Genomic DNA, 57,065 nt, shown 5'->3' with positions numbered 1-57,065 from the left:
CCCCCATCATGCCGAGGGCCAGCGGGAGGCCGTCGGGCAGCCCCGCCGCGGAGGCCGTCGCGGTCTGCGGGTTGGTCGAGCCGAGCCAGCCGAACCGGTCGAACGGCAGCACGATCAGCCGGGCCTTGCCGATCACGTTCGCGTCCGGGATCGGTCCGTGGCCGGCCGCCCGCGAGTCCGCGGAGTTGTTCCGCGAGTCGCCCATCATCCAGTACTCGCCCTCGGGCACCGTCACCGGACCGAACGGGATCTGCCGGGCCGGGCCGGCCTCCGGCAGGTAGTAGACGTAGGGCTCCTCGAGGGGCTGGCCGTCCACCATGACCTGGTTCAGCGCGTCGCAGCAGGCCACCGTCTGACCGCCGACCGCGATCACCCGCTTGACGAAGTCCTTCTCGTCCGGCGGGGCGAACCCGACCAGCGAACCGACCGTCTCCAGGCCGCGCAGCAGCGGGTTGGCCGATCCCCCGCCGGTCGAGCCCTCGGCGCTCCACCCGTCGGTGCCCCGGAAGACCACGATGTCGCCCGGCGTCACGTCGGTGAAGTTGTAGGTCACCTTGTCGACGAGCACGCGGTCGTTGGTGCAGCCCGGGCAGCCGTGCAGGGTCGTCTCCATCGACCCGGACGGGATGACGTAGACCTTCGCCAGGAAGGTCTGGATCAGCACCGTCAGCAGCAGCGCGACGCCGGCGAGCAGCAGCAGCTCCTTCCAGAAGGCGAGCTGGCGCTTCTCCCCGTCCTCCCCCCGGGTCGCCTTCGACCGGCCGGTCAGGGCGGCGATCCGGCCGGAGATCCCGACCGGTTCGCTGCGCTTCCCGGCCCGCGGGTCGTCGGCGTCCGCGGCCGCGTCGTCGGGCTGCTCGTCGGGATCCGGGTCGACGGACGGCTCCGGAGCCTCCGGGACGGGCCGGGCGGACCGCCGACGCCGGCGCACCGGCTCGAACGCCTCGGCGTCACCGGGCGGGACGGACCCGTCCTCGGGGTCCGGCGCGCCGCGGCGCGGACCGTCGCCCGGGCGGGCCGGGGCGGCCGGGCCGCCGAACACGGTGGTCTCCTCCGGCGGCAGCGGGCTGCGCGGGAGCGGGGCGGACGGCACCCGGCCCGACGGCGCCCCCGGCGGGCGGACGGAGGGTGCGCCGGGCCCCTGCCCGGGGCCTGCGGGACGGCGTCGCGGAGCGCTGTCGTAGGCGGTGGGCGGGCCGGCATCGCCGTGCCGCGCACCGGACCGGGCCGGGCCGTCGCGACCGGCATCCCGGCGCCGCGGGGCCTCGGGCTGCTGCGGCGGGTGAGTGTCGAACCCGGCAGGCCGGGCGTAGCCGTCCGGTCGTTCCGGGTGGCCCGCGCGGCGGGCGTGGCCGTTGCCCGGGGCCGGGGCGGCGGGCGGCTCGAACCCGGTGCCGACGCCGGGGGCGGCCCAGCGGCCGTTCGCGGTGTCGCCGTGGCGGCCCGGCGCCTCGGGCGGGCGGTGCCCGGCGCGCGGATCGGCGCCCGGGTGCCTCGGCGGAGGTCCGGCCGGGCCGGGCTCGCGGCGGTGGCTGCCGGTGCGGGCGGGACGGGACCCGTCGCCGTCCGGGTGCCGGACGCGGCCGGGCCGGGCCTCGCCGCCCTCCGTGCGGGCCCGCCCGGGCGGCGGATCGCCCGCACCGTCGGCGCGGCGCGGGCGGTGGTCGTCGGCGTCGTGCGGCCGGGGTCGCCCGGCAGGCGGCCAGGAACGGTCCTCGGCCCGCCTGCGGCCGCCCGTCCCGTTGGTCCCGGTGTCGGCCAGCCGCCCGGCGTAGCGGGCGCGCAGCGAGTCGGGGCCGTCGGTCACGGCCCCGTCCGCACCGCCGTGGCCCGGGTCGCGGCCGTTGTCATGGCCGTTGTCGTGGCCGTTGCGGCCGGCGGGACCGCCGGCCGGGTCGTGGCCCGGGCGGTGGCCGTTGGGGTAGCCGTCCGGATCGGGTGCGACGCCGTTGCGCCCGGACCCGTGCCGGCGGCGGCGCTCCCCGGCGACCGTGCCGTAACCGTTGCGGTACCGGCCGGGCCGGTCGTGGTCGTCCCCCGGCCCGGGCTCGGCGTGCCGGGTACGCACCCCGTACGACGCCGGCTCGGCCGGGTCGTCGTCCGTGCGGGCCGGGACGCCGTGCTGCAGGGCCGCCCCGAGGAGCCAATCCTGCTCGGAGCCGGCGCCCTGGGCGTCCGCCGTCGCCGGGGCCTCGGGGGCCCGTCGCCGGCCGGGGCGCTCGGGAGCGTCGCCACCGCGATACCGCCGGGGGCGGGCCCGGCGGTCATCGGGGAGCTCGGGGAAGGCCACGGTTCGAGATTACGTCACCCGCCCGTCACGACGGGGTGACGGTCAGGACGCGGACGGGGCCTGTCGGCGCTCCTTGATCTTCGCGGCCTTGCCGCGCAGGTCACGGAGGTAGTACAGCTTCGCCCGGCGGACGTCGCCGCGGGTCGCGACCTCGATCTTGTCGATGTTCGGCGTGTGCACCGGGAAGGTGCGCTCGACGCCGACCCCGAACGAGATCTTGCGGACGGTGAAGGTCTCCCGGGCCCCGGCGCCGTGCCGGCGGATGACCACACCCTGGAAGACCTGGGTACGGGTCCGGTTGCCCTCGATGACCTTCACGTGCACCTTGAGCGTGTCCCCGGGCCGGAAGTTCGGGATGTCGGAGCGCAGGGTCTGCGCGTCCAGAGCGTCCAGGGTGTTCATGTCGACGGTCCGTCCTCGTGTGTCGTGCGTGTTCGTGCAGGTCGTGCGGTGCCACCCCGGGTTCGTTCCGGGTCTGCTCCCGGGCCACCCGGGTGATCCGCACCTCGCCGGTGGGACACTCGACCGGGTGGCGGGCTCCGGTACGGCCCGCGCGGCGCACGATCTCCTCGACCGGCGCGCACCACCGTCACCGGGCACCGCACGCGGCGCTGGCAACCCGTCCATAGTGCCAGACGGGCCGATCGGCCCGGACACCCGGTGCTCCGGGCGCCCGGGACCGGCCGCCGGGGGGAGTTCCGGCGGGCGCCGGACGGTCGTCCGGATCGGCGGGTGACCGGGCCCGGTCAGCCCTGCGGCCGGCCCCCGGCGGCGTCGTCCCGCCCGGCGGCCAGCACCGCGCGGTCGGCGGCGTCGAGCGCGTCCGGCGGGAGCGCGTCGAGCAGGTCGGGACGACGGTCGCGGGTCCGTTCGAGCGCCCGATCCCGCCGCCAGCGGGCGACCGCGGCGTGGTTGCCGCCCCGCAGGACGTCCGGCACGGCGAGTCCGCGCCAGGTCTCCGGGCGGGTGTAGGAGGGGCCTTCGAGCAGGCCGTCGGAGAACGAGTCCTCGGCCGCCGAGCGCGGGTTGCCGAGCACCCCGGGCAGCAGCCGGGCGACCGCCTCGACCATCACCAGCACCGCGACCTCGCCGCCGACCAGCACGTAGTCGCCGATCGAGACCTCGTCGACCTCGACGCCCCGGTTGCGGGCGTCGACCAGCACCCGCTCGTCGATGCCCTCGTAGCGGCCGCAGGCGAACACCAGCCGCCGCTCGTCCGCCCAGGCCCGCGCGGTCGCCTGGGTGAAGGGCCGCCCGGCGGGCGTCGGGACCACCAGCCGGGCCGGCTGCGGCCCGGCCGCCAGTACCTCGTCGAGCGCCTCGCCCCACACCTGCGGGCGCATCACCATCCCGGGGCCGCCGCCGTACGGTGCGTCGTCGACGGCCTGGTGCACGTCGTGCGTCCAGCGGCGCAGGTCGTGCACGGCCACCTCCAGCAGGCCGCGTTCGACGGCCCGGCCCAGCAACGCCTCGCGCAGCGGGTCCAGGTAGGCCGGGAAGATGGTGACGATGTCGATCCGCACGTTGCGGATCGTCGCAGGCGGCCGTGATCCGCCCGCGGACACCTCCGGCGCCGGTGCGCTCACCCACCGGGAGTGAAGACGCCCCCGTCCGGACCCGCCTACCGTGTGGCGGCCCCCTGCCGCACACCACCGAGCCGGGAACGCCGATGCCGTCCGATTCGCCGACCGACCGGACGGCCCCGTCCCGCAGCCGGCCGCCCGGCCGGTTCGGGCGGTGCCGCGACCGCCTCGGGGCGCTCTACCGGGGCTGGCTCGTCGGCCGGCCGCCCGGTTCGTCGCCACCAGCGGCTACGACCGGGCACTCGCACTGGCCGCGCAGGCGTTCGTCGCGCTGGTCCCCGCGGTGATGCTAGCCGCCGCGTACCTGCCGTCCGGCGCGGGCGGGCCGCAGGAGTGGCTGGTCACCCGGTTCGACCTGTCCGGCGAGGCGGCGGCCGCGGTCCGGGAGCTGATGCAGCCCCCGCCGGCCCCCGCGACGTCCGGGATCGTCGGCGGAACGGTGCTGATCCTGCTCACCGGGTTCGGTTTCACCCGCACGCTGCACCGGCTGCACGTCGCCGCGTGGTCGCTGCCGCCGCTCGGTCTGCGCGGGTACCTGCACGGGCTGGTGGCGGTGCTCGCCCTGGTCACGGCGGTCGTCTGCAGCGTCGTGCTGAGCCCGTCGGGCGACCGGTTCCCGGCCACCGCGCTGGCCGTGCACGCGGCGCTGGCGATCATCCTGTTGCTGCCGGTGCAGTGGCTGCTGCTCGGCGGCCGGATCCGGTTGCGCAGGCTGCTCCCGGGCGCGCTGATCATGGCCGCGGGCCAGACCGTGATCGCCGCGCTGTCCGGGCCGTACCTGCGGCTCGCGATCGACTCCCAGGCGGACCGGTTCGGTGCGATCGGCGTCGCGTTCGTGCTGGTCTCCTGGCTGCTGCTGCTGGCCTACCTGCTCGTCGCCGCGGCGGTGTCCGGCGCGGAGATAGCCGGCGCGCCGGCGCCGGGCGTGCCGGGGCCGCCCCGGCGGCTCAGCCCGCCCGGCGACCGCGCCGCTCGGACACCGCCCGGCGCATCCCGTCCAGGGTGACGCCGTGCGCGGCCAGCACCCGGGACGCCGGGTGCCCGGGATGCAGCAGCCCGAGCAGCACGTGCTCGGTGCCGATGTGCCGGTCGCCGAGCCGGATCGCCTCGCGCAGCGCGAGCTCGAGGGACTTCTTCGACGCCTTCTCGAACGGGATGTGCCCGGCGAACCACCGGCGGCCGCGGGTGCGGTCAAGCGCCCCCGGGCCGAACGCCTCCTCGGCGGCCCGGCGCACCTCGTCGAGGTCGATGCCCAGCGCCGCCAGCGCCGCCGCGTCGCCGGTGGTCCCGGCCGCGAGACCGCGCTCGACCTCGGCGATGCCGATCCCCGCGTCCCGCAGCAGCTCCTCCCCCGGCGAACCGGGGCAGCACAGGATCCCCAGCAGCAGGTGCTCCGGGCCGATCCGCCCGGCACCGCGCTCGCGCGCCCGTTCCTGGGCGAGCACCACGGCCCGCCGGGCCGGGTCGGTGAACCTCTCGAACACGGTCGTCTCCCCTCTACAGGCCGAGCCGGCGGTACTTCTTGTGCACCGCCTGCCGGCTGATCTGCAACGCCTCGGCGATCTGCTGCCAGGACCAGCCCCGGTCACGGGCGTTGGTCACCTGGAGCTCCTCCAGGGACTCCTGCAGTCCGCGCAGGGCCGCCACCGCCGCCAGACCGACGGCCGGGTCCTTGCTGGACGCCGCCGCGGCCACCGCCGTCGCATCACTCATGGATGTCAACTTAGGTTGACGCGCACCCATTGTCAACCTTGGTTGACGCGCTGGGCGTGCGACGGGCCCGGCGGCGCACTGCCACCGGGCCCGTCGGGAGAGGGAGGGTCAGTCCTCGTCCGGGTCGAGCAGACCGTCCGGCGGATCGAGCACCACGCGTCCGTCCGCGAGATCGACGGTCGGGACGATGGCGCCGACGAACGGCACCAGCGCGTCGTGACCCGCCGGGCGCCGGACCACCAGCAGCGAGCCGCCGGGGCCGTGCACGACGTCGACGACGGTGCCGGCCGCGGTGCCGTCGACCAGCTCGGCGCGCAGGCCGGTGAGCTGGTGGACGTGGAACTCGTCCGGGTCGGCCGGGGCGGCCAGCTCGTCGGTCGGGAGCAGCAGCTGGACGCCGCGCAGCGCCTCGGCGGCGTCCCGGTCGGCGACCCCGTCGAACAGGACCAGCCAGCGGCCGGAGTGCGGCCGGGCGGACGAGACGGCCAGCGTGGTCGTTCCCGCGCCGCCGCGCCGGGCGCCCCGCAGCACCGCCCCGGGGGCGAACCGCAGCTCGGGCGAGTCGGTGCGCGACTCGACGACGACCTCGCCGCGCAGGCCGTGTACACGCACGACGACGCCGACCAGGACCTCCGTGGAGGCCCGGCCGGCGTCGGTGTCGTGCGGGACGGGGCCCGTCACCGGTCGGTGTCGACCACGTCGACCCGGACCCCTCGGCCGCCCACGCCGCCGATGACGTTGCGCAGCGCGGTGGCGGTCCGGCCGCCACGGCCGATCACCTTGCCCAGGTCGTCCGGGTGCACGCGGACCTCGAGGATCCGGCCGCGCCGCCCGGTGACCAGCTCCACCCGGACGTCGTCGGGGTGGTCGACGATGCCGCGCACGAGGTGCTCGAGCGCGTCCGCGAGGACGCTCATGTCGTCGCCCCCGCGGGAGCCGTGGCCCGCCGGATCACGACTCGGCGGCAGGCGCGTCGGCGTCCTTGGTGGCGCCGACGACGTCGTCGCTCTTCGTGGCGGCCTCGGCCGGGGCGGCGTCCGCGGTCTTGCCGGCCCGGTCGTTGCCACCCTTCTTCTTCGGCGTGGTGGCCGCGGTGGTCGGCTCGTCGTTCGCCTCGGCCAGCGCCTGCTGGAACCGGGCGAGCTTGTCGACCTTCTCCGGCTGCGGCTTCAGGGTGCCCTCGGTGCCCGGCAGGCCCTTGAACTTCTGCCAGTCGCCGGTGATCTCCAGCAGGTTCTGCACGGACTCGGTCGGCTGCGCGCCGACACCCAGCCAGTACTGCGCCCGCTGCGAGTCGATCTCGATCAGGCTCGGCTCGTTCTTCGGGTGGTACTTGCCGATCGTCTCGATGGCACGACCGTTGCGGCGCGTACGGGAGTCCGCGACGACGACGCGGTAGTACGGCTGACGGATCTTGCCCAGACGCATCAGCTTGATCTTGACGGCCACGCTGTGTTGCTCCTCGCGAATGTCGTGTCGTGCTGCGATGAGTCAGCTGGCGCTCGCGTGGGGTACGGGCTCGCTCACTCGAAGGTCATCGGCCGTGGCTGGTAGAGGGCCGGCCACGGACCCGACCGGTTATTCTGCCAGACGACCCTCAGACCTGCGGCAGGGCCCCGACCAGCATGAGGGCCAGCGCCAGGCCGGGCAGGAAGTTGTTCACCGCGTGCGCCACGACGCTGGCGGTGATCCGGCCGGTCAGGATGCGCGCGATGCCCAGCGGCAGCGCGACCACGAACAGCAGCGGCGCCCGCAGGAACTCCAGGTGGGCGATCGCGAACACCAGCGTGGTGATGACGAAGACCACCCAGCGGTTGCTGATCCACTTGGCGACCGCGTTCCAGAGCAGCCCGCGGTAGACGATCTCCTCGCAGACCGGGGCGATCACCACCACCCCGAACATCACGGCGAGCGCGATCGGCCAGCCGGCGGTGATCCCCTCGAACGCCACCCCGACCGAGGTGCTGAGCTCCGGGCCGACCAGGTACAGGTAGAGCAGCGCGGCCGGCACGGTGACGAACAGCCCGGCGATGCCGATCAGCAGCCCGACCCCGACGTCCTCCCAGCGGAACCGCAGACCCAGGTCAGCCGCCGGGCCGTCGCCGCGCCAGAGCGTCCACAGGATGCAGGTCAGCGCGGCCAGCATCGTCGGCACCGCGATCGCCAGCAGCACGCCCCCGGCGGAGTCCACGCCGGTGGTCCAGGCCATCACCGCCGACGCGCCGAGGAACACGATCTCGACGACGAGGAAGGCCCAGAGCCCCCAGCGCACCCGCGGGGTCGGTGACGGACTCAGCCCGAACGGGCCGGTCGGCGGTTCCGGCGGCGGGCCGTGACCGGCCGGGCCGTGGTGCGGGGCGCCCGGGCCGGGCCAGGGGGGTGCGTGGCCGGCGGCGGCGTACTGCGGGGGCGGGGCGGGGCGGGCGGTGCCGTAGCCGTACGGCGCGCCGTGGCCCGCCGGGCCGTGCTGCCGCGGCGCGCCGCCGTATGCCGCCGGATCGGGCTGCATGGTGGGGTGGGCCGCCGGTCCGGGCTGCACGGTGGGGTGGCCGGCCGGGTCGTGCTGCCGGTCGCCCGGGCCCGCTGCGTCGTGCGCCGCGGTGCCGTCGTCGGGCGGGCCCGGTTGCGCGCCGGCGGGCCCGGCCCACCCCTCCTGACCGGACGATCCGTCCCCCGGGTCCGAGGTGTGGCCGCTGGGGCCCGGCGGCCCGGGCGTGGAGCTCATGCCCCCACAGATACCCGACGGCCCCTGATCACAACCACCGACGGGCCCCGGAGCACGCCGAGGTCGTCACGCGGATCACGGTCGTACACGACGAGATCGGCGGGCGCCCCCGGCCCCGGACCGGCCGGGCGGCCCAGCCAGGCCCGCGCCGACCAGCTGGCGGCACCGATCGGGTCGGGATGACCGGCGCGGGCCAGCTCGGCGACCTCGTCGGCGATCCGGCCGTGCCGGATGCCGCCGCCCGCGTCGGTGCCCGCGTACACCGGCACCCCAGCCTCGATGGCGCGGCCCACCGTCTCCCAGGCGTGTGCGTGCAGGTCCCGCATGTGCCCGGCGTAGCGCGGGTACCGGGTGGCCTGCTCGGCGATCGACGGGAACGTCTCCACGTTGATCAGGGTCGGCACCAGCGCGGTACCCCGGCGGGCCATCTCGGCGATCAGGTCGTCGGTGAGGCCGGTGCCGTGCTCGATGCAGTCGATCCCGGCGCCGATCAGGCCGGGCAGCGCGTCGGTGCCGAACACGTGCGCGGTGACCCGGGCGCCCACCTCATGGGCGGCGGCGATCGCCTCGGCGAGCACCTCGTCCGGCCAGAGCGGGGCCAGGTCGGCGCCGTCGCCGAGACCCCGGTCGATCCAGTCACCGACCAGCTTCACCCAGCCGTCGCCGCGGGCCGCCTGGGTGCGGACCTCGTCGACGAGCAGCCGCGGGTCGTCCAGCTCGGTGGCCAGGCCCGGGATGTAGCGCTTGGGCCGGGCCACGTGCCGGCCGGCCCGGATGATCTCCGGGAGGTCGTCGCGCAGCTGCAGGGCCGAGGTGTCGACCGGTGAGCCGCAGTCCCGGATCAGCAGGGTGCCCGCGTCCCGGTCGGTGCGGGCCTGCTCAGCGCACTCCTCCAGGTCGGTGATCGGCCCGTTCGGTCCCAGCCCGACGTGGCAGTGCGCGTCGACCAGGCCGGGGACGATCCAGCCGTCGACGGTCAGGTCCTCGGCCCCGGGCAGCGGGTCCGGGCTGATCCGCCCGGCCCCGTCGACATAGAGATCGGCGCCCAGCGCGCCGTCCGGCCCGAGCAGGGTTCCGCGCAGCCGCCACCCCGCGGCAGGAAGATCCGACATGACCCGGAGGCTACGTCACTTCTTCTTGCCGAAGTTCAGCTTGGACGGGTCGAAACCGGGCGGCAGCTGGTCCATCGAACCGAGGCCGGGCGGCAGCTGCTGCAGGCTCGGCGGCAGGTTCGACAGGTCCGGCGCAGCCTGCGCGGCCCGGTTCGCCGGGTTGCCGCTGCGCCGGCCCTTCTTCGCCTGGCGGGCCTTGCGCGGGTTCTTCGGGATCTTCTTCGTCGCGCTCCGCCCGCCACCGCCGAGGCCGAACTGACCGGCCATCTGCTTCATCATCTTGCGGGCCTCGAAGAACCGGTTGACCAGGTCGTTCACGTCCGACACCGTGGTCCCGGAGCCGTTCGCGATGCGCACCCTGCGGGAGGCGTTGATCATCTTCGGGTCGTCCCGCTCGGCGGGCGTCATGCTCCGGATGATCGCCTGCAGCCGGTCGATCTGCCGGTCGTCGACCTGGTCCAGCGCGGCCTTCATCTGCCCCTGGTTGGCACCCGGGAGCATGTTGAGGATGTTGCCGATCGGGCCCATCTTGCGCAGCTGCAGCATCTGCTGGAGGAAGTCCTCCAGGGACAGCTCACCGGAGCTGATCTTCTGCGCGGCGGCGGCCGACTGCTCGGCGTCGAAGTACTGCTCGGCCTGCTCGATCAGGGTCAGCAGGTCGCCCATCCCGAGGATGCGCGACGACATCCGGTCCGGGTGGAAGACGTCGAAGTCCTCGAGCTTCTCCCCGTTCGACGCGAACAGGATCGGCTGCCCGGTGACCTCGCGGACGCTCAGTGCGGCACCGCCGCGGGCGTCGCCGTCGAGCTTGGTCAGTACGACGCCGGTGAAGCCGACACCGTCCCGGAACGCCTCCGCGGTGGCGACCGCGTCCTGACCGATCATCGCGTCGACGACGAACAGGACCTCGTCGGGCTGCACCGCCGTCCGGATGTCGGACGCCTGACGCATCAGCTCCTCGTCGACGCCGAGCCGGCCCGCGGTGTCGACGACGACGACGTCGTACTGCTTGTCGCGGGCGTGCGCGATGCCGTCGCGGGCGACAGCGACCGGGTCGCCGGGCGGGTGGGCCGAGGTCTCCGACGGCTCACCGGAGCCGGTGGCACCCGGGTGCGGCGCGAACGTCGGCACCCCGGCCCGCTCGCCGACGATCTGCAGCTGGTTGACGGCGTTGGGGCGCTGCAGGTCGCAGGCCACCAGCAGCGGGGTGTGCCCCTGCCCCTTGAGCCAGCGGGCCAGCTTGCCCGCCAGCGTCGTCTTACCGGCACCCTGCAGACCGGCCAGCATGATGACGGTCGGCGGTTCCTTGGCCAGCGCGAGCCTTCTCGTCTCGCCGCCGAGGATCGCCACGAGCTCCTCGTTGACGATCTTGACGACCTGCTGGGCGGGGTTCAGGGCCTGCGAGACCTCCGCACCCTTGGCCCGCTCCTTGACCCGGTTGATGAACTGGCGGACCACCGGCAGCGCGACGTCCGCCTCCAGCAGGGCGATCCGGATCTCGCGCGCGGTGGCGTCGATGTCGGCGTCGGAGAGCCGGCCCTTGCCGCGGAGGTCACGCAGCGTGGATCCGAGCCGCTCGGAGAGGGAGTCGAACACCCTTACCAGCCTACTTGGCCAGTGCCAGGCCCCGGCGGGCACCGGAGCGATCCGCGGTGCGGACCGAGACCCAGCCCCGTTCGCGGCCCGCACGCAGCCGTTCGGAGGTCGACCTGGCGCGCTCGACGTGCACCGCGAACGGCCGCGGACGCACCACCCGGCCGCGGGCCCGCTGCCCGGCCAGCGCCTGGTCCGGGGGCACGTCCAGCCACAGCAGGTGCGGGGCCCGGCGCGACGCCCTGGCCAGCACCCGGACCGCCGCGCGGACCGCGGCCGACGTCGCGGGCAGGTGGACCACCACGGTCTCGTCCCGGCCGGCGCAGGCCAGCACGACGCCGGTCCGGTGCGCCAGATGGGTGAGCCAGCGGTACGACCGGTACGGCGTCGCCGCGGGGAGCCGGCGCGCGAGGACGCTACGGGCGGCGCCGGAGTCGAGCACCCGGACACCGGCCGGCGCGGTCATCGCCGCCAGCAACGTGGACTTCCCGGCTCCGGGCAGCCCGGCGACCAGCAGCAGGGTCCGGCCGGGAAGCGGGACGACGAGCGGATCGACGGCGCACGCAAGGCTCATGCACGACGCAACGGTCCGGGGTCACGGATCGTTCCATCACGAACACGGCCTGTCGTGCAGAGTGGGCCGGGCGTCGCGTCGGTTCCGTTCGGTGCGGAGCGGTGGAAGCGGGTTCATCGGACCGGGTCGGTCGGCGCAGGTCCTCGCGCAGGCCCGTCCGCACCGCCTCGCCGGCACCGTCAGCAGCGGCCTCGTGCAGAACCCGTGCGCACGGACCCCCACGCCGGCCACGACTGCTCCGGTCCGGTTCGCACCTCGCGCCGGCCGATCCGCACGGGTTCGTCGCGTTCGCACGGGATCGGATCCGTGCGAACGCTGCGAACCCGTGCGGGCGCGGGCGGACACACCGAGGGGCGATTCTCGCGGAGCGCGCAGCGGCCCGGGGTCAGCCCCGCGGCCGGGCCGCCGCGGCGGCGAGCACCGCCCGTTCGATCTCCCGGCGGGCCGCCCGGTCCGGCGACCCGGCGATCCCGAAGGAGTCGACGATCGAGGCGCCGAGCGTCTCCACCCGGGCCCAGACCAGGTCCACCCCGGTCCGTTCCAGGGCGGCGGTGACGTGGTGCAGCAGCCCGATCCGGTCGGTGCCGCGCAGCTCCAGGACGACCGCGCCGCTGGCCTCGTCGTCGAACCAGAGCACCCGCGGCGGCGCGGTCCGCTCGACCTCCGGCGTCGACGGCGCGTAGTCGCGCTCCTTGCGGGCCAGCGCCTCGGGCAGCCCGAGCGATCCGGCCCGTACCCGGATCAGGTCGGAGCGGACGAGCGCCGGATCGGGCAGCCCGCCGAACCGCGGGGTCACCGCGAACGTGAGGACCGCGACCGCCCCGCCGTCGCCGGCCGGGGTGATCGCGACGTCGGCGGTGTGCACCTGCAGCGAGTGCAGGGCCACCACGCCGGCAACCGCGGAGAGCGCGCCGCGCCCGTCGGGCAGCGCGACGGCGACGGTCGCGACGTCGTCGCCGGTGGAGAACCGGACCTGCGGCGCCCCGTCCTCGACGACCGCCTCGATCATCTCCTTGTACGCCGGGTCGGGCGGGCCCGGCTCGACGAACGGCCGCCCGTCGAGCGCGCTCAGGCAGCGTCCGGCCAGCCCCTGGATCAGGGTGCGCCGCCACGGGCTCCACACCCCGGGCCCGGTGCCGAGCGAGTCCGCCTCGGCGAGCGCGTCGAGCAGCTCGACCAGTACCGCGACCCGCTCGTCGTCGACGCCGACGGCGGCCCGCAGGGTGTCCAGCACCCGGGTCACCGTCGCCGGGTCCTCCGGGTCACGACGGGTGGCGGTGTGCGGGAGCAGCAGGTGGTGGCGGACCATCGCGGCGAGCATCTCGACATCGGACTCGCGCATCCCGAGCCGGTCGCCGATCTGGCGGACCAGGGACTCCCCCACCACCGAGTGGTCGCCGCCGCGGCCCTTGCCGATGTCGTGCAGCAGCGCGCCGACCAGCAGCAGGTCCGGCCGGGACACCCGGGTGGTCAGCCGGGCGGCCTGCGCGGAGACCTCGACCAGGTGCCGGTCGACCGTCCACACGTGCATGCGGTCCCGCGGGGGCAGGTCGCGCACCGCACCCCACTCGGGGAACAGCCGGCCCCACAGCCCGGTCCGGTCCAGCGACTCGATCACGTCGACGATCGCCTGGCCGGTGCCGAGCAGCGCGAGCAGCTCCGCCAGCGCCGCCCGCGGCCACGGTGTTCGCAGCTCGGGGGCGGTGTCGGCGAGCCGGGTCAGGGTGCCGGCCGAGATCGGCAGTCCGGTGCGGGCCGCGGTGGCGGCGACCCGCAGCACCAGGGCCGGGTCCTTCGCCGCCGAGGCGTCACGGGCCAGGCCGACCTCACCGCCGTGCTCGACGACGCCGGAGTCCAGCGGGCGCCGCACGGGCGCCCGGCGCAGCGCGGCCAGTCCGCGGCGGGGCAGCGCGTTGCGCGCCTGGCGCAGGCCGACCTCCGCGCTGAAGGCGACCGCCCGCGCCGCGCCGGACAGGGCCCTGGCCAGGTCGAAGCGGTCGCCGACGTCGGTGAAGCCGACGCTCGCCGCGATCTCGTCGGCGTCCTGGGCGCGCAGCACGTCACGGGAGCGGCCGGAGAGCCGGTGCAGCTCGGTGCGCACATTCAGCAGCAGCGTCCTGGCCTCCACCACCTCGGTGGACGGCCGGTCGACCAGCTGGGCGGTCGCGAGCGCGTCGACCAGCTGGATGTCGCGCAGCCCGCCGTGACCGCTCTTGAGGTCCGGTTCGATCCGGTGCGCGACGTCGCCGTTGCGCCGCCAGCGCTCGGTGGTGGTCTCCACGATCTCGTCGAACCGGCTCCGGATGCCCGCCCGCCAGGCCTGCCGGACGGCGTCCCGGACCTTGCCCGACAGGGCGCCGTCGCCGGCGATGTGCCGCGCCTCCAGCAGCCCGAGCGCGGCGCGCAGGTCGGTGGTCGCGACCTGGACGGCCTGGCCGGGGGTGCGGACCGAGTGGTCCAGCCCGATGCCGGCGTCCCACAGCGGGTACCAGAGCTGTTCGGCAAGGGGGTCGATGCCCTTGCGCCCGTCGTGCAGCAGGACCAGGTCGAGATCGGAGTACGGACACAGGTCGCGGCGGCCCAGCGCGCCGACGGCCACCAGGGCGACCCCGCCTCCCTCTCCGCCGATGCCCAGCGTCGCGCAGCGCGACGCGAGCCAGAAGTCGTGCAGGTCGACCAGCGCGGCCCGCAACGCCTCCGGACCGTGGTGGTGCCGGCCGTTGGACTCCAGGAGGACCGACTTCGCCTTGACCAGGTCCGCCGCCTCACCCGACCCGAGGACCGTCATCTCCCCGCGCCACCCGCTTTCTGCTCGTTCGGCCCCCGGTCGCCTCGATGGCGCCGGTATGTCCGGTTCGAGCCCGGACGGCGGACGGGCCCGCCGCAGCCCCGTGGGGATGCGACGGGCCCGCCCGCTGATATCCGAGCTCAGATCGCGTCGGTTCCGCGCTCGCCGGTGCGGACCCGGACGACGGTCTCGACGGCCGTCACCCAGACCTTCCCGTCACCGATCTTCCCGGTGCGGGCTGCCTCGACGACCGCGTCCACGACCTTGTCCAGCAGGGCGTCGTCCACGACGACCTCGACCCGGACCTTGGGCACGAAATCGACCGAGTACTCGGCGCCCCGGTAGACCTCGGTGTGGCCCTTCTGCCGGCCGTAGCCCTGGACCTCGCTGATCGTCAGCCCCAGCACGCCGATCTGCTCGAGCGCACCCTTGACGTCCTCGAGGACGAACGGCTTGACGATTGCTGTCACGAGCTTCATGGGTCAGGCCTCCTGCTTCGCCGGGGTGGTCGGCTGGGCCGAGGCGGGGGGCTTCGGGGCAGAGCCGAGGCCGGCGCCGCCACGCAGGCCGGACAGCTCGTAGCCGGTCTCGGCGTGCTCGGCCTCGTCGATACCGGCCTGCTCCGCCTCGTCCTCGACCCGCAGGCCGATCGTGAACTTGACGATGTAGACGATGATCGTTGTGACGATGGCGCAGTAGACGATGGTCGCCAGCGCGGCGACCGCCTGGATGCCCAGCTGCGTCACGCCGCCGCCGTAGAACAGACCGTTGGTCTCGTCCGGCGCCACCGCGGTGCCGAAGAAGCCGATGGCCAGGGTGCCCCAGAGGCCGGCGACGAAGTGGACGCCGACGACGTCGAACGAGTCGTCGTAGCCCAGCTTGTACTTGAGGCCGACCGCGTAGGCGCTCAGCGCACCGGCGATCGCACCGACGATCAGCGCGCCGACCGGGGAGATCGCGGCGGCGGCCGGGGTGATGGCGACCAGACCGGCCACGATGCCGGACGCGGCACCCAGCGAGGTGGCCTTGCCGTAGCGCAGCTTCTCGACGAGCAGCCAGCCCAGAATGGCGGCGGCCGTCGCGGCAACGGTGTTGGTGAAGGCGAACGCGGCGGCCCAGTCAGCGGCACCGGACGAACCGGCGTTGAAGCCGAACCAGCCGAACCACAGCATGCCGGCACCGAGCATGACCAGCGTCAGGTTGTGCGGGCGGGCGGCCTCGCGCGGCCAGCTGCGGCGCTTGCCCATGATGATGCAGAGCACCAGGGCGGCGACACCGGCGTTGATGTGGACCGCGGTACCACCGGCGAAGTCCAGCGCGCCGAGGCTGGTGGCGATCCAGCCCTGGTCGAGGTCGAAGACCCAGTGTGCGACCGGGAAGTAGACCAGCGTGGCCCACAGACCCGAGAACAGCAGCCAGGAGCCGAACTTCATCCGGTCCGCCGCCGCACCGGCGATCAGTGCGGTGGTGAGGATCGCGAACATCGCCTGGAAGCCGACCACAGCGAGCTGCGGAACCACCTCGGAGGCCTCGTCGTTCTCCAGGATGGAGGTGAGACCGAAGTAGGTCGTCGGGTTACCGAGGAGCCCACCGCCGATGTCGGCGCCGAACACCAGCGAGTAGCCGTACAGCACCCAGAGGACGCCGACCAGACCCAGCGCGCTGAACACCATCATCATCATGTTCAGGACGCTCTTCGAGCCGGCCTGACCGCCGTAGAACAACGCCAGGCCCGGCGTCATGAGCATCACGAACGCGGCACACGTCAAGATCCACGCGGTATCGCCGCTGTTGAGACCTTCCACTGGTTAACCCTCCCAGGTCTGTCATGTCTGACTGGGCGGGAAGCATGGTCAGGTCGTGTTTCGCCGTCGATCCTCGTGCGTTTCGCATGCGTTAACAGAGCCGCCGGGCTCATGACGCTTCGGTTACGCAACTGGATCCCGGGGCCGTAATGTCATCCGAAAGGTCCAGTTTGTGAGGCTCCGCACGGAGTAGCGGGTTCCTCCGTGACGGAGCCTCGCGCTCAGTTGAGCAACGCGTCGACGAACGCCTTCGGCTCGAACGGGGCCAGGTCGTCCGGCCCCTCGCCGAGACCGACCAGCTTCACCGGGACGCCGAGCTCACGCTGCACCCGGAACACGATGCCGCCCTTGGCCGTCCCGTCGAGCTTGGTGAGCGCGATCCCGGTGACGTCGACGACCTCGCCGAACACCCGGGCCTGGGTGAGCCCGTTCTGGCCGGTGGTGGCGTCGAGCACGAGCAGCACCTCGTCGACCCGGGCCTGCTTCTCCACCACCCGCTTGACCTTGCCCAGCTCGTCCATCAGGCCGGTCTTGGTGTGCAGCCGGCCCGCGGTGTCGAGCAGGACGGCGTCGACGGCGTCGTCGGTGCCGCGCTTGACCGCCTCGAACGCCACCGACGCCGGATCGGCGCCCTCGGGGCCACGCACGACCCCGGCCCCGGAGCGTTCGCCCCAGGTGACCAACTGCTCGGCCGCGGCCGCGCGGAACGTGTCCGCGGCGCCGAGGGTGACCCGGCGGCCGCCGGCGACGAGTACCCGGGCGAGCTTTCCGGTGGTGGTGGTCTTGCCGGTGCCGTTCACGCCGACGACGAGCAGCACCGCCGGGCGGCCGTCGTGCGGCAGCGCGTGCACCGACCGGTTCTGGCCGGTGTCGAGCGCCTCGACCAGCACGTCGTGCAGGGTCTGGCGGACCTGCTCGGCGGTGCGCACGCCGCGGGCGGCGAGCTGCTCGCGCAGCCGCTCGGTGATCTCCGCGGTCATCTCCGGGCCGAGATCGGCCTGGAGCAGGGTGGCCTCGACGTCCTCCCAGGACTCGTCGTCGAGGTCGCCCGCGCCGAGCAGGCCGAGCAGGCTCTGGCCGAGCCCGGACCGGGAACGCGACAGCCTGCCGCGCAGGCGGCCGATCCGGCCCTCGGCGGGGGCGATGTCCTCGGTGGGGGTGGTGGGGGCGGCCGGCTCGGTCGGCTCGGTCGGCTCGGTCCGCGCGGTCGGCTCGGTCGGCTCGGTCCGCGCGGTCGGCTCGGTCCGCGCGGTCGGCGCCGTTTGCCCAGTGGGCGCGGGCGGCGCGGGCGGCGCGGTCCCGGGCGCCGGGAGCTGCTCGGTCGCCGCCCCGCCGGACGTGGGGAGCTGCCGGGTGGCCGCCCCGTCGGGTGCCGGGAGCTGCTCGGTGGCCCCCGCGTCCGCGGCCGGACCGCCGGGCGCGGCGTCCGGGCGGGCGAGCTGCCGCGTCTCCGGGTCCTTGCTGGCCTCGGCGGTGTCGATGACCCGGCTCTCGCCGGGGGCGCCGCTGCCCCGGTCCGCCGGAGCTGCCGGGGTGGGCTCGGTCCGGACGGTCGGGCCGCTCGGCGACCGGCGGGAGGTGACCGGCGGCGCGGTGCTCACCGGGATGCCCCCGGGTGGCGTCCGGGCCTCGGTCGCGCCACCGACGACCGGCGTGCCGCCGGGCGGCGTGCGCACCTCGTCGGCGGTCGGGCCCTCGTCGACAGCCGTACCGGCGCCGGAATCGGTGCCCGAGCCGGAGTCGGTGCCGGATCCGGTGGCAGCGCCAGTGGCAGTGCCGGCGGCCGTGCCGGTGCCGGCGGCCGTGCCGGTGGCCGTACCGGTGCCGGCCGTGCCGGTCGCGGCATCGGAGGCCGGACGCGAGCCGGGGGCCGGGTCGGTGCCCGGGGGCGAGTCCGGAGCCGCGCCCTCGGATCCGGCGCCGGGGCGCTCGGGGGCCGTGGCCGTCCCCGAGGCGAAGTCGAACCCGCCGCCGGCCTGGTAGCTGCCGCCGCGCGGGGGTTGCCGGTCGGTGTCGAGCTCGGGTGTCGACTCGTCGTCGGAGCGCAGACTGATCCGCCGCCGCCGGGCGATCAGCACCCCGGCGAGGACGGCGACGAGCAGCACGGCGACGACGACCGCGACGACGATCCAGATGGTCTGCGTGGTCACCCGCACAACCCTGCCACGCCCGGGTGCCCGGCCGCGCGCGACACCGGGACGCGGCGCGGGCCGGACGTCAGGAGGCGGGCCGCAGCCGCTGCGAGATGACCTGGGTGATGCCGTCGCCGCGCATGGACACGCCGTACAGCGCGTCGGCGACCTCCATGGTCGGCTTCTGGTGGGTGATGACGATCAGCTGGCTGGCCGAGCGCAGCTCCTCCAGCAGCGAGATGAGCCGCCGGAGGTTGACGTCGTCGAGGGCCGCCTCGATCTCGTCGAGCACGTAGAACGGCGACGGCCGCGCCCGGAAGATCGCGACCAGCAGCGCCATCGCGGTCAGCGACCGCTCGCCGCCGGAGAGCAGCGACAGCCGCTTCACCTTCTTGCCGGGCGGCCGGGCCTCGACCTCGATGCCGGTGGTCAGCATGTCCTCGGGATCGGTCAGGACGAGCCGGCCGTCGCCGCCGGGGAACAGCGTCGCGAAGACGGTCTCGAACTCCCTGGCCACGTCGTGGTAGGCGGTGGTGAAGACCTGGAGGATCTTGTCGTCCACCTCGCGGACCACGGTGAGCAGGTCGCGGCGGGTGTTCTTGAGATCCTCGAGCTGGGTGGACAGGAACCGGTAGCGCTCCTCGAGCGCGGCGAACTCCTCCAGCGCCAGCGGATTGACCTTGCCCAGCTGGGTGAGGTCCTTCTCGGCACGCTTGAGCCTGCGCTCCTGGGTGGCCCGGTCGAACGGCACCGGCGGCGGCGCCGACACCTGCTCGCCGCGCTCGCGGGCGGCCTCGTACTCGGCGGTCTCCGCTTCCGACGCCGGGACCGGCACGTCCGGCCCGTACTCGGCGACCAGGTCGTCGATGCCGATGCCGTGTTCGGCGAGGACCCGCTCGGTGAGCTGCTCGAGCCGCATCCGGGTCTGCTGGCGCACCATCTCGTCGCGGTGCACGGCGTCGGTCAGCTTCTCCAGCAGCGCGGTCAGCCGGGTGGTCGCGTCCCGGGCCTCGCGGTGGGCGCGGTCCCGGTCGGCCCGGGCGGCCTGGATCTCGTCGCGCTCCGCGGCCGCGGCGGCGAGCGAGAGCTCGATCCGGGCGACCGCCGTCTCCCCCGCGTCGACGACCAGCCGGGCGATCGCGCCGGCCCGTTCCCGCTCCTGCGCGGCCGCCGCGGCCCGGGCCCTGGCCTGGCGCTCGGACTGCGCCTGCCGGCGCAGCGACTCGGCCCGGCCGGCGATCGCCCGGGCCCGCTCCTCCGCGGTGCGCAGCGCCAGCCGGCACTCGACCTCCTCGGAGCGGACCTCCTCGACCCGCTCGGCGGCCTCGTCGCGCAGCTCGGTGTCCGGCTCGTCGTCGACCGGGACGTCCTCGGCGATCGAGAGCTGGTGCTCGGCGGCCTCCAGCTCGATCAGCGACTCGGAGCGGCGGGCCTCCACGGTGTCGCGCCGCTCGCGCAGCCGCTGCGCCTCCGCACCGGCCGAGGTGACGACCTGCTCCAGCCGGCCGAGCTGGGCGGCGGCGGCGGAGCGCCGCTTCTCCGCCTCGGTGACCGCGGCCCTGGCCTGCTCCAGGTCATCGGCCCGGGCCCGCTCCTCGGCCCGGGCGCCCTCGCAGGTCGGCCGCAGCGACTCCAGCTCGGCGTCCACCCGGTCCCGCTCGGCGATCGCGTCGTCCACCGCGGCCTGCAGCTGCAACGCGCCCTCCCCCGCACCGGCGCCACCGCGGGCGGCGTGCGCGGTCAACAGGTCGCCGTCGGTGGTGACGACGGTCAGCCCGGGGCGGGCGGTCAGCACGGCCGCCGCGGCGTCCAGGTCGTCGACCACCACGACGTCGTGCAGCAGTGCGGCGAGCGCCGCGCCGAGCGCGGGCGGCGCGGTGACGAACCCGGCCGCCCACCGGCCCGCCGGCGGCTCGCCCGCCGGGGCGGCGACCGGGACCGGCGGCCCGCCGGTGGCGCCGTCGCCACCGACCAGCAGCGCGGCCCGGCCGGAGTCCCCGGCGCGCAGCGCGCGCAGTGCCGCGGCCGCCGACCGCAGCGACGCGACCGCGACGCCCTCGGCGACCTCGCCGAGCGCGGCCGCCACCGCGGCCCGCCCCGCCGGATCGACCACGACGAGCTCGGCGACCGCGCCCAGCAGCCCGTCCGGCTCGGAGTCCAGCAGCGCCCCGGTGCCGTCCCGGCGGACCAGGCCGACGCCGAGCGCGTCCACCCGGGCCCGCCAGTGCGCCCGGCGCTGCTCGGCGACCCGCTCGGCGCGGACCAGCTCGGCGACCCGCTCGGCGGCCGCCCGGTGTGCGGCCTCGGCCTGCTCGACCCGGACGGCGAGCGCGTCCCCGTCCCCGTCGCCGGCCCCATCACCGGATCCGACGCCCAGCGACTCCCGGGCCGACTCCAGCTCGGCCCGCGCCTGCTCGGTCCGGGCGGCCGCCTCGGTGAGCGCCTCCGACAGCCGCTCGATCTCCTCGGCGGTCGCCGCCGCCCCGGAGCGCAGCGCGTCGGCCTTGCCGGCCAGGGTCGCGATGCCGGCCCGCCGGTCGGCGAGCGCACGGACCGCCGCCCGGTGCTCGCGCTCCGCGGCGGCGAGGGTACGCTCCCGCTCGGCCTTCTCCTCGACCACCTCGTCGAGCCGGCGCCGGGCCTCGGCGACCGCGGCGAGCAGCTCCTCCTCCTGCTCGGCGATCGCGTCCGCCTCGGCCTCGGTCTCGTCCGGATCCCGGCCGGGGGTGCGCTCGGCGGCCTCCGACGAGGTGAGGTGCCGGACCCGTTCCTGGGCCAGCCGGACCGTCCCGCGCAACCGCTCGGCCAGCGCGGACAGCTGATACCAGGTGTCCTGGGCGGCGGCGAGCCGCGGCGCGTCCTCGGCGAGGGCGGCGGCGAGCGCCTGTTCGCTCTCCCGGGCCTCGGCGAGCTGCCCCTCGACCTCGGCGCGGCGCCGCCGGGCCTGTTCCTGGCCGGCCTCCTCGCGGGCGACCTCGCCCTGCAGGGTGACGACGTCGTCGGCGGCCAGCCGGAGCCGGGCGTCCCGCAGCTCGGTCTGCACCGACTGGGCCCGGCGCGCGATCTCGGCCTGCCTGCCCAGCGGCTTGAGCTGGCGGCGCAGCTCGGCGGTGAGGTCGGTGAGCCGGGTCAGGTTGGCCTGCATCGCGTCCAGCTTCCGCAGCGCCTTCTCCTTGCGCTTGCGGTGCTTGAGGACGCCGGCCGCCTCCTCGATGTAGGCCCGCCGGTCCTCCGGCTTGGACTGCAGCACGCCGTCCAGCTGGCCCTGCCCGACGATCACGTGCATCTCCCGGCCGATGCCGGAGTCGGACAGCAGCTCCTGGACGTCCAGCAGCCGGGCGCGGGAGCCGTTGATCTCGTACTCGCCGGCGCCGTCGCGGAACATCCGGCGGGTCACCGAGACCTCGGAGTAGTCGATCGGCAGCGCGCCGTCGCTGTTGTCGATCGTCAGGGTGACCTCGGCACGGCCCAGCGGCGACCGGCCGGAGGTGCCGGCGAAGATGACGTCCTCCATCTTGCCGCCGCGCAGCGCCTTGGCGCCCTGCTCGCCGAGCACCCAGCTGATCGCGTCCACCACGTTGGACTTGCCCGAGCCGTTGGGCCCGACCACGCAGGTGATCCCCGGCTCCAGACGCAGCGTGGTGGCCGAGGCGAAGGACTTGAAGCCCTTCATCGTCAGCGTCTTCAGGTGCACGGGTGCGGACTCCAGCTGCGGGGGAAGCCGCCAGGTTACCGGGGGCGGGGCGCCCGCACGGGACGACCCGCCCGGCGCCGGTCAGGCCGCCGGCACCGTCGCGTTCACCAGCCAGCGCACCCCGAACCGGTCGGTGACCTGACCGAACACGTCACCCCACATCTGCTTCTCGAACGGCACGTCGACGACGCCGCCGTCGGCGAGCGCGGCGAACCAGCCCTCCAGCCGGCCGATGTCGTCGCCCGAGATGCTGATCGAGACGCCCGCCGGATCGGCCCCGACCGGCCGCTCCGGGTCGCCGTCGGACGCCATCAGCGCGAAGCCGTCCGGTGTCTGCAGGTAGGCGTGCATCACCCCGTCCGGCGGCGGCACCGGCCCCTCGGAGCCCATGTCGCCGAAGGTCATGATGCTGAGCTCACCGCCGAACACCGAGCGGTAGAACTCCATCGCCTGCCGGGAGGCGTTGTCGAAGTGCAGGTACGGGTTCATCGAGACGGCCATGGCGGGCTCCTTCGGGTCGGTGTGCACCGTTGTAGACCCCGGTACCGACAGGAACTCGTCGGTGATCTCCCAGCCGTGACGCCCGGTGCCCTGCTCAGGCCTCGGTGAAGCCCTCGAACGCGCCTGCCGGCTCGCCCCACTGCTCGGCCACCGCGGTCACCCGGCCCGGGGTGTCCGGTCCGCGAAGCAGGTCCAGCAGCTGCCCGCAGGCCCCCCGGTCACCCTCCGCGGTCACCGCGACCCGCCCGTCGCGCAGGTTGCGGGCCTGCCCGACGAGTCCGAGCTCCAGTGCGCGGGCGCGGGTCCACCAGCGGAAACCGACCCCCTGTACATCTCCCTGGATCCATGCGATGAGCCGAACGGCCGAATCCGTGCTGCTACTCACAGTGCTGGTACGTTACCCGACCGTGGCAAGATCACGTACACCGCGCGCCACCAGAGCCATGCTCGGCGGCGTCGGTGCGGGTGCCGTGCTGGCCATGACGGCGCCACTCACCCCGCTGGGTACGTGGCTGCCCGGACCGGTGGGCCCGGTCGAGGAGACCGTCCCGCTGCGCCCGGTCGGCGCGGCATCGGCCGCGCTGCCCACGGCCGGACCGGCCCCGGCGGACCCGGCGCCGCCGCCGGCGCTGGACGCCGCGTGGGCCGCCCGGGACGCCTTCGCCACCACTCCTGCCGATCCGGGTGCCCCGGCCAGGGCCGCGGCCGCCGCCGCGACAGCCCGGACCACGGCCGACGCCGCAGCAGCCGCCGCAGCGGGCGCAGGGAACACGGCCGCCGCGCGCCCCGGGGCGGACGCGGGCCGGGCCGCCGCGGGCGACGCCGGTCGCCCGGTGCCGGCCGCGGCCGGGCTCACCGGGCAGCTCGCGCTGGTCGTGGAGCTCACCAACGTGGAGCGGGCGGCCGCGGGCTGCAGCGCGCTGCGGGTGGACCCGCGGATCAACGCGGCCGCCCAGGGGCACAGCGAGGACATGGCCGCGAACGGCTACTTCTCGCACGACAGCCGGGACGGCCGGGACTTCGCCGATCGGATGACGGCGGCCGGCTACCCCTCCCCCGGTGCGGAGAACATCGCGGCCGGGCAGCCGGACGCGGCCACCGTCGTCGCGGACTGGATGGCCTCGCCGGGACACCGCAAGAACATCCTCGACTGCTCGCTGTCCACGATCGGCGTCGGCCTGGCCGGCGGCTACTGGACCCAGAACTTCGGGCGCTGAGCCGGCCGCTCAGCCATCGAACCGGTAGCCCATCCCGGCCTCGGTGATCAGGTACCGCGGGCGGGCCGGCACCGGTTCGAGCTTGCGCCGCAACTGGGCCAGGTAGACCCGCAGGTAGTGGGTCTCGGTGTCGTATCTCGGGCCCCACACCTCGTGCAGCACCTGCCGCTGGCCGACCAGCTTGCCGCGGTGCCGCACCAGCAGCTCCAGGATCCCCCACTCGGTGGGCGTCAGGTGCACCTCGTCGCCGCCCGTCCGCACCACGGTCTTCGCCGCCAGGTCGACCGTGAAGTCGTCGGTGGTGACGACGGCCTCCCCGTCGACCGCGGACACCGCCGCCCGCCGGACCGCGGCCCGCAGCCGGGCCAGCAGCTCCGCCATCCCGAACGGCTTGGTCACGTAGTCGTCCGCCCCGGCGTCGAGCGCACGGACCTTGTCCGAGGAGTCGGCACGGGCCGACAGCACCAGGATCGGGATCGTGCTCCAGCCGCGCAGTCCGGCGATCACCTCGGTGCCGTCCAGGTCGGGCAGCCCGAGATCGAGGACGACGACGTCCGGATGGCCGTCCGCGGCCGCCCGCAGCGCGGCCGAACCGTCCGCGGCGACGGTCACCGAGTAGCCGTGCGCGGTCAGGTTGATCCGCAGCGCACGCAGGATCTGCGGGTCGTCGTCGACGACCAGCACCCGGGTGCCGCGCCCGCTCACCGGCGTGCCCCGGCCGGCGCCACCGGCAGCGAGACGACGACGGTGAGCCCGCCGCCGGGGGTGTCCTCCGCGGTCAGCTCGCCGTGCATCGCGGCGGTCAGCCCGCGGGCCACCGACAGCCCGAGCCCGAGCCCGGCGGCCGCGTCCCGGTCGCCGAGCCGCTGGAACGCGGCGAACAGGTCGTCCCACCGGCGGTGCGGGACGCCCGGGCCGCGATCGACCACCCGCAGCTCCACCCGGTCGGCGTGCGCGCTGGCCCGCAGCACCACGTCGGGATCCGGTCCCGGCGCGCCGCCGTGCCGTACCGCGTTGTCGATCACGTTGGCCACCACCCGTTCCAGCAGTCCCGCATCGGCGAGCACGTCCGGGACGTCCTCGCAGAACTCGATCTGCACCCGCTCTGCGCACTCGACACCGAGCAGCGCGGTGGCCGCCACCTCGCCGTAGCCGACCGGGGCGAGCAGCGGGGTCACCGCACCGGCGGCGAGCCGGGAGGAGTCCAGCAGGTTCTCCACCAACCCGGTCAGCCGGTCGGCGGACTCCTCGACGGTCGCGAGCAGCTCGGCCCGGTCGGCGGACGAGAGCGGCAGCGACGGGTCCCGCAGGCTCCCGGTGGCCGCCTTGATCGAGGTCAGCGGGCTGCGCAGATCGTGCCCGACGGCCGACAGCAGCGCGCCGCGGGTCTCGTTGACCGCCGCCCGGCGCTCGGCGGCGGCCGCACCGGCCGCGGCCCGCTCGCCGCGCAGCGCCAGCAGCGCCTGCCCACCGACGGTCTCCAGCAGCCGCCGGTCCGAGGCGGGCAGTGCGCGCCCGGTGCCGACGAGGTGCAGTCCCTCCTCGACGACGACGTCGACGTCGGCCAGCTCCGGGCGCGCGCACTCGTCCGGGCCGGACACCGCGACGGCGGACCAGAACAGGTCCGGCCCGCGTTCCAGCAGCGCCGTGCCCCGGAGCCCGAACACCTCCCGGACCTGGGTCAGCAGCCGGGGCAGTGGCTCGTCGCCGGTCAGCACGGTCCGCGCGAACGAGGCGAGCAGCGCCGCCTCGGCCCGGGCCCGCGCGGCCTGCTCGGCGCGCCGGGCCGCCCGGTCCACCACCAGCGCGACCAGCACCCCGACCAGCAGCATGGTCACGATGCTCACCACGTTGCCGATGCTCTCCATCGCCAGGGAATACAGCGGCAGGTAGTGGAACCAGCTCAGCAGCACCCCGCCGAGCACCGCGGCCAGCAGCGCCGGGCCGAGACCGCCGACCAGCGCGGCGAGCACGGTCGCCAGCAGGTAGAGCATCGCGTCGGTGGTCACGTCGATCCGGTCCACCACCACCAGCAGCCCGGCGACGGTCACCACGCAGGGCCCGAGCAGAGCCAGCAGCCAGCCGGCCGCCGCCCGGTACGGCGGCAGCGCGCCGCGCGGGACGGGCAGCCGCAGCGCCCGGCCCGCCGCGTCGTGGGTGACCATGTGCACGTCGATCGGCCCGGACTCCTGCACCACCCGGGCCGCGATCCCCGGGTCGAACAGCCGGGCCAGCCGGGTCCGCCGGGACGTCCCGAGCACCAGTTGGGTGGCATTCACGCCGCGCACGAAGTCGAGCAGCGCGCCAAGGACCGAGTCCGCGCCGCCGTCACCGACGGCGGTGTGGAAGGTGGCGCCGACGTCCGCGGCGAGCGTGCGGAGCCGGTCCACCGACGCCGGTGTCGCCGGGGCCAGGCCGTCGCCGCGCAGCACGTGCACCGCGTGCAGGTCGGCCGGGCCGGCCCGTTTCGCGATCCGCGCCGCGCGGCGCAGTACCGTCTCCGACTCCGGTCCACCGGTGAGCGCGACGACGACCCGCTCCCGGGTCTCCCAGACGTCGGTGACCTTCTCCTGGGCCCGGTGCCTGCGCAGCGCGACGTCCACCTCGTCGGCGACCCAGCGCAGCGCGAGCTCGCGCAGCGCGATCAGGTTCGGCAGCCGGAAGTAGTGCGCCAGCGCCGCGTCGACCTGGGCGGCCGGGTAGACGTTGCCGTGCGCCAGCCGCCGGCGCAGCGCCTCCGGGGTGATGTCGACCAGCTCCAGCTGGCCGGCCCGGCGGACCACCTCGTCCGGCACTGTCTCCCGCTGCCGGGCCCCGGTGATCGTGTGCACGACGTCGCCGAGCGACTCCAGGTGCTGCACGTTCACCGTGGACAGCACGTCGATGCCGGCGTCGAGCAGGATCTCGACGTCCTGCCAGCGCTTGGCGTGCCGCGAGCCCGGGGCGTTGGTGTGCGCCAGCTCGTCGACCAGCACCACCTGCGGCCTGCGGGCGAGCACCGCGTCCAGGTCGAGCTCGGCGAGCACCGTCCCGGCGTGCTCGACGCGCCGGCGGGGCAGCACCTCCAGGCCCTCCAGCAGGGCGGCGGTCCGTTCCCGGCCGTGCGCCTCGACGACCCCGACGACGACGTCGGTGCCCCGGTCGCGCCGCCGGTGCGCCTCGGCGAGCATGGCGAAGGTCTTGCCGACCCCGGGCGCCGCACCGAGGTGGATCCGCAGCTCACCCCTGTTCACCGGACCATTCTGGCGATCGGCGCCACCCCCGCGGAATCCCCGGTCCCGGCGGCCCCGCGCACGGTGGCGTTCAGCACGGTGGCGTTCAGCACGGTGGCGTTCAGCACGGTGGCGTTCAGCACGGTGGCCTCCCGAACAGCGGCGTTCAGGTCGGGAACGTTCACCCGCGGCTCGCCGAGCATCCCGAACGTAGGGCCGTCGGTGGCGCCGGCGACCAGCTCCGCCACCAGTGCGGGCGGCAGCCCGGTGACCCGGACGACCCGGGGCGCCTGCAGCGCCGCGTAGCCGGGGCTGATGTGCGGGTCCAGGCCGGACGCCGACGCCGTCACCGCGTCCACCGGGACCGCCGCCGGCCGGGTCCCCTCCCGGGCCGCGATCAGCTCCCGGCGCAGGGTCACCGCGGTCAGCAGCTCCGGATCGGCGCCGCCCGCGTCGGACCCGCCCGAGGTGCCCGGGTCGGCCGGGCCGAGCACGTCCGCGGACGACGCGGAGGGCCGGGTGTGGAACCACGGATCGGCGGCCGGATCCGCGGCGACCGGGTCGATCCCGATCAACGACGAGCCCGCGGGCCCGGCGGCGCCGGTCAGCAGGGACCCCTCGGCGGCGCCCGCGAGGCCGGGCAGCCGGGCGACCGCCCAGATCCCGAGCGGATAGACGACACCGCACAGCACCGTCATGACCAGCAGCAGCCGTAGGCCGGCCGCGGCCTGTCTGCGCAGGATGGCGAGCACCTCACACCCCCGGGACCAGGCGGACGACGAGATCGATCAGGGCGATGCCGGCGAACGGCGTGAGCACCCCGCCGATCCCGTAGACGAGCAGGTTGCGGCGCAGCAGCGCGGCCGCCGACGACGGCCGGTAGCGCACCCCGCGCAGCGCGAGCGGGATCAGCGCCACGATCACCAGCGCGTTGAACACCACTGCGGAGAGCACCGCGGACCGCGGCGTGGCCAGCCCCATCACGTCGGGCGCCCCCAGCGCCGGGTACGTCCCGGCGAACATCGCCGGCAGGATCGCGAAGTACTTGGCCAGGTCGCTGGCGACCGAGAAGGTGGTCAGCGCGCCCCGGGTGATCAGCAGCTGCTTGCCGATCTCGACGATGTCGACGAGCTTGGCCGGGTCCGAGCCGAGATCGACCATGTTCCCGGCCTCCTTCACCGCCGCCGTCCCGGTGTTCATGGCGACGCCGACGTCGGCCTGGGCGAGCGCCGGGGCGTCGTTGGTGCCGTCGCCGGTCATCGCGACCAGCCGTCCGCCGGACTGCTCCCGGCGGATCAGCGCGAGCTTGTCCTCCGGGGTGGCCTCGGCCAGGTGCTCGTCGACGCCGGCCCGGGCGGCGATCACCGCGGCGGTGGACGGGTTGTCGCCGGTCACCATCACGGTGCGGACGCCCATCGCGCGCAGCTCGGCGAACCGCTCGGCGATCCCCGCTTTGACGACGTCGGACAGCTCGACGACGCCCAGCAGCCGGGCGTCGCGGCGGTCGATCGCGCCGCCGTCGGGCGCGGTCGCCACCAGCAGCGGGGTGCCGCCGCCGGCCGCGACCTGCTCGACCAGCCGGTCCACCTCGGCCCGGTCGCCGGCAGCCCCCCAGGCCCACTCCAGCACCGCCCCGGCGGCGCCCTTGCGCACCGCGACGCCGTCCAGGTCGATCCCGGACATCCGGGTCCGGGCGCTGAACGGCACCGTCGCCCCGAGCGCCTCCGCGGCGTCGGCCCCGGCGGGCAGGCCGTACCCGGATGCGCAGAGCTCGACGATGCTGCGCCCCTCCGGCGTCGGATCGGCCAGGCTGGCCAGCCGGGCCGCGGCGGCCAGCTCGCCCGGCGCGGTCCCGCCGACCGGGTGCAGCGCGGTCGCCCGCCGGCTGCCGTGGGTCACCGTGCCGGTCTTGTCCAGCAGCAGGGTGTCGACGTCTCCCGCAGCCTCCACCGCCCGTCCCGAGGTGGCGAGCACACCGCATCGGACCAGCCGGTCCATCCCGGCGATGCCGATCGCGGACAGCAGCGCGCCGATCGTCGTCGGGATCAGGCAGACCAGCAGCGCGACGAGCACCACGAGCGGGACCCGGGAGCCGGCGTACGCGCTCATCGGGGCGATCGAGGCGACCGCGAGGACCAGCACGACGGTCAGCGCGGACAGCAGCACGCCGAGCGCGATCTCGTTCGGCGTGCGGGCCCGGGAGGCGCCTTCGACCAGCGCGATCATCCGGTCGACGACGGTCTCGCCGGGCCGGGTCGTGATCCGGACGACGATCCGGTCGGACAGCACGGTGGTGCCGCCGGTGACCGAGCTGCGGTCGCCGCCGGCCTCCCGGATCACCGGGGCGGACTCGCCGGTCACCGCGGACTCGTCGACCGACGCGACGCCGTGCACGACGTCGCCGTCACCGGGCACCGTCTCCCCCGCCTCGACGACGACCAGGTCCCCGACCCGCAGCCCGGAGGCCGGGACCGCGGTGCCGCCGGCGCCGGACCGGGGATCGGCGCCGCCGGGCAGCCGCCGCGCCACGGTGTCCCGCCGGGTGGCGCGCAGCGACGCCGCCCGGGCCCGGCCGCGGCCCTCGGCGACCGCCTCGGCGAGATTGGCGAACAGCACGGTGAACCACAGCCAGGCCGCGACGAGCGCCGCGAACACGCCCGGCTCGGTGATCGCGAGCCCGGTGACCAGCACCGCGCCGGTCCAGACCACGAGCATGACCGGGTTGCGGGCCTGCACCCGCGGGTCGAGCTTGCGCACCGCCTCCGCGGCGGCGGCCCGCCACAGCCGCGCCGCGCCGGCGCCGGTCACCGACGGGCCGGTCGCGCCGGTCTCGCCGGTCAGGGGCGCGCCGCACGTGCCGGTCACGGCGTCTGCGCCGTCTGCACCGTCTGCGGCGTCTGCGGCGTCCGGCACCGGCGTGGCCGCCCGGGGCTCCTCGGGCCGGCTCACGACAGCGCCTCGGCGATCGGGCCGAGCGCGAGCGCCGGGAGGAAGGTCAGCGCCGACACCAGCAGCACCGTCCCGCTGAGCAGCGTGCCGAACAGCGGCCCGTCGGTGGGCAGTGTCCCGGCGCCCGCGGGCACCCGGGGCCGGATCGCCAGCGACCCGGCCAGGCAGAGCACCGCCAGGATCGGCAGGAACCGGCCGAGCAGCATCGCCACCCCGAGCCCGCCCTGCAGGAAGTCGCCGGTCGCGGTGAGCCCGGCGAACGCCGATCCGTTGTTGTTCGCCACCGACGCCCACGCGTAGAGCACCTCAGTGAAGCCGTGCGGGCCCGCGTCGTCCACCGCGCCGGCGGCGACGCCGGGCAGCGCGAGGGTCAGCGCCGTCCCCAGCAGCACCAGCGCGGGCATCACCAGCACCGACACCGCGGCGCAGGTGATCTCCCGGCGGCCGAGTTTCTTGCCCAGGTACTCCGGGGTGCGCCCGACCATCTGCCCGGCCAGGAACACCGCGACCACCGCCATCACCAGAATCCCGTAGAGCCCGGCGCCGACCCCGCCCGGCGCGACCTCGCCGAGCAGGACGTTCAGCAGCACGATCCCGCCGCCGGCGCCGGTCATGCTGTCGTGCATGGCGTTCACCGCCCCCGTCGACGTCCCGGTGGTGGACACCGCGAACAGCACCGACCCGGCGATCCCGAACCGGGCCTCCTTGCCCTCCAGCGCGCCCCCCGCGGCGAGCGCCGCCGGACCGTTCGGGTGCAGCTCGGCGAGCCACGCGGCGCCGAGGAACACCAGCCACAGGCCGCCCGCGACGGCCAGCAGCACGACGCCCTCGCGGGCCCGTCCGACCAGCACGCCGAACGTGCGGGTGAGCGCCACCGGGATCACCAGCAGCAGGTAGACCTGGAACAGGTTGGACAGCGGGCCCGGGTTCTCGAACGGGTGCGCCGAGTTCGCGTTGAAGATCCCGCCGCCGTTCGTGCCGAGCAGCTTCACCGCCTCCTGCGACGCCGCGGGCGCCAGCGGCAGCACGTGCGTCGCACCGTCCACCGTCGTCACCCCGACTCCGGAGCGCAGCGACTGCACCACCCCGGTCGCGACCAGCGCGACCGCCGCGATCGCGGCGAGCGGCAGCAGGATCCGGACCGTCCCGCGAGTCACGTCCACCCAGACGTTGCCGATCCGCCCGTCGCCGTCGCCGGTGGCCGTGAAGCCGCGCACCAGCGCGACCGCCACCGCCATCCCGACCGCGGCGGACAGCACGTTCTGCACCGTCAGGCCGAGCATCTGCACGCTGTGCCCGAGCACCTGCTCGGGCACGTAGGACTGCCAGTTCGTGTTCGTCACGAACGACACCGCGGTGTTGAACGCCATCGCGGGCGCGACCGTGCCGGTGCCGTCGGTGCCGCGGCCGAACCCCAGCGGAAGCAGCGGCTGCACCCGCTGCAGCAGGTAGAGCAGCAGCACCGAGACCAGGGACAGGCCGAGCACTCCGGCGGCGTAGGTGCTCCAGCGCTGTCCGGAGCCGGGATCGACCCGGCAGAGCCGGTAGACGACGCGTTCGACGCGCCCGTGCCGGGTGTCGGTGTAGACCCGCGCCATCCGGTCCCCGAGCGGGCGGAGGCTGACCGCGAGCAACGCCACCAGGACGGCGACCTGGGCCACCCCCGCCATCACCGGCGCTCCGGGCACAGCATCGCGACCACCAGGTGGACGAGCAGCGCCGGCGCGGCCAGCCCGGCCACGACGTCGGCGATCACAGCTTCTCCAGCCCGTGCAACGCGAGCACGAGGACGGCGAAGCACACCACCGTCAGCACGAGCCAGGCCACGTCGGCCACAGGTCCCCCTTCAGGGTCCGCAACCGGATCCTCCGGTGCCCCCGGGCGGGATCGTGCGTGCTGGGAGTACCGCCGCGGCCGGGTCGTGACGGTCGTTTGACGGCACGGACGGGCAGCGTTGACGCCTCCTTGACGGCGTCGTGCCGCCGGTCACGCCCGGCGGCCGTCGTAGCGGGGAACCAGTCGTTACCCTCTGCGGGGCCGGGGGCACCGGGCCGGGAGTCCGGGAGGTCGCGGAGCATGTCGGTGATCGACAACGCGGTGTACGTGGACGGCAGGCGGGCCGCGGCACCCGGCTCGGTGGACGGGGCGCTCGCCGAGCTGCACCGCTGCCGCCGCGACCAGCACGACGGCGCGTCCGGCAGCTTCTGCTGGATCGGGATGCTCCGCCCGGACCTGGACGAGATCCGCGAGGTCGCGAAGGAGTTCGACCTGCACCCGCTGGCCGTCGAGGACACCGTGAACGCCCACCAGCGCCCGAAGATGGAGCGCTACGGCGACACCGAGTTCGTGGTGCTCCGCCCGGCCCGCTACGTCGACCACGACGAGGTCGTGCAGATCGGCGAGGTCCACCTGTTCCTCGGCCCGGACTTCGTGATCACCGTCCGGCACGCCGTCGAGCCGGAGCTGGGCGAGGTCCGCGAGCGGCTGGAGAACGACCCGCAGCTGCTCGCGCACGGCCCGATGGCGGTGCTCTACGCCGTGCTGGACCGGGTGGTCGACGACTACGCCCCCGTCCTCGACGGCCTGCAGGACGACATCGACCAGATCGAGGAGCAGGTGTTCCGGGGCGACCCGCAGGTCTCCCGGCGGATCTACCAGCTGACCCGCGAGGTGATCGCGTTCCAGCGGGCCGTCGAGCCGTTGCAGGAGATCTTCGGGGAGCTGCGCGGCCGGTTCGCGAAGTCCGGGCCGAGCCCCGATCTGGAGCTGCGCCGGGCGATGCGCGACGTGATCGACCACGCGACCCGGGTCCGGGAGCGGGTGGAGGGTTTCCGCGACCTGCTGGGCAACATCCTCACCGTCAACGCCACCCTCGTCGCGCAGCGGCAGAACGAGGAGATGACCCGGTTGACCGAGGCCGGGTTCGCGCAGAACGAGCAGATGAAGAAGGTGTCGTCCTGGGCGGCGATCCTCTTCGCGCCCAGCCTGATCGCCGGCATCTACGGGATGAACTTCGAGCTCATGCCCGAGCTGAGCTGGACGTTCGGCTATCCGATGGCGTTCGGTATGATGCTCGCGCTCGCGCTGGTGCTGTACACGATGTTCCGGCGCAACGGCTGGCTGTGACCGTGGGCCGGGCGCGCACCCCCCGTGCGCGCCCGGCCCCGGTCCCCGCCCGTCAACCGGTGGGACCCGGCTCCGGTGCCGCTGGCGCGGGCGCACCGCCCGGGATCGTGACGATCAGCGGTTCCGGCGGGGTGGCCACGCACTCGCCGGTGTCCGGATCGGGCGTGCGGTCGCCCCGCGGGTACGGGCCCGGCTCCGCCGGCAACCCGCCGCCGGGCCGCTCGGCCGGGATGCAGCCGACGGCCTGCACGGCCAGCGGGCGGCCCTCCTGGTCGAACAGGTACACCCCGGACAGCGGGTTGCCCTGCGCGTCGAACGGGCGGACGTCGGTGACCGGCTCCCCGTCCCGGAGCAGGCCGGGCTGCACCCAGGACGCCTGGCCGTCGTCCCACGGCGGCGACGCGAGCGAGTGCACCGCGCCCAGCAGCACCCCGGCGGCGAACGCGTTCAGCGGCACGACCGCCCACAGCAGCCGCCGGTCGGCCCGGGTGCGGGCGCCCAGCGCGAACGACAGCGGGATCGCGACCAGTCCGAGCACCGCGCCGGTCACCAGCGCGGTCGGGCCCTGCCCGGCGAACAGGTAGGCGAGCGTGCCGCCCGCGAGCACCGCGCGCAGCACCCACCAGCCGGGTTGCAGCCCGGCGAGCAGGACCGGGACGTCGATCCGGCCGCCCCGGCCCGCCGGTTCCGGTGCGGAGCCCGCGCCCTCCGGTCCGGGCCGCAGGCCGCGGTTCAGCGCGGACACCGAACCCAGGGCCGCGACCGAGGGCAGCCGCGGGCCGTCACCGAGCACCGGCAGCAGCCCGATCAGCGCCACCACCAGCCCGACGATCAGCCCCAGCACACCGGACGGGACCACCAGCCCGCCGACGACGGCGATCAGGACGCCCACCACCAGCGCCGTCACCGCGAACCGGGCCGACCAACGGCCCCGGTGCGCCGGGGACCGCTCCGGTGCGGTGCCGAACCCGGCCGCGGCCCGCAGCTCGGCCGCGTACGCCGCGGGGGTCCCGAGCCGCTCGTGCACCGCGTCCCGGTCGTAACCCTCGCCGAGCTCCGCGGCGAGCTCCGCGAGATGCCCGCGGGCGTCCTCGACGATCTCCTCGACCTCGCCGGGCGGCAGATCGGCCAGGGCGGACCGCAGGCCGTCCAGGTAGGCGGCGGTGGTCCCGTCGGGGATCCGCGTCGTCGGGTCGTCCGTCTCGGCCATCACGCGCCCACCAGCCCGTCCATCGTGGTGGCGAACGCCCGCCACCGGTCCGTCGTCTCCCGCAGCCGTTCCCGGCCCGGCTCGTTGATCGCGTAGTACTTGCGGTGCGGCCCCTCCTCGCTCGGCACGACGTAGGACGTGAGCAGCCCGGCCCCGTAGAGCCGGCGCAGCGTGCCGTAGACCGAGGCGTCGCCGACCTCGGTGAGGCCGGCGCCGCGCAACGCGCGCACGACCTCGTAGCCGTAGCCGTCGGCCCGTTCGAGCACGGCCAGGACCGCGAGATCGAGTACGCCCTTCAACAGCTGGCTGGTGTCCATCGCCCCCCTTCCTTCCGCACGGAGAGTACTATGTTATCCGCAGTAGCGTGGAGCGCGTTGCACCCGGGGCACCCCCAACCCGGGCCCGCACCCCTTCTGTCGCGAATCGCACCCCCAGCGGGTTCGCGCACCCGGTGGAGCAGGTGCGGGGACGTGCTGGGGGTGCGGCATCGGAGCAGAGGGTGCGGCGCGGTCCGCACCGGTGGCGGCCCGCCGTCAGGGGGTGCGGCGCGGCCGCGGCGTGGGCTGGCAGCGCGGGCAGGTGAAGGACGACCGGTTCATGAAGTGGTCCCGCCGGATCGGCGTGCCGCACCGGCGACAGGCCCGGTCGGTCCGGCCGTAGACGTTCAGCGAACGGTCGAAGTACCCCGACGCCCCGTTGACGTTGACGTAGAGCGCGTCGAACGACGTCCCGCCCTGGGCGAGCGCCTCGGTCATCACGGTCGTCGCGGCGTCGAGCACGGAGTGGCCCTGGGCGCGGGTCAGCCGGTCGGTCGGCCGGGCCCCGTGCAGCCGGGCCCGCCAGAGGGCCTCGTCGGCGTAGATGTTACCGATCCCGGAGACCACGGTCTGGTCCAGCAGCGCCCGCTTGACCTCGGTCCGGCGCCGGCGCAGCGCAGCGACGGCGTCGGCCGCGGAGAACGCCGGGTCCATCGGGTCGCGGGCGATGTGCGCGACCGGTTCCGGAACGAGCCCGCCACCCGGCGCCGGCCGCAACGGGTGCACGGACAGCCCGCCGAACGTGCGCTGGTCGACGAACCGCAGCTCGGGGCCGTCGTCGTCGAACCGGATCCGCACCCGCAGGTGCTTCTCGTCCGGCCGCCCGGGATCGGCGACCAGCATCTGCCCGCTCATCCCGAGATGCGCGAGCAGCGCCCCGTCCCCCGGGGCGCCGGGTCCGCCCGTGTCCAGCTCCAGCCAGAGGTACTTCCCGCGCCGGGCGGCGGCGCGCAGGGTGCGCCCGCCCAGCCGGCCGGTGAAGTCGTCCGGGCCGGTCGGGTGCCTGCGGACCGCCCGCGGGTGCAGGACCTCGACGCCGGCGATCCGGCGGTCCAGCACGTGATCGGCCAGTCCGCGCCGGACGACCTCGACCTCGGGCAGCTCGGGCACGGCGCGCGGTCAGAGCGTCGAGCCGGAGCTCTGCTCCGCCGACAGCGCCCGCCAGGCGAGCTCGGCCGCCTTCTGCTCGGCTTCCTTCTTCGTGCGCCCGGCGCCGGTCCCGAGGTCCCGCCCGGCGACGACGGCCGTCGCGGTGAACACCTTCAGGTGGTCCGGGCCCTCCTCGTCGATCCGGTACTCGGGCACGCCGTGCCCTCCGGCCGCGGTCAGCTCCTGCAGGCTGGTCTTCCAGTCCAGACCGGCGCCGAGCAGCGGTGCGCTGCGCAGCAGGTCGTCGAACAGTCGGTGGATCAGCTCCCGGGAGGGCTCCAGTCCGTGCTGGATGTAGACGGCGCCGAGCAGTGCCTCGGTGGCGTCGGCCAGGATGCTGGCCTTCGTCCGGCCGCCGGTCAGCTCCTCGCCGCGGCCCAGGAACAGGTACGCGCCGAGCCCCAGCCGGGTGCCGTCGATACCGGTGCGCCCGTCCGGGGCGGGCAGTGCGGCCGCGACGCCGGCCAGCGCGTGCATGTTGACGACGCTGGCCCGCAGCTTCGCGAGCTGCCCCTCCGGCAGGTCCGGGTGGTCCCGGTAGAGCCGCTCGGTGATCACGATGGACAGCACCGAGTCTCCGAGGAACTCCAGGCGCTCGTTGGTCGGCAGCCCACCGTGCTCGTAGGCGTACGACCGGTGCGTGAGCGCGAGGACCAGCAGCTCCTCGTCCAGCTCCACGCCGAGCGCGGACAGCAGAGGAGACCGGTCCGTCGCCGGACCGGTCACGCTCTTCTCGCCCACCTCAGGCGGGTCAGGCCGGACGGGTGACCTGCCGGCCGTCGTACTGACCGCAGGTCGGGCAGGCGATGTGCTGCAGCTTCGGCTCCCGGCACGCGCGGTTCGAGCAGGCGACCAGGTTCGGTGCAGTGGCCTTCCACTGCGACCGGCGAGCCCGCGTGTTGGACCGCGACATCCGGCGCTTGGGGACGGCCATGATGACACTCCTCGGTTCTGAGACGTTCAGTCTGTCTGCTCACCGGGATCCGGCCCGCGAGGGGCACCGGCTCACTCGGTGGAGGGCAGGCGCTCACGGAGCGCCGCCCAACGAGGATCCAGTGTCTCATGCCCGTGATCGGGCGCGAGATCGGCCCACCGCTCGCCGCAGCCCTCGCACAGCCCGGGGCAGTCGGGCCTGCACAGCGGCGCCATCGGCAGGTCGGTGACCAGCGCGTCCCGCACGGTCTGGGTGAGATCGATCCGCTCGTCGACCAGCCGCGGGATCTCGTCGGCGTCGGTGGTCTCCTCGGTGACCGAGGCCGGGTAGGCGAACAGCTCGCCGAAGGCGACCACGACGTCGTCGGACAGCGGGTCCAGGCAGCGCGAGCACTCGCCCTCCAGCCGGGCCGATGCCGTCCCCGAGGCGTAGACGCCCTCGGTGACCGACTCCAGCGACACGTCGAGATCGACGTCCGATCCGTCCGGGACGGCGATCACCCCGACCAGCCCGATCGCCTCGTCACCCGAGGGCGCGGGGACCGTCCGCGTGACGGTGCGTTGTGTCCCGGGGCGGCGGGCCAGCTCGCGGGTGCTGACCACCCACGGGTCGTCGTCGGGACGGGCGGGCCTGGATCGGGGGGTGCGCTGCGTGCTCATGTCCCGGACCAGGGTACGCCGCCGCGGCGGACGATCTCAGCGCACCCGCGCGTCGAACGCGTCCGCGACCAGCGCACCCAGCTCCAGGAACGCCGCCGCGGTCGCCGGGCGCAGCCGGGCCGGGTCGATCCGCCCGCCGGTGGCCAGGTGCGGGTCGTGCGGCACCTGCACCACCCCGCGGGCGCGGCCGGCGAAGTGCTCGACGATCCGGCCGGTGTCCACCTCGGCGCTCTGCCGGTCGCACGACAGCACGACGACGGCGTCCCGGGCCAGCGCCTGGTGGCCGTGCGCGGTCAGCCAGTCCAGCGTCCGCCCGGCGCGCCCGGCGCCGTCGACGGTCGGCGCGCCGACCACCACCACGGAGTCGGCGCGGGCCAGCGTGCCCTCCATCGCCGAGTGCACCAGACCGGTCCCGGAGTCGGTGACGATGACGTTGAAGTAGCGGCCGAGCAGGTCGCAGACCCGCTCGTACTCGTCGCGGCGGAAGGCCTCGCCGGACGCCGGGTCCTGCTCCGAGGACAACACCTGCAGCCGTCCGGCGAGGCTGGTGTAGCGGGAGACGTCGGTCCAGGTGGTGACGCCGTCGAGATCGTCGAGCAGGTCCCGGACGGTGACCCGCGGGTCGCCGGTGAGCCGGTCGGCCAGGGTGCCGGCGTCCGGATTGGCGTCCAGCACGACGGCCCGGTCGCCGCGGTGCTCGGCCAGGGTGAGTCCGAGGCAGGCGGCGACGGTCGTCTTGCCGACGCCGCCCTTCACCGACATCACCGCGACCCGGTGCGATCCGGGCAGCGGGCCCCGGACCCGGGCGAGCAGCGCGGCCCGGTGCAGCTCGGCCTCACCGGGGCCGGGGCTCAGCCGGCCGCCGGTGAGGTCGTGCAGGGCGCGCCGCCAGCCGGTGCCCGGCCGTTCGACGCGCGGGCGCAGCACGTCGGCCTCGTCCAGCACCGGGGCTGCGGCCTGCGGGAGGGGGCGGGATGTCACGGGCGGTCCTTCCAGCCGGTGCCCGTAGCGCTCCCACCAGGTCGTCGGATCGGGCTCGGGCCGGCGTGCCATGCACGGAGAGTAGTACGACGGCGTTGTCCCGCGGAACGTTTCCGATCATCGTCCGGCGCGGGCCGCGCGCCGGGTCGCGCCCGGCGTCTCCCCCGCCACGGCGCGGTAGCGGCGGGTGAAGTGCGCCTGGTCGGCGTAGCCGAGGTCGGCGGCCAGCACGGCCAGGTCGGTGTCCGGGTCGAGCCGCAGCGCGGCGGCCGCGTGCTGCAGCCTGCGGCACTCGATCAGCCACAGCGGGGTCAGCCCGACGTGCCCGCGGATCAGCCGCTCCAGGGTGCGGGGGGCGATCCCGAGCTCGTCGGCGAGCTGGTCGGCGCGGACGACGTCGGCTCGTTCCTCGGCGAGCGCGCAGGCCCGGTTCACCAGCCGGCCCGCGTCGCCGACCCGGGCGGCGGCCGGTGCGAGCCAGTCGCGCAACACCGCAGCGACCGACCGGTCCGGATCGGTCGCGTCGTGCACGGCGGCGGTCAGCGCCGCGACCGGCGCGCCGGGGAACGGCTCGGACGAGCCGCGGAGCGCGGCGGGCGGGGTCGCGGTGAGCAGCGGCGTCGCGGCCGGCCGCAGCAGCACCGCCGCCACCCAGGACCGGCCGGTCAGCTCGCGGACATCGACCACCGTCCGCGGCCCGTACAGGTAGGCCCCGGCCGGTTCGGTGACCAGGTTGAACGCCGGGTACTGCAGCACCCGCTGCGGCCGGGTGGCGCCGTCGGGCACGTCCCACCGGGCGACCCAGGCCCACCGGACGAGCTCGTCGAGGCCGATCGGGAACCGGCTCAGCGCGACATCCGGCCCGCCCGGGTTCAGGTGGCCGCGGGACTCGACCACGGCCGCCCTCCCGCCCTGTCGGGAATCTTCAAGAACGCCGGACGGGCCGGGGGCAGGCTCGTCCCATGAGCACCGACACCGTCACCCCCGCCACCGGCGAGCACACCACCGGCGGCCTGCCGCACGTGAGCACCTCGCTGACCCCGCACCTGGTCGCCTCCCCCGCCCGTGAGGCGATCGCACTCTACTGCGCCGCGTTCGGCGCGCGGAGTGTCTCGGTGACCGAGATGGGCGGGCTGGTCGGCCACGCCGAGCTGGAGCTGGCCCGCGGCCGGTTCACCGTCAGCGACCCGATTCCCGACTACGGGCTGACCGCCGCCGCACCCGGCGACCATCCGGTCGGCATGTCGCTGGCCGTGTACGTCACCGACGTCGACGCGGCCGTCCGGGTGATCGCCGACGCCGGCGGCACCGTCCGGGAGGAGCCGGACACCTTCGTCTCCGGGGACCGGTTCGCCTCGGTGGTGGACCCGTACGGGATCCGCTGGGCGGTGCTGTGCCGGGTCGAGGACCTCTCGCCGGAGGAGAGCCAGGCGCGGGTCACGCAGTGGGCGGGCGCGCAGTGACCGGGGGGCCGGGCGCACCGGTCAGTCGATGAGGTCCATCCCGGTGCCGGTCCGGCCGTTGTGCGGGTAGCCGCCGGGGCCCCCGTCGGGCCCGTAGCCGTAGCCGCCGCCCTGGCCGCGCCAGAGCTGGCTGCGGCCGCGCCCGACGACGCCGAGCGCGTTGTTGAGGGTGGTCTCCAGCTCGCCGAGGGTGGTGTCGACGTACTCGTCGCACTCCCGGCGGAGCCGGTCGGACTCGGCGTGAGCGGCGTCGACGATCCGGCCGGACTCGGCGTGCGCGGCCCGGACGACCTCGGTCTGGGCGACCAGCCGGGCCTGCTCGTTCCGGCCGTCGGCGAGCAGCCGGTCGTGCGCGGCGCGACCGGCGTGGGTCATCCGCTCGGCCTCGTCGCGGGCCCGGTCGGTCAGCTCGGCGTACTGCCTGCGGCCCTCGGCGACGGCGCGCTCGGCCTCGTGCCGTGCCTCGGCGAGGGTGCGGGACGCCTCCTCCTGGGCCTCCGACACCAGCCGCTCGGCCTCGGTGCGCGCGTTCTGCAGCGTCTCCTCGGCCTCGGAGCTCGCCGCGGACCTGGTCTCCTCGGCCTCCCGCTCCGCCTCGGACACCACCTCGTCCCGGCGGTCGAGGACGTCCTGCGCGTCGTCCATCTCGCCCGGGATCGCCTCGCGGACGTCGTCGAGCAGCTCCAGCACGTCGCCGCGCGGGACCACGCAGTTCGACGTCATCGGGACGCTGCGAGCGTCCTCGACGATCGTCACCAGCGCGTCCAGCGACTCGAAGACCCGGTACACGCGGGGGATCATCGCACCGGCCACCGGCACGGCGCGTTATTACCCGCGACTCGCGCGTGTCAAGTTCCGGAAGGGTGACCCCCACACAGATGAACGCGAAGCGTCCGGCTCAACCCTGCAACCGCTCGACCAGCCGCTCGTGCACGCTCGGCGGCAGGAACGCCGTGACGTCGCCGCCACCGCGCGCGACCTCCTTGACGAGCGAGCTGGAGACGTACACCTGGCCGGGCGCGCCGGGCAGGAACAGCGTCTCGACGCCGGTGAGGTGCCGGTTCATGTGCGCCATCGGCAGCTCGTAGTCGTAGTCGGTGGCCCCGCGCAGGCCCTTCACCATCGCCTGGGCGCCGCGCTCCCGGCAGTAGTCGACGACCAGCCCGGAGAACGCCTCGACCCGGACCTGCGGCAGGTCCGCGGTGATCTCGGTGAGCATCTGCACCCGCTCGTCGATCTCGAACATGCCCTGCTTGCGCGGGTTCACCAGGATCGCGACGAACACCTCGTCGAACAGTGCTGCGGTGCGTGCGATCACGTCCAGGTGGCCGACCGTCGGCGGGTCGTAGGAACCGGGGCACACCGCGCGGCGCACGTCGGGCATGCGACGGAACCTATCAGCCGCTGATCACCTCAGGTCCACTCCCGGTCCAGGGACATGTGCAGCTCGTAGCGGTCGCCGCGGTAGCGGGAGACGGTGTACTCGACGGGCCGGTCGCCCGACGACGCCGTCCGGTCGAACACCAGGATCGGCTCCCGGGGCGCGATCCCGAGCAGCACGGCCGACGCCTCGTCGGCCTCCCGGGCGGCGACGCTCTGCTCGGCCCGGTCGATCGGCAGCTCGTAGTGCTCCAGCAGGATCCCGTAGATGGAGCCGCTGAGGTCGTGCCGGTCCAGCCCGGGGGCCAGCTCGGCGTTGTACCAGGCGTCGTCGATGGACATCGGGACGCCGTCGGCGACCCGCAGCCTGCGCACCCGGTAGCAGCGCTGGTCGGGTCCCAGGTTCAGCGCCTTCGCCGCGTCCGCCGACGGCGGGACGTGGGACACCTCGAGCACCACGGTGGTCGGGGTCAGCCCGAGCCGGCGCATGTCGTCGTGGAACGACGCCAGGTGCAGTCGCGAGCGCGCGGTGCGGGCGGCGACGTAGGTGCCCTTGCCGCGGACCCGGGTGAGCAGGCCGTCGCGTTCGAGCTGCCCGACGGCGGCCCGCACGGTGACCCGGCTGACCCCGTGGTCGAGGCACAGCCTGCGCTCGCTCGGGAACGGATCGCCGGGGGCGAAGTCGCGGGCGATCGCGTCGGCGAGCAGGGTGCGGAGCTGCTCGTGCTTGGGCACGACCCCGTCACCGATCCGGACTGCCCGCGTCATCGACCGTCCCCTCCCCGCACCGTCCCGGGCCCGCCCCGGCGGCCGGTCGCTCCGGCCCGTCCCGGGCTCAACGGTAGCCGCGGACCGGGGTGCCCGTACCGCACATCCTGCCGGACCGGCCGGGTCCGAGACCGGCCGCGGCGGCCGGGTCGAGGACCACCGTGCAACGCGGGTGGTCGCGCAGCAGCGAGGCGGGCACCGCGCTGCCGACCGGCCCGTGCACCGCGGCCGCGACCGCCGGGGCCTTCTCCGGGCCGGTCGCGACCAGCACCAGGTGCGCCGCCCGGCCGATCGTGCCGATCCCCTGGGTGAGCACGCGGTGCGGCACGTCCTGCGGGCGGTCGAAGAACCGGGCGTTGTCGGCCCGGGTGCGCCCGGTCAGCGTGACCACCCGGGTCGTCGAGCCGGGTGGTGAGCCGGGCTCGTTGAACCCGACGTGGCCGTTCCGGCCGATCCCGAGGATCTGCACGTCGATCGGGCCGGCGTCGAGCAGCAGCCGCTCGTAGCGGGCGGCCGCCACGGCCGGGTCGTCGGCGGTGCCGTCCGGGGCGTGCACGGCCGCCGGGTCGATGTCGAGATGGTCGGTGAGCTCGCGCCGGATCACCTGCCGGTAGGACTGGGGATGGTCGCGGGGCAGGCCGAGGTACTCGTCGAGCAGGAACGCGCGGGCGCCGCGGAACGACAGCCCCTCGCGCCGGTGCCTGCGGATCAGCTCGGCGTAGGCCGGCAGCGGCGAGCTGCCGGTGGCCAGGCCCAGGTTCACCGGTCCGCCCGCCGCGCCGGTCACGGCGTCGGCGACGGCGTCGGCCACCGCCGCACCGCAGGCGGCGGGATCGGGCAGGACGACGACGTGCACGGTCACACCTCTCGGTTCGGGATCGGGCCGGACCGGCCGGTGACGGTCGCCCCGCACCGCAGGACCTCGGCCGGGCGCAGTGCGGGATCGGTGACGAGCACGTCCGCCCGGTGCCCGGCGGCCAGCGAGCCGATCTCGTGGTCGAGCCCGAGCAGCCGGGCCGGGGTACGGGTCGCCGCGATGACGGCGGCCGCGAGCGGCACCCCGCTGCCGGTCACCGTGCTGCGCAGCACGTCGATCATCCGGGCGGTGCCGCCGGCGATCGCCCGGCCGCCGGTGCCGCCGCCCGCGGCCGCCAGCCGGGCCACCCGGTCGGCGACCCGGACGTCCATCGTGCCGAGCCGGTAGCGGCCGTCCGGCATGCCGGCGGCCGCCATCGCGTCGGTGACCAGGGCGATCCGGTCCGGGCCGACGAGATCGAACACGGCGGACACGGTGTCCGGCGACAGATGGACGCCGTCGGCGATCAGCTCGACCACCAGCTCGCCGCGGGCGGCGGCGGCCAGGCAGGCGGTGACCGGCCCGGGGGCGCGGTGGTGCACCGGGGGCATCGCGTTGAACAGGTGGGTCGCGCTCATCGGGGCGCCACCGGCCCGCCGGATCGCGGCGGCGGTGGCCCGGGCGTCGGCGTCGGTGTGCCCGATGCTGGGCAGCGCCCCGTACCCGGCCAGCACGGCGAGCAGCTCCGGGTAGCGCGGGGTCTCCGGGGCCAGCGTCATCGACGCGACCGTGCCGCCCGCGGTGGCGAGCAGCTTCTCCAGCAGCACCGGGTCGCCGGGGACGATCGCCGCCGGATCGTGCGCGCCGCAGCGGGCCACCGCGAGGAACGGGCCCTCCAGGTGGATCCCGGCCAGCTCCCCGGCGGCGACCAGCGGGCCGAGCAGCTCCAGCCGATCGGCCAGCGTCGCGGCCGGCGCGGACACCAGGCTGGCCAGCATCGTGGTGGTGCCGTGCTCGCGGTGGTGCGCGACGGCCGCCAGTGCGCCCGCGGCGGTGGTGTCCGGGAAGCCGTGCCCGGCCGCGCCGTGACAGTGCACGTCGACCAGGCCGGGCAGCAGCAGCCGGTCGGTCGGCGGGGGCAGCCGGCCGGGCGGGCCGGCCCAGGACGCGGCGGGCACGACGGCGACGATCCGGTCGCCGGTGATCGCGACGACGGTGTCCGGGAGGGTCCGGCCGTCGGTGACGACGGTGCCGCGCAGCAGCCGGTCGGGCACCGCATCGGGCGCCGCCGGGTCCGGTCCGGTCGGTGCGGGCTGCATCAGGTCCGCTCCAGCAGGGCCGCGACGGCCGCGCGGGCCGCCGCCGGGCCGTCGGCGGCGCGGGCCAGGTCGGCGGCGCGACGGCAGGTGTCCCGGTCGTGCCGGGCCAGGGCGGCGGCCACCGCGTCGCGGGCCGCCGGCGCGGTGGACAGGCTGGTCGCGCCCAGCCCGACCAGCACCACCGCGAGCTGCGGATCGGCGGCCGCCTCGCCGCACACACCGACCGGTGTGCCGGTGGCCCGGCCGGCCTCGCCGACCAGGCCGACGAGATCGAGCAGCGCGGGCTGCCACGGGGCGAGCAGCTCGCCGAGCGCCCCGACCGTGCGGTCCGCGGCCATCAGGTACTGGCCCAGGTCGTTGGTGCCGATGCTGACGAAGTCGACGGTCCGGCACAGCTCGCGGGCCCGCAGCGCCGCGGCGGGCACCTCGATCATCGCGCCGGCCCGCAGCGCTCCGGCCGCCCGCGCGAGCTCCGCGAAGCGGGCCGCCTCGGCGGCGGTGGCGATCATCGGCGCCATCACGTCGACGCCGCGCCCGGCCTGCCCGGCGGCCTCGGCGATCGCGGCCAGCTGCTCGGTGAGCAGCTGCGGGTGCCCGGCCGCGGTGCGCAGCCCGCGCACCCCGAGCGCCGGATTGGCCTCCTCCCCCAGCGGCAGGAACGGCAGCGGCTTGTCCGTGCCCGCGTCCAGGGTCCGGACGACGACCCGCCGCGACCCGAACGCGCGCAGGATCCGGAGCAGCTGGTCGCGCTGCTCGGCGCGGGGCGGGGCGGTGCCGCGGTCGAGGTACAGCAGCTCGGTGCGCAGCAGCCCGATGCCCTCCGATCCGCCCGCCGCGGCGTCCAGCGCCTGCCGCTCGGTGCCGACGTTGCTCAGCAGCGGCACCGCGGCGCCGTCCGCGGTGCGGCCCGGGCCGCTCGCCCGCGCGGGCCCGGCGACCGGACGGGCGGCGGCCGCCGCCCGGGCGGCGGCCGGCGGGTCGACCTGCACGGTGCCCGTTCCGCCGTCGAGCAGCACGGTGGCGCCGGCGGCGATCCGGGCGGCGTCCGGGCAGCCCACGACGGCGGGCAGGCCGAGCGCCCTGGCGATGATCGCGGTGTGGCTGGTCGGGCCGCCCTGCTCGGTGAGCAGTGCGACGACGTCGCTGCCGGCCAGCGCGGCGGTGTCGGCCGGGGACAGGTCGGCTGCGGTCAGCACCACCGGGTGCCCGGGCGCCGGGAGCCCCGGTGGCGCGGCCCCGAGCAGCCGGGCGACCGTGCGGTGCCCGACGTCGCGGACGTCGGTGGCGCGCTCGGCGAGGTACCCGCCCAGCCCGGCGAGCCGGGTGCAGAACTCCTCGACGGCGAGGGTGACCGCGTGCGCGGCCGGCGTCCCGGCCCGCACCCGCTGGTGGGCGGCCGCGGCGAGCGTCGGATCGAGCGCGATCGCCGCGGTCGCCTCCAGCACGCCCGCCGCGACCGGGTCCGCGGTCCCGGCGCGCTCCTGCAGGTCGGCGGCGGCCGCACCCAGCGCGTCGTCGATCCGGGCGCACTCGGTCCGGGCGTCGGCCCCGGCCGGGTCGGCAGCCGAGGTGACCGGCGGTGCGGCGAGCCGGGCCAGCGGCGCGCAGGCGGTCCCGGGACTCACCCCGCGCCCGGTCAGGACGGTCCCGGCGGCACCGGCCGGGTGCATGGCAGTCGTCACGCGTCGAGGTCCGACTCGAGCAGCCCGACCAGCCCGGCCAGCGCGGCCTCGGCACCGTCGCCGTCGGCGGCCAGCACCACCTCGTCGCCGTGCCCGACGCCGAGGGTGAGCACGTTCAGCACGCTGCGGGCGTCGACCGGGTCCCCGCCGCGCACGGCGATGGTCACCGGCACGCCGGTGGCGCCGGCGGCCCGGGCGAACAGGGCGGCGGGGCGGGCGTGCAGGCCCACCTGGGACGCGACGACCGCGGTTCGGGTGTGCACGTCGATCTCCTTCCGGTGCGGGGTTCAGGAACGCTCGGGGGCGTCCGGCCTGCCCGGCTCGCCCGGGGCGGCCGGTGCGGCAGGCGCGGCCGGGGTGCCCGGCTCGGTGGTCTCGTCGTCCTCCCGGCCCGGCGTGCGCAGGTTCCAGCGCCGGATCACGAACCGGAACAGCAGGTAGTAGACGACGGCGTAGGCCAGGCCGATCGGGATCAGCCACAGCGGCCGGGTGGACTGACCGAAGTTCAGCACGTAGTCGATCGCCCCGGCGGAGAAGGTGAACCCGCTGTGGATGTCGAGCGCGTTGACCAGGGCCAGCGAGGTGCCGGTGAGCAGGGCGTGGATCAGGTACAGCGGCCAGGCCACGTAGACGAAGGCGTACTCCAGCGGCTCGGTGATCCCGGTGACGAACGAGGTCAGCGCCACCGACACCATGATCCCGCCGACCAGCTTGCGCCGCTCCGGGCGGGCCTCGTGCCAGATCGCCAGCGCGGCGGCGGGCAGCGCGAACATCATGATCGGGAAGAAGCCGGTCATGAACACGCCCGCCGTCGGGTCGCCGGCGAAGAACCGGTTGAGGTCGCCGTGCGCACCCTCGAAGTCGCCGATGATGAACCAGACCACCGAGTTGATGATGTGGTGCAGACCCAGCGGCAGCAGCAGCCGGTTGACCACGCCGAACACGCCGCCGCCGAGCACGGCGTTCGCCGCGACCGCGTCGCCCAGCCCGGTCAGCCCGGCGTTGAAGATCGGGTAGATCAGGCTCAGCAGCGCGGCGACGACCATCATCACGGCGGCGGTGAGGATCGGAACCAGCCGGCGGCCGTTGAAGAAGCCGAGGAAGGTCGGCAGCGTCGTGCGGTGGAAGCGCTGCCAGAGCAGCGCGGCGGTGAGCCCCGCGACGATGCCGCCGAGCACCCCGAAGTTGACGACGGCCTGCTCGCCGTCGGAGTCGACCACCCCGGGCAGGACCATCGGGCTCATCGCGGTGAAGACGCCGTCGAGCACCAGGTATCCGACCAGCGCGGCCAGCGCGGTGGATCCGTCGGCCTTGCGCGCCCAGCCGATCGCGATGCCCAGCGCGAAGATCATCGGGAGGTTGTCGAACAGCGCGCCGCCCGCCGCGGCGAGCACCTCGGCCGGCCGTTCCAGCCCGGGCACGCCGCCGAGCAGGTCGTCCTGACCGAGCCGCAGCAGCAGGCCGGCGGCCGGGAGCACCGCGATCGGCAGCATCAGGCTGCGGCCGAGCCGCTGCAGGCCGGCCAGCACGGCCCGCCGCCGCACCGGTTCGGCCGCCGCGTCCGGGGGTGTCGGTGAAGAGGTCACAGCGCCCATCGCAACGCGCTCCTCGGGTTCGTCTCGGGACCGTCCGGCGTTGTGGCAGCGCCGCTCTCAGCGGTACGGTCTGGTTATAACCAGTGAGAGTGGCGGCAGGCCAGACGACTGTCAAGGGCACTGGTTCCTACCAGTCCCATCCGATGAGGAGCCGAACATGAGCAGAGCCGCCGACATCGTCGCGGGCCTCGGCGGGGCCGCGAACATCACCGACCTGGAACCCTGCATCACCCGGCTGCGGACCGAGGTCGGCGATCCCGCGCTGGTCGACGACGCGGCGCTGCGGGCAGCCGGCGCACACGGCGTCGTCCGCTCCGGGACGGTCGTGCAGGTGGTGGTGGGACCGGACGCCGAGAACCTCTGCGACGACATCCGGGACCTGCTGTGACGGTCGTCGTCGGGGCCCCGGTGGACGGCACCGTGGTCGGCCTGGCGGACCTGCCCGACCAGGTCTTCGCCCAGGAGATGGTCGGCGCGGGCACCGCGGTCGAGCCGCCGCCCGGCGCCGACCGCGCGGTGGTGCTGGCCCCGGTCGCCGGGACCCTGTCGACGCTGCACCCGCACGCGTTCGTCGTCGGGACCCCGGGCGGGACCGCGGTGCTGGTGCACGTCGGCATCGACACCGTCGGCCTGCGCGGCGCGCCGTTCACGCTGCACGCCGCGCGCGGCGACACCGTCGAGCGGGGTGCGCCGGTGCTGACCGTGGACCTGGCCGCCGTCCGGGCCGCGGGCTGCGCCGTGACCTGCCCGGTGGTGGTGCTCGACGCGCCCGCCGGATCGGTCCGCGCGGCCGCCGGGGAGCCGGTCCGGGCCGGAGCCGAGCTGTTCGTCTGGGCGCCGTGACCGCCCCGGTCGTGTTCGACCTGGACGGCACGCTGGTGCTCAGCGAGCACGTGCACCGGCGGACCTGGTTCCGGTTCTTCGACGAGTGGGACGCCCGGATCGACGAGGGCACCTACCGGAACCGGTTCGTCGGCCGGCGCGCGGCCGACGTGCTGCCCGAGGTCGACGGCCCGTGGCGGGGCACCCCGGTCGAGGAGCTCGGCCGCAGGCTCGCCGAGCTCGCGACCGGGCTCGCCGACGAGGTCCGGCCGGTCCCGGGCGCCGTTGCTCTGCTCACCTCACTGGCCGGGCGCGGGCACCGGCTCGCGGTGGTGACCAGCGCACGCCGGGACTACGCCGAACGGGTCCTCGACCGGGTCCTCGGCGCCGCGCCGCTGGTCGAGTTCGTGGTGACCGCCGGCGACGTGACCCGCGGCAAGCCGGACCCGCAGGGCTACCTCGGCGCCTGCACGCGGCTGGCCGCCGATCCGGCGGACTGCTGGGGCTTCGAGGACTCGCCGTCCGGGGTGGCCGCGCTGGCCGCGGCCGGGTTCGGCACGATCGTCGGGGTGTGCAGCACCGCGCCCGCCGCGGACCTGCTCGCCGCCGGCGCCCACCGGACCGTGCCTGACCTGCGGGATCAGCCGCCGGTGTAGCGGGCCCGGTGCAGCACGGTGTCCCCGTAGCGCCGGGACCGCCCCGGTTCCAGGCCGTCCGGCCAGCCGAACTCCCCGGACGCCTTCGCCCGCTCCACCACCACCGTCGCGCCGGGCGCCAGCCAGCCGTTGCCGGCCGCGGCGGTGAGCCAGCAGGCGATCTCGGCGTCGTCGACGGCGTAGGGCGGGTCGACCAGCACCACGTCGAACGCCCGCGGGGCCGGTGCGCCGAGAGCCGTGCCCGCCGCGGCGGCGATCACCCGGCCGCCGAGCCCGACGGCGGCGAGATTGCGCCGGAGCACCCCGGCGGCGCGCCGGTCGGACTCGACGAACACGGCGTCGGCGGCGCCCCGGGACAGCGCCTCCAGGCCGAGTGCGCCGGACCCGGCGCACACGTCGAGCACGGCGGCGCCGTCCATCCCGGGATCGTGGTCCAGCGCGGAGAACAGCGCCTCCCGGACCCGGTCCGAGGTGGGCCGGGTGCCGGACGCGGGCACGGCGAGCCTGCGCCCGCCGGCCCGGCCCGCGATCAGCCTCGTCATCCCCCCATGATCCCCGGCCGGGTCACTCCAGCTCCACCAGCAGGTCCCCGCCCTCGACCTGGGTGACCTCGCCGATCGCGAGCCGCCTGACGGTCCCGGCGGTGTGCGCGGTGATCGACGCCTCCATCTTCATCGCCTCGATGGTGGCGACGGTCTGCCCGGCGTCGACCCGGTCGCCCTCGCCGACCTGCAGCGTGACCACCCCGGCGAACGGCGCGGCGACGTGGCGGTCGTTGCCCTTCTCCGCCTTCTCCGCCGCCTTGACCTCGGTGGCGACCGACTCGTCGCGCACCGCGACCGGGCGGATCTGCCCGTTCAGGGTGGTCAGCAGGGTGCGGTAACCGCGCGCGTCGGGCTCGGAGATCGCCTCCAGCTCGATCAGCAGGGTGACGCCCGGCTCCAGCTCCACGGTGTGCTCGAGGTCCTCCTCCAGCCCGTAGAAGAAGTCCTTCGAGCTGAGCACCGAGGTGTTGCCGAACTGCTCGCGGTGCGCGTCGAACTCCTTGGTCGGCCCGGGGAACAGCAGGCTGTTCAGCGTCCGGCGGCGGTTGTCACGCAGTCCGCGGCGGTCGGCGATGGTCAGGTCGGCCTTGGCCGCCTCCGGGCTGCGGCCCTCCAGCGCGCGGGTCCGGAACGGCTCCGGCCAGCCGCCGGGGGGCTCCCCCAGCTCACCGCGCAGGAACCCGATCACCGAGTCCGGCACGTCGAACGACGACGGGTCCTTCTCGAAGTCCGCAGGCTCCACCCCGGCGCCGACCAGGTGCAGCGCCAGGTCGCCGACGACCTTCGACGACGGCGTCACCTTCACCAGCCTGCCCAGCATCCGGTCGGCGGCGGCGTAGCAGTCCTCGATCAGCTCGAACCGGTCGCCCAGGCCGAGCGCGATCGCCTGCTGACGCAGGTTGGACAGCTGGCCGCCGGGGATCTCGTGGTGGTAGACCCGCCCGGTCGGCGAGGCCAGCCCGGACTCGAACGGCGCGTAGACCTTGCGCACCGCCTCCCAGTACGGCTCCATGTCGCCGACCGCGGCCAGCGACAGCCCGGTCGCCCGGCCGGTGTGGTCGGTCGCCGCGACCAGCGCCGACAGCGACGGCTGGCTGGTGGTGCCCGCCATCGAGGCCACGGCGCCGTCGACGGCATCCACCCCGGCGTCGATCGCGGCGACCAGCGTCGCCAGCTGACCGCCCGCGGTGTCGTGGGTGTGCAGGTGCACCGGCAGATCGAAGCGGTCGCGCAACGCCGTCACCAGGGTGCGGGCGGCGGGCGGGCGCAGCAGCCCGGCCATGTCCTTGATCGCCAGCACGTGCGCGCCGGCGTCGACGATCTGCTCGGCGAGGCGCAGGTAGTAGTCGAGGGTGTAGAGCTCCTCGGCCGGGTCGGACAGGTCCGCGGTGTAGCAGAGCGCCACCTCGGCCAGCGCCGTCCCGGTGGCGCGGACGGCGTCGATGGCCGGCCGCATCTGGGAGACGTCGTTGAGCGCGTCGAAGATCCGGAAGATGTCCATCCCGGTCTCGGCGGCCTCGGCGACGAACGCGTCGGTCACCTCGGTCGGGTACGGCGTGTAGCCGACGGTGTTGCGCCCGCGCAGCAGCATCTGGGTGCAGATGTTCGGCGCGGCGGCCTTGACGGCGGCCAGCCGCTCCCACGGGTCCTCGGCCAGGAACCGCAGCGCGACGTCGTAGGTCGCGCCGCCCCAGCACTCCAGCGACAGCAGCTCCGGCATCGTGCGCGCCACGTACGGGGCGACGGCGAGCAGATCGCGGGTCCGCACCCGGGTGGCGAGCAGCGACTGGTGGGCGTCCCGGAACGTCGTGTCGGTGACGGCGACGGCGGTCTGCTCGCGCAACCGCCGGGCGAAGCCCTCCGGGCCCAGCGAGCGCAGCAGCTGCGCCGAACCGTCCGGGGCCGGCGCGTCCAGCACCGACGGGTCCAGCTGCGGCAGCTTCTCGACCGGCTCGACGACGACCGGGCGGGGGCCGTTCGGCTGGTTCACCGTGACGTCGCCCAGGTACTGCAGGATCCGCGAGCCGCGGTCGGCCGAGGGCCGCGCCCGCAGCAGGTGCGGGCGTTCCTCGATGAAGCTGGTGGTGACCCGGCCCTCCCGGAAGTCCGGGTCGTCGAGCACCGCGGCGAGGAACGGCAGGTTGGTCGCGACGCCGCGGATCCGGAACTCGGCGATCGCCCGCCGCGCCCGGCGGGCCGCGTTGGCGAAGTCGTGGCCGTGGCAGGTCAGCTTGACCAGCATCGAGTCGAAGTGCGCCGAGACCTCGGCGCCGACGTGCACGGTGCCGCCGTCGAGCCGCACCCCGGGCCCGCCCGGCGAGCGGTACACCGAGATCGTCCCGACGTCGGGCCGGAACTCGTTGGCCGGGTCCTCGGTGGTGATCCGGGTCTGCATCGCGGCCCCGGTGAGCGTGATGTGGTCCTGGGTGAGCCGCAGCTCGGGCAGCGTCATCCCGGAGGCGATCCGCAGCTGGGCGATCACCAGGTCGCGGTCGGTGACCTGCTCGGTCACCGTGTGCTCGACCTGGATCCGCGGGTTCATCTCGATGAAGTGATGCTGTCCGCGCTCGTCGAGCAGGAACTCCACGGTGCCCGCGTTGACGTAGCCGATCTGCCGGGCGAAGTTGACCGCGTCGGCGCAGATCCGGTCCCGCAGCTCCGGGTCGAGGTTCGGTGCCGGGGCGATCTCGACGACCTTCTGGTGCCTGCGCTGCACCGAGCAGTCCCGCTCGAACAGGTGCACGACGTTGCCGTCGGCGTCGGCGAGGATCTGCACCTCGATGTGCCGCGGGTTCACCACGGCCTGCTCCAGGAACACCGTCGGGTCGCCGAACGCGGACTCGGCCTCGCGCATCGCCGCCTCGATGGCCTCGCGCAGCGCGGACGGCTCCTGGACCCGGCGCATGCCGCGCCCGCCACCACCGGCGACGGCCTTGACGAACACCGGGAAGTCGATGCCCTCGGCGGCCGCGACCAGCTCGTCGACGTCCGACGACGGATCGGACGACTCCAGCACCGGCACGCCGGCCTCGCGGGCCGCGGCGACCGCGCGGAACTTGTTGCCGGTCAGGTGCAGCACGTCGGTCGGCGGGCCGACGAAGGTGATCCCGGCGTCGGCGCAGGCCCTGGCCAGGTCGGGGTTCTCCGACATGAAGCCGTAGCCGGGGTAGACGGCGTCGGCGCCGGCCTTCCGCGCGGCCCGGATGACCTCGTCGACCGACAGGTAGGCGCGCACGGGGTGACCGGGCTCGCCGATCTGGTACGACTCGTCCGCCTTCGCCCGGTGCAACGAGTTGCGGTCCTCGTACGGGAAGACGGCGACGGTCGCGACACCCAGCTCGAACGCCGCCCGGAAGGCCCGGATCGCGATCTCACCACGGTTGGCCACCAGCACCTTGCGGAACATCGATCCCCTCACTTCTCCTCGTGCGCCCGGCGGCGCGGTGTTCCCGGACACCGGGCGCGTGATCCTGACACGTGGAACGTGCCGCCGACCACCGCGGGGAACCACCTGGTGGAACCCCGCCGGTCCGTCCGGCGGCCACCCGTCCGGCCCGCACCGCAACCGCGCCCGTTCCGGTACCAAGAAGGGATGACACGCAGCACGCACCGCGGTCACGGCCGCCCCGTCCGGTGGAGCGGCGGCGGCCGGGCGGCCCTGCACGGCCACCGGCCGGGGCTGCGGCCGCACCGCGGTGGACGGCCCGCCCGGCCGCTCGCGCGGGTGGCGGCCGGATCCGGTGTGGTGATCCTCGCGGGAACGGCGGTGGTGGTCGTGGGAGTGGTGGTCGCGGTGCTCGCCCAGCTGCTGCTGGTGCTGCTCGTCGGGATGATGGCGATCGGCGTGCACCGCGCGCTGCGGAGCGCGGCCCGGCACCGGGCCGATCCGCGGCCGCACCCGCCGCACCCGACGCGCCCGCAGCCCACCGGCGCCGCGGTCACCGCCGAGCAGGCGTGGCGGCGCGCCCGCGCCGACCACCAGCGGCTCCGCGCGGAGTTCCTGGAGCACGAGACCGACCCGATGGCGGTGCTCCGCCGCCCGGCACTGTCCGACGTCACGGTGCCCAGCACCGCCCGGTTCGTCGACGCGTTCGCCGCGGCGCAGGCGCTCGACACCGACGGCTACCCCGGCGAGCCGTACGGCGCCCGCTACCGGCGCGCCGTCGAGGCGGCCCGGCGCGCCTGGCGGGCCGCCGTCGACGCGGCCGACCGGATCCGGCTCTCCGGGCTCTCCGCCGAGGAGCGGCGCACCGTGGAGCGGGTGGTCAAGCTGCTGACCACGGCCCGCGACTCCGACTCCGAGCCGGAGCGGCTCGCCGCCTACGCGCGGGCCCGCAGCGAGCTGGGCCGGCTCGACCGGGCAGGGATCGTGCACCTGCCCGCCCCGGCCAGGGCCCATCTCGACGCCCGCGCCCGCGGCGAGCTGCCCGGGGCCTGATCAGGCCTTGTCGAGGTAGGCGGCGCGCTCCTCGTCGCCCAGGGTCTCCCCCACCAGCGCCCGCAGCCGCGGATGCCCGAGCAGGCCGGGATCGCGCCCGACCAGGTCCTGGGCGTAGACCTGGGCCTTCGCGATGACCTCCTCGTGCCGCAGCAGCGACAGCAGCTTCAGCCCGGACCGCGACCCGGACTGGCTGGCGCCCAGCACGTCACCCTCCCGGCGCAGCTCCAGGTCGAGCCGGGCCAGCTCGAACCCGTCGGTGGTTCCGGCGACGGCGTCCAGCCGCTCCCGGGAGGTGGTGGCGGCCGGCATCTCGGTGACCAGCAGGCACAGCCCGGGGGCGGTGCCCCGGCCGACCCGGCCGCGCAGCTGGTGCAGCTGGGACAGGCCGAACCGGTCGGCGTCGAGCAGCACGATGCCGGTCGCGTTCGGCACGTCGACGCCGACCTCGATCACCGTCGTCGCGACCAGCACGTCGAGCTCGGCGCGCTCGAAGGAGCGCATCACCGCGTCCTTCTCGTCGGGCGGGAGCTTGCCGTGCAGGATCCCGACCCGCAGCCCGGCGAGCTTCTCGGTGATCATCGGCGCGATGTCGAGGACGGCCAGCGGCGGCCGCCGCTCGGACTCGCCCTCCTCCGGCGGCGGCTCGTCGAGCTCCGGATCGGCCTTGTCGACGTCGCCGACCCGCGGGCACACCACGTAGCACTGGTGCCCGGCGTCGACCTCCTCGCGGATCCGCTGCCAGACCCGCTCGATCCACTGCGGGTGCTCGGCCAGCGGGACGACGGTCGTCGCCACCGGGGACCGGCCGCGCGGCATCCCCTTCAGCTCGGACACCGACAGGTCCCCGTAGACGGTCATCGCGACCGTGCGCGGGATCGGCGTGGCCGTCATCACCAGCATGTGCGGGGCGCGCTCGCCGCGGGCGCGCAGCGCGTCGCGCTGCTCGACGCCGAACCGGTGCTGCTCGTCGACGACGACCAGGCCGAGATCGGCGAACCCGACGGCATCCTGGATCAGGGCGTGCGTGCCGACGACGATCCCGGCCGCGCCGGACTGCGCGTCCAGCAGGGCCTGCCGCTTGGCCCTCGTGCTCATCGACCCGGTGAGCAGCGTGACGGCGGTGGCGTTCTCGGCGGCGTCCAGCTCGCCGCCACGGCCGAGCGGCCCGAGCATCGCGCGCAGCGAGCGGGCGTGCTGGGCGGCCAGCACCTCGGTCGGGGCGAGCATCGCGGCCTGCGCGCCCGCGTCGACCACCTGCAGCATCGCCCGGAGCGCGACGATCGTCTTTCCGGCGCCGACGTCGCCCTGCACCAGCCGGTTCATCGGGTGCTCGCCGGCGAGATCGGCGGCGATCTCCTCGCCGACCGCGAGCTGGCCGTCGGTCAGCGGGAACGGCAGGTCGGCGTCGAACGCGTCGAGCAGGCCACCCGCGGTGCGCGGGCAGGCCGGGGCGGGGCGGCCCACCGCGTCCTGCCGGCGCAGCGCCAGCGCCAGCTGCACGCCGAGCGCCTCGTCCCACACCAGCCGGTGCCGGGCGGCGTGGATGTCGGCCTCGGACTCCGGCACGTGGATCCGGCGCAGTGCGCGGCCCAGCTCGGGCAGCTTCTCCCGGCGGCGCAGCTCCTCGGGCAGCGGATCGGTCGGGTCGTCGATCTGCTCCAGGGTCTGCCGGATGGACCGGGCGATCTCCTGCGAGGTGACCTTGGAGTTCGCCGGGTACACCGACAGGAACGGGCGCAGCGCATCCGTCTCGTCGAGCGCCTCGAACTGCGGGTGGGTCAGCTGCAGGCGCTGGTTGAACACCCCGACCTTGCCGGAGAACACCGCGCGCACGCCCGGCTTGATGAACTGGCGGACCTTGTAGGGGCTGAAGAAGGTGCAGTCGAGCTGGCCGCCCTTCTCGTCCCGGATGACGACCTGCAACATCTGCCCGTTGCGCCGGCGCATGTCGCGCAGCGTCGCCTTCTCCACCTGCGCGATCAGGGTGGCGTGCTCGCCGGCGACCAGCCCGGCGATGTCGGTCAGCCTGCCCCGGTCGACGTGCCGGCGCGGGTAGTGCCGCAGCAGGTCGCCGACGGTCTCCAGGCCGAGCGGGGCCAGCGCGTCGGCGGCCTTCCGCCCCAGCGGCCCGGTCAGCCTGCTGTCCAGGTCGAAGGCCTGCACGCCCTCCATCTACTCCACCCCCAACACCAGCGGGAAGTCGTGCTGGTCGCCGCGGTGCACCAGCACGTCCACCTCCGGATGGGTGCGGCGCAGGTCCTCGGCGAGCCGCTCGCCCAGCGCGTCGTCGGCCGCCGAGCCGAGCAGCACGGTCACCAGTTCCCCACCCGGTGTGAGCATGCGATGAGCCAACCACAGGGCCCCGACAGCGAGATCGGGGGCGATCAGCACCACCTCGCCGTCGGAGATGCCGAGCACCTCCCCCGGCCGGCACGGCCCGGCCCAGGTCAGTGCCTCCGCCTCGGCGATCTGCAGGCCGCCGGTGCGCGTCCCGGCGGCGGCCTCCGCCATCCCGACGACGTCCTCGGCCGCCCGGCGGTCCGGATCGTGCACGGCCAGCGCGGCCAGGCCCTGCAGCACCGACACCGTCGGGACGACGACGGCGTCGATCCCCTCCGCCCGGACCTGCTCGACCGCGGTCTCGGCCACGGTCCGCCGGTACGGCGCGCACGGCAGGACGACGACGTGCCCGGCGCCGGTCGCCCGGATCGCGGCGACCACGTCGTCGCGCACCGGATCGGGATCGGCGACCAGGACGTCCCCGCCGGCGGCCCTGGCGAGTCCGCCGGCCCCGGAACTCTCGATCATGAGCAGGACGGCGCGGGCCCGGGTGCGGGTGAGCGCGGGCAGCGCCTCGATCCGGATCGACGACGGCCGCCCCGCCGCCAACCCCGCCTCGACCGCCGCCCCCGGCTCGGTGGTGTGGACGTGCACCAGCCAGCCGCGCCCGCCGTCGCCCGCGATGCCGACCGAGTCGCCCAGCGCGCCGAGCCGGATCCGGAGCGCGGTGAGGGCATCCGGTGCGGGATCGTCGAGCAGGTAGGTGACCTCGTACACCGCCTGCGGGGCCGGTGTGGTGGGGGAGGGGCCGGCTGCCCCGCCGTGGCCCGCGCCCGGTCCGGCGGCCGGGCCCGGCCCGGTCACCGCGCCGGCGTCCGGCGGACCCGGCCGTCCCGTGCGGTCGAACCCCGGGCCGTCGAGCCTCGCCAGGGTGCCCGCCGGGACCGGTTCCGGGGTGCCCCCGGCGGCGGCCACCAGCGCGTCGAGCACCACGACCAGGCCGAGCCCACCCGCGTCGACCACCCCGGCCCGGTCCAGCTCCGCGGGCCGGCCG

At 75.3% G+C, this 57,065-nt stretch carries 51 protein-coding genes and 1 pseudogene (2 of these 52 cut by a window edge); 8 read left to right on the top strand and 44 right to left on the bottom strand.

Going from position 1 to position 57,065, the window contains the following annotated elements; all coding sequences use genetic code 11:
• The 3 genes from lepB to trmD all read right to left on the bottom strand — a co-directional run.
• A protein-coding gene (lepB, locus tag ABZ881_RS06205; protein WP_358482256.1) for a signal peptidase I crosses the window boundary here: on the bottom strand, positions 1-2,290 show its 5' portion. It extends 107 nt beyond the left edge of the window; 2,290 of the gene's 2,397 nt are visible here — the first part of the coding sequence; its start codon is at positions 2,288-2,290; its stop codon lies beyond the left edge, outside the window.
• A gap of 42 nt (positions 2,291-2,332) precedes the next feature.
• Positions 2,333-2,692: a 50S ribosomal protein L19 gene (gene rplS / locus ABZ881_RS06200; protein WP_344028571.1), complete on the bottom strand. Its 360-nt coding sequence runs from the start codon at positions 2,690-2,692 to the stop codon at positions 2,333-2,335.
• A 344-nt stretch (positions 2,693-3,036) separates the two neighbouring features.
• Positions 3,037-3,813 carry a tRNA (guanosine(37)-N1)-methyltransferase TrmD gene (gene trmD, locus ABZ881_RS06195; protein ID WP_358482558.1) on the bottom strand — a complete coding sequence of 259 codons (777 nt, stop codon included), beginning with the start codon at positions 3,811-3,813 and terminating at the stop codon, positions 3,037-3,039.
• A 214-nt stretch (positions 3,814-4,027) separates the two neighbouring features.
• Here trmD and ABZ881_RS06190 point away from each other — a divergent pair, with 214 nt between their 5' ends.
• Positions 4,028-4,879, top strand: a complete 852-nt coding sequence (locus ABZ881_RS06190; protein WP_358482254.1) for a hypothetical protein — start codon at positions 4,028-4,030, stop codon at positions 4,877-4,879.
• Here ABZ881_RS06190 and ABZ881_RS06185 read toward each other — a convergent pair.
• From ABZ881_RS06185 to ABZ881_RS06110, 16 genes are all read right to left on the bottom strand, one after another.
• Entirely contained in the window at positions 4,821-5,357 is a 537-nt protein-coding gene (locus tag ABZ881_RS06185) for a Clp protease N-terminal domain-containing protein (protein WP_358482253.1), read from the bottom strand. The genes ABZ881_RS06190 and ABZ881_RS06185 overlap by 59 nt on opposite strands.
• Before the next feature lie 13 nt (positions 5,358-5,370).
• Positions 5,371-5,586 carry a helix-turn-helix domain-containing protein gene (locus ABZ881_RS06180; protein WP_344028561.1) on the bottom strand — a complete coding sequence of 72 codons (216 nt, stop codon included), beginning with the start codon at positions 5,584-5,586 and terminating at the stop codon, positions 5,371-5,373.
• A gap of 108 nt (positions 5,587-5,694) precedes the next feature.
• On the bottom strand, positions 5,695-6,267 hold the full coding sequence (gene rimM, locus ABZ881_RS06175) for a ribosome maturation factor RimM (protein WP_358482251.1): 573 nt from the start codon (positions 6,265-6,267) through the stop codon (positions 5,695-5,697).
• Positions 6,264-6,503 (bottom strand): RNA-binding protein, encoded by a 240-nt coding sequence (locus tag ABZ881_RS06170; RefSeq protein ID WP_344028556.1) that lies wholly within the window; start codon positions 6,501-6,503, stop codon positions 6,264-6,266. Before ABZ881_RS06170 ends, rimM begins: the two co-directional genes overlap by 4 nt.
• A 34-nt stretch (positions 6,504-6,537) precedes the next feature.
• Positions 6,538-7,035 (bottom strand): 30S ribosomal protein S16, encoded by a 498-nt coding sequence (gene rpsP / locus ABZ881_RS06165; RefSeq protein WP_358482249.1) that lies wholly within the window; start codon positions 7,033-7,035, stop codon positions 6,538-6,540.
• Positions 7,036-7,183: 148 nt separating this feature from the next.
• Positions 7,184-8,311 carry a CPBP family glutamic-type intramembrane protease gene (locus ABZ881_RS06160; protein WP_358482247.1) on the bottom strand — a complete coding sequence of 376 codons (1,128 nt, stop codon included), beginning with the start codon at positions 8,309-8,311 and terminating at the stop codon, positions 7,184-7,186.
• The gene (locus ABZ881_RS06155; RefSeq protein ID WP_358482245.1) at positions 8,308-9,423 is read right to left on the bottom strand and encodes an amidohydrolase family protein; all 1,116 of its coding nucleotides are present in this window, start codon (positions 9,421-9,423) and stop codon (positions 8,308-8,310) included. Before ABZ881_RS06155 ends, ABZ881_RS06160 begins: the two co-directional genes overlap by 4 nt.
• A 15-nt stretch (positions 9,424-9,438) precedes the next feature.
• Positions 9,439-11,019, bottom strand: coding sequence for a signal recognition particle protein (gene ffh / locus ABZ881_RS06150; protein ID WP_358482243.1), 1,581 nt, complete (start codon positions 11,017-11,019; stop codon positions 9,439-9,441).
• A gap of 10 nt (positions 11,020-11,029) precedes the next feature.
• Positions 11,030-11,590, bottom strand: coding sequence for an AAA family ATPase (locus ABZ881_RS06145; RefSeq protein WP_358482241.1), 561 nt, complete (start codon positions 11,588-11,590; stop codon positions 11,030-11,032).
• A gap of 385 nt (positions 11,591-11,975) precedes the next feature.
• Positions 11,976-14,378 (bottom strand): [protein-PII] uridylyltransferase, encoded by a 2,403-nt coding sequence (locus tag ABZ881_RS06140; RefSeq protein ID WP_358482239.1) that lies wholly within the window; start codon positions 14,376-14,378, stop codon positions 11,976-11,978.
• 140 nt (positions 14,379-14,518) lie between these two features.
• Entirely contained in the window at positions 14,519-14,857 is a 339-nt protein-coding gene (locus ABZ881_RS06135; protein ID WP_085912388.1) for a P-II family nitrogen regulator, read from the bottom strand.
• Positions 14,858-14,860: 3 nt separating this feature from the next.
• Positions 14,861-16,183 (bottom strand): ammonium transporter, encoded by a 1,323-nt coding sequence (locus ABZ881_RS06130; protein WP_358482237.1) that lies wholly within the window; start codon positions 16,181-16,183, stop codon positions 14,861-14,863.
• Positions 16,184-16,404: 221 nt separating this feature from the next.
• Complete coding sequence (gene ftsY, locus ABZ881_RS06125; RefSeq protein ID WP_358482236.1) at positions 16,405-18,333, bottom strand: signal recognition particle-docking protein FtsY; 1,929 nt, start codon at positions 18,331-18,333, stop codon at positions 16,405-16,407.
• Positions 18,334-18,400: 67 nt separating this feature from the next.
• On the bottom strand, positions 18,401-22,009 hold the full coding sequence (smc, locus tag ABZ881_RS06120) for a chromosome segregation protein SMC (RefSeq protein WP_358482235.1): 3,609 nt from the start codon (positions 22,007-22,009) through the stop codon (positions 18,401-18,403).
• 81 nt (positions 22,010-22,090) lie between these two features.
• Positions 22,091-22,510: a VOC family protein gene (locus ABZ881_RS06115; protein ID WP_358482233.1), complete on the bottom strand. Its 420-nt coding sequence runs from the start codon at positions 22,508-22,510 to the stop codon at positions 22,091-22,093.
• A gap of 94 nt (positions 22,511-22,604) precedes the next feature.
• The gene (locus tag ABZ881_RS06110) at positions 22,605-22,895 is read right to left on the bottom strand and encodes an acylphosphatase (RefSeq protein WP_358482232.1); all 291 of its coding nucleotides are present in this window, start codon (positions 22,893-22,895) and stop codon (positions 22,605-22,607) included.
• Between the two features lie 94 nt (positions 22,896-22,989).
• Here ABZ881_RS06110 and ABZ881_RS06105 point away from each other — a divergent pair, with 94 nt between their 5' ends.
• The gene (locus tag ABZ881_RS06105; RefSeq protein WP_358482230.1) at positions 22,990-23,727 is read left to right on the top strand and encodes a CAP domain-containing protein; all 738 of its coding nucleotides are present in this window, start codon (positions 22,990-22,992) and stop codon (positions 23,725-23,727) included.
• Positions 23,728-23,736: 9 nt separating this feature from the next.
• On the opposite strand, the gene ABZ881_RS06100 is transcribed toward ABZ881_RS06105, so the two are convergent.
• The 5 genes and pseudogenes from ABZ881_RS06100 to kdpA form a co-directional block, all read right to left on the bottom strand.
• Complete coding sequence (locus ABZ881_RS06100; protein ID WP_358482229.1) at positions 23,737-24,432, bottom strand: response regulator; 696 nt, start codon at positions 24,430-24,432, stop codon at positions 23,737-23,739.
• Entirely contained in the window at positions 24,429-26,960 is a 2,532-nt protein-coding gene (locus ABZ881_RS06095; RefSeq protein WP_358482227.1) for a DUF4118 domain-containing protein, read from the bottom strand. The genes ABZ881_RS06100 and ABZ881_RS06095 overlap by 4 nt, the downstream gene beginning before the upstream one ends.
• 125 nt (positions 26,961-27,085) lie before the next feature.
• Positions 27,086-27,691 (bottom strand): annotated as a pseudogene (locus ABZ881_RS06090) (potassium-transporting ATPase subunit C); the annotation flags it as partial.
• A gap of 1 nt (position 27,692) precedes the next feature.
• A complete protein-coding gene (gene kdpB / locus ABZ881_RS06085) occupies positions 27,693-29,747 on the bottom strand; it encodes a potassium-transporting ATPase subunit KdpB (protein ID WP_358482555.1) in 2,055 nt (684 codons plus the stop codon).
• 137 nt (positions 29,748-29,884) lie between these two features.
• Positions 29,885-31,558: a potassium-transporting ATPase subunit KdpA gene (gene kdpA / locus ABZ881_RS06080; protein WP_358482225.1), complete on the bottom strand. Its 1,674-nt coding sequence runs from the start codon at positions 31,556-31,558 to the stop codon at positions 29,885-29,887.
• Between the two features lie 406 nt (positions 31,559-31,964).
• Between kdpA and ABZ881_RS06075 the strand changes: the two genes are divergently transcribed.
• Positions 31,965-33,014: a magnesium and cobalt transport protein CorA gene (locus tag ABZ881_RS06075; RefSeq protein WP_358482223.1), complete on the top strand. Its 1,050-nt coding sequence runs from the start codon at positions 31,965-31,967 to the stop codon at positions 33,012-33,014.
• Positions 33,015-33,066: 52 nt separating this feature from the next.
• Here ABZ881_RS06075 and ABZ881_RS06070 read toward each other — a convergent pair whose 3' ends face one another.
• The 8 genes from ABZ881_RS06070 to ABZ881_RS06035 form a co-directional block, all read right to left on the bottom strand.
• The gene (locus ABZ881_RS06070) at positions 33,067-34,224 is read right to left on the bottom strand and encodes a hypothetical protein (RefSeq protein ID WP_358482220.1); all 1,158 of its coding nucleotides are present in this window, start codon (positions 34,222-34,224) and stop codon (positions 33,067-33,069) included.
• Entirely contained in the window at positions 34,224-34,541 is a 318-nt protein-coding gene (locus tag ABZ881_RS06065) for a PadR family transcriptional regulator (RefSeq protein ID WP_358482218.1), read from the bottom strand. Before ABZ881_RS06065 ends, ABZ881_RS06070 begins: the two co-directional genes overlap by 1 nt.
• Before the next feature lie 216 nt (positions 34,542-34,757).
• Positions 34,758-35,651, bottom strand: a complete 894-nt coding sequence (gene mutM / locus ABZ881_RS06060) for a bifunctional DNA-formamidopyrimidine glycosylase/DNA-(apurinic or apyrimidinic site) lyase (protein ID WP_358482217.1) — start codon at positions 35,649-35,651, stop codon at positions 34,758-34,760.
• Positions 35,652-35,660: 9 nt separating this feature from the next.
• Entirely contained in the window at positions 35,661-36,431 is a 771-nt protein-coding gene (gene rnc, locus ABZ881_RS06055) for a ribonuclease III (protein ID WP_344028497.1), read from the bottom strand.
• A 10-nt stretch (positions 36,432-36,441) separates the two neighbouring features.
• Positions 36,442-36,624: a 50S ribosomal protein L32 gene (gene rpmF, locus ABZ881_RS06050; RefSeq protein ID WP_085912377.1), complete on the bottom strand. Its 183-nt coding sequence runs from the start codon at positions 36,622-36,624 to the stop codon at positions 36,442-36,444.
• 71 nt (positions 36,625-36,695) lie between these two features.
• Complete coding sequence (locus ABZ881_RS06045) at positions 36,696-37,283, bottom strand: YceD family protein (RefSeq protein ID WP_344028491.1); 588 nt, start codon at positions 37,281-37,283, stop codon at positions 36,696-36,698.
• 36 nt (positions 37,284-37,319) lie between these two features.
• Positions 37,320-38,336, bottom strand: coding sequence for a MinD/ParA family protein (locus ABZ881_RS06040; protein ID WP_358482214.1), 1,017 nt, complete (start codon positions 38,334-38,336; stop codon positions 37,320-37,322).
• 45 nt (positions 38,337-38,381) lie between these two features.
• Positions 38,382-39,161: a helix-turn-helix domain-containing protein gene (locus ABZ881_RS06035; protein ID WP_358482213.1), complete on the bottom strand. Its 780-nt coding sequence runs from the start codon at positions 39,159-39,161 to the stop codon at positions 38,382-38,384.
• A 65-nt stretch (positions 39,162-39,226) separates the two neighbouring features.
• Between ABZ881_RS06035 and ABZ881_RS06030 the strand changes: the two genes are divergently transcribed.
• A complete protein-coding gene (locus ABZ881_RS06030) occupies positions 39,227-39,727 on the top strand; it encodes a VOC family protein (protein ID WP_358482211.1) in 501 nt (166 codons plus the stop codon).
• Between the two features lie 21 nt (positions 39,728-39,748).
• On the opposite strand, the gene ABZ881_RS06025 is transcribed toward ABZ881_RS06030, so the two are convergent.
• The 8 genes from ABZ881_RS06025 to ABZ881_RS05990 all read right to left on the bottom strand — a co-directional run bounded on the left by ABZ881_RS06025 (position 39,749) and on the right by ABZ881_RS05990 (position 47,267).
• Positions 39,749-40,516, bottom strand: coding sequence for a DivIVA domain-containing protein (locus tag ABZ881_RS06025; protein ID WP_358482554.1), 768 nt, complete (start codon positions 40,514-40,516; stop codon positions 39,749-39,751).
• A gap of 109 nt (positions 40,517-40,625) precedes the next feature.
• Entirely contained in the window at positions 40,626-41,111 is a 486-nt protein-coding gene (coaD, locus tag ABZ881_RS06020; RefSeq protein ID WP_344028479.1) for a pantetheine-phosphate adenylyltransferase, read from the bottom strand.
• Positions 41,112-41,140: 29 nt separating this feature from the next.
• On the bottom strand, positions 41,141-41,875 hold the full coding sequence (locus ABZ881_RS06015; RefSeq protein ID WP_344028476.1) for a GntR family transcriptional regulator: 735 nt from the start codon (positions 41,873-41,875) through the stop codon (positions 41,141-41,143).
• Between the two features lie 67 nt (positions 41,876-41,942).
• Positions 41,943-42,731: a glucosamine-6-phosphate deaminase gene (locus ABZ881_RS06010; RefSeq protein ID WP_358482208.1), complete on the bottom strand. Its 789-nt coding sequence runs from the start codon at positions 42,729-42,731 to the stop codon at positions 41,943-41,945.
• 2 nt (positions 42,732-42,733) lie between these two features.
• Positions 42,734-43,990, bottom strand: a complete 1,257-nt coding sequence (locus tag ABZ881_RS06005) for an amidohydrolase family protein (RefSeq protein ID WP_358482206.1) — start codon at positions 43,988-43,990, stop codon at positions 42,734-42,736.
• The gene (locus ABZ881_RS06000) at positions 43,990-45,672 is read right to left on the bottom strand and encodes a putative PEP-binding protein (protein ID WP_358482204.1); all 1,683 of its coding nucleotides are present in this window, start codon (positions 45,670-45,672) and stop codon (positions 43,990-43,992) included. The genes ABZ881_RS06005 and ABZ881_RS06000 overlap by 1 nt, the downstream gene beginning before the upstream one ends.
• Positions 45,669-45,935, bottom strand: a complete 267-nt coding sequence (locus ABZ881_RS05995) for an HPr family phosphocarrier protein (RefSeq protein ID WP_344028464.1) — start codon at positions 45,933-45,935, stop codon at positions 45,669-45,671. Before ABZ881_RS05995 ends, ABZ881_RS06000 begins: the two co-directional genes overlap by 4 nt.
• A gap of 24 nt (positions 45,936-45,959) precedes the next feature.
• Positions 45,960-47,267, bottom strand: coding sequence for a PTS transporter subunit EIIC (locus ABZ881_RS05990; protein ID WP_358482201.1), 1,308 nt, complete (start codon positions 47,265-47,267; stop codon positions 45,960-45,962).
• 157 nt (positions 47,268-47,424) lie between these two features.
• Here ABZ881_RS05990 and ABZ881_RS05985 point away from each other — a divergent pair, with 157 nt between their 5' ends.
• Genes ABZ881_RS05985 through ABZ881_RS05975 form a run of 3 tightly spaced genes read left to right on the top strand, consistent with a single transcriptional unit; the run spans position 47,425 to position 48,745 of the window.
• Positions 47,425-47,655 (top strand): PTS glucose/sucrose transporter subunit IIB, encoded by a 231-nt coding sequence (locus ABZ881_RS05985; protein WP_344028458.1) that lies wholly within the window; start codon positions 47,425-47,427, stop codon positions 47,653-47,655.
• On the top strand, positions 47,652-48,110 hold the full coding sequence (locus tag ABZ881_RS05980; RefSeq protein WP_358482199.1) for a PTS glucose transporter subunit IIA: 459 nt from the start codon (positions 47,652-47,654) through the stop codon (positions 48,108-48,110). The genes ABZ881_RS05985 and ABZ881_RS05980 overlap by 4 nt, the downstream gene beginning before the upstream one ends.
• The gene (locus tag ABZ881_RS05975; RefSeq protein ID WP_358482197.1) at positions 48,107-48,745 is read left to right on the top strand and encodes an HAD-IA family hydrolase; all 639 of its coding nucleotides are present in this window, start codon (positions 48,107-48,109) and stop codon (positions 48,743-48,745) included. The genes ABZ881_RS05980 and ABZ881_RS05975 overlap by 4 nt, the downstream gene beginning before the upstream one ends.
• On the opposite strand, the gene rsmD is transcribed toward ABZ881_RS05975, so the two are convergent.
• A complete protein-coding gene (gene rsmD / locus ABZ881_RS05970; protein WP_358482195.1) occupies positions 48,730-49,287 on the bottom strand; it encodes a 16S rRNA (guanine(966)-N(2))-methyltransferase RsmD in 558 nt (185 codons plus the stop codon). The two genes, ABZ881_RS05975 and rsmD, sit on opposite strands and share 16 nt — an antisense overlap.
• Positions 49,288-49,309: 22 nt before the next feature.
• Positions 49,310-52,696 (bottom strand): pyruvate carboxylase, encoded by a 3,387-nt coding sequence (locus ABZ881_RS05965; RefSeq protein ID WP_358482192.1) that lies wholly within the window; start codon positions 52,694-52,696, stop codon positions 49,310-49,312.
• 186 nt (positions 52,697-52,882) lie between these two features.
• Here ABZ881_RS05965 and ABZ881_RS05960 point away from each other — a divergent pair, with 186 nt between their 5' ends.
• Positions 52,883-53,728 carry a hypothetical protein gene (locus ABZ881_RS05960; RefSeq protein WP_358482191.1) on the top strand — a complete coding sequence of 282 codons (846 nt, stop codon included), beginning with the start codon at positions 52,883-52,885 and terminating at the stop codon, positions 53,726-53,728.
• On the opposite strand, the gene recG is transcribed toward ABZ881_RS05960, so the two are convergent.
• Both recG and ABZ881_RS05950 read right to left on the bottom strand, forming a co-directional pair.
• A complete protein-coding gene (gene recG, locus ABZ881_RS05955; protein ID WP_358482190.1) occupies positions 53,729-55,903 on the bottom strand; it encodes an ATP-dependent DNA helicase RecG in 2,175 nt (724 codons plus the stop codon).
• Positions 55,904-57,065, bottom strand: the 3' portion of a protein-coding gene (locus tag ABZ881_RS05950; protein WP_358482188.1) for a DAK2 domain-containing protein. The gene runs 764 nt beyond the window's last position; only the last 1,162 of its 1,926 coding nucleotides appear in the window; its start codon lies off the right edge, out of view; it ends in the stop codon at positions 55,904-55,906.

Source organism: Pseudonocardia sp. NPDC046786, assembly GCF_040645415.1.
Lineage (GTDB): Bacteria > Actinomycetota > Actinomycetes > Mycobacteriales > Pseudonocardiaceae > Pseudonocardia > Pseudonocardia kongjuensis.
Note: the sequence above shows the minus strand (reverse complement) of the source record. Positions and strands in the feature narration are given on the sequence as shown.

What these genes read in the sequence shown, in the direction of transcription:
- rplS (WP_344028571.1), bottom strand. Translation starts at nt 2,692, where the DNA reads ATGAACACCCTGGACGCTCTGGACGCGCAGACCCTGCGCTCCGACATC.
- ABZ881_RS06180 (WP_344028561.1), bottom strand. Translation starts at nt 5,586, where the DNA reads ATGAGTGATGCGACGGCGGTGGCCGCGGCGGCGTCCAGCAAGGACCCG.
- ABZ881_RS06170 (WP_344028556.1), bottom strand. Translation starts at nt 6,503, where the DNA reads ATGAGCGTCCTCGCGGACGCGCTCGAGCACCTCGTGCGCGGCATCGTC.
- ABZ881_RS06160 (WP_358482247.1), bottom strand. Translation starts at nt 8,311, where the DNA reads ATGAGCTCCACGCCCGGGCCGCCGGGCCCCAGCGGCCACACCTCGGAC.
- ABZ881_RS06155 (WP_358482245.1), bottom strand. Translation starts at nt 9,423, where the DNA reads ATGTCGGATCTTCCTGCCGCGGGGTGGCGGCTGCGCGGAACCCTGCTC.
- ABZ881_RS06145 (WP_358482241.1), bottom strand. Translation starts at nt 11,590, where the DNA reads ATGAGCCTTGCGTGCGCCGTCGATCCGCTCGTCGTCCCGCTTCCCGGC.
- ABZ881_RS06140 (WP_358482239.1), bottom strand. Translation starts at nt 14,378, where the DNA reads ATGACGGTCCTCGGGTCGGGTGAGGCGGCGGACCTGGTCAAGGCGAAG.
- ABZ881_RS06135 (WP_085912388.1), bottom strand. Translation starts at nt 14,857, where the DNA reads ATGAAGCTCGTGACAGCAATCGTCAAGCCGTTCGTCCTCGAGGACGTC.
- ABZ881_RS06115 (WP_358482233.1), bottom strand. Translation starts at nt 22,510, where the DNA reads ATGGCCGTCTCGATGAACCCGTACCTGCACTTCGACAACGCCTCCCGG.
- ABZ881_RS06105 (WP_358482230.1), top strand. Translation starts at nt 22,990, where the DNA reads ATGACGGCGCCACTCACCCCGCTGGGTACGTGGCTGCCCGGACCGGTG.
- kdpA (WP_358482225.1), bottom strand. Translation starts at nt 31,558, where the DNA reads ATGGCGGGGGTGGCCCAGGTCGCCGTCCTGGTGGCGTTGCTCGCGGTC.
- ABZ881_RS06075 (WP_358482223.1), top strand. Translation starts at nt 31,965, where the DNA reads ATGTCGGTGATCGACAACGCGGTGTACGTGGACGGCAGGCGGGCCGCG.
- ABZ881_RS06070 (WP_358482220.1), bottom strand. Translation starts at nt 34,224, where the DNA reads ATGGCCGAGACGGACGACCCGACGACGCGGATCCCCGACGGGACCACC.
- ABZ881_RS06065 (WP_358482218.1), bottom strand. Translation starts at nt 34,541, where the DNA reads ATGGACACCAGCCAGCTGTTGAAGGGCGTACTCGATCTCGCGGTCCTG.
- rpmF (WP_085912377.1), bottom strand. Translation starts at nt 36,624, where the DNA reads ATGGCCGTCCCCAAGCGCCGGATGTCGCGGTCCAACACGCGGGCTCGC.
- ABZ881_RS06045 (WP_344028491.1), bottom strand. Translation starts at nt 37,283, where the DNA reads ATGAGCACGCAGCGCACCCCCCGATCCAGGCCCGCCCGTCCCGACGAC.
- ABZ881_RS06040 (WP_358482214.1), bottom strand. Translation starts at nt 38,336, where the DNA reads ATGGCACGCCGGCCCGAGCCCGATCCGACGACCTGGTGGGAGCGCTAC.
- ABZ881_RS06030 (WP_358482211.1), top strand. Translation starts at nt 39,227, where the DNA reads ATGAGCACCGACACCGTCACCCCCGCCACCGGCGAGCACACCACCGGC.
- coaD (WP_344028479.1), bottom strand. Translation starts at nt 41,111, where the DNA reads ATGCCCGACGTGCGCCGCGCGGTGTGCCCCGGTTCCTACGACCCGCCG.
- ABZ881_RS06015 (WP_344028476.1), bottom strand. Translation starts at nt 41,875, where the DNA reads ATGACGCGGGCAGTCCGGATCGGTGACGGGGTCGTGCCCAAGCACGAG.
- ABZ881_RS06005 (WP_358482206.1), bottom strand. Translation starts at nt 43,990, where the DNA reads ATGCAGCCCGCACCGACCGGACCGGACCCGGCGGCGCCCGATGCGGTG.
- ABZ881_RS05990 (WP_358482201.1), bottom strand. Translation starts at nt 47,267, where the DNA reads ATGGGCGCTGTGACCTCTTCACCGACACCCCCGGACGCGGCGGCCGAA.
- ABZ881_RS05985 (WP_344028458.1), top strand. Translation starts at nt 47,425, where the DNA reads ATGAGCAGAGCCGCCGACATCGTCGCGGGCCTCGGCGGGGCCGCGAAC.
- rsmD (WP_358482195.1), bottom strand. Translation starts at nt 49,287, where the DNA reads ATGACGAGGCTGATCGCGGGCCGGGCCGGCGGGCGCAGGCTCGCCGTG.
- ABZ881_RS05965 (WP_358482192.1), bottom strand. Translation starts at nt 52,696, where the DNA reads ATGTTCCGCAAGGTGCTGGTGGCCAACCGTGGTGAGATCGCGATCCGG.
- ABZ881_RS05960 (WP_358482191.1), top strand. Translation starts at nt 52,883, where the DNA reads ATGACACGCAGCACGCACCGCGGTCACGGCCGCCCCGTCCGGTGGAGC.
- recG (WP_358482190.1), bottom strand. Translation starts at nt 55,903, where the DNA reads ATGGAGGGCGTGCAGGCCTTCGACCTGGACAGCAGGCTGACCGGGCCG.